The 55,017-nt window shown below is 68.7% G+C and carries 54 protein-coding genes and 1 pseudogene (1 of these 55 only partly in view); 30 read left to right on the forward strand and 25 right to left on the reverse strand.

What is annotated here, in order from left to right; translation table 11 throughout:
* From rpmG to ACE3OK_RS11450, 3 genes and pseudogenes are all read right to left on the reverse strand, one after another.
* The coding region (gene rpmG, locus ACE3OK_RS11440; RefSeq protein ID WP_028840080.1) for a 50S ribosomal protein L33 at positions 1–163 on the reverse strand (163 nt) is incomplete at its 3' end.
* A gap of 13 nt (positions 164–176) precedes the next feature.
* On the reverse strand, positions 177–413 hold the full coding sequence (gene rpmB, locus ACE3OK_RS11445) for a 50S ribosomal protein L28 (RefSeq protein WP_330947264.1): 237 nt from the start codon (positions 411–413) through the stop codon (positions 177–179).
* A gap of 407 nt (positions 414–820) precedes the next feature.
* A pseudogene (locus ACE3OK_RS11450) lies at positions 821–1,087 on the reverse strand (type II CAAX prenyl endopeptidase Rce1 family protein); the annotation flags it as partial.
* Here ACE3OK_RS11450 and ACE3OK_RS11455 point away from each other — a divergent pair.
* The gene (locus tag ACE3OK_RS11455; protein WP_374249674.1) at positions 975–1,295 is read left to right on the forward strand and encodes a hypothetical protein; all 321 of its coding nucleotides are present in this window, start codon (positions 975–977) and stop codon (positions 1,293–1,295) included. The pseudogene ACE3OK_RS11450 and the gene ACE3OK_RS11455 sit on opposite strands and share 113 nt — an antisense overlap.
* An 81-nt stretch (positions 1,296–1,376) precedes the next feature.
* Here the strand turns inward: ACE3OK_RS11455 and ACE3OK_RS11460 are convergent, their stop codons facing one another.
* The 5 genes from ACE3OK_RS11460 to ACE3OK_RS11480 form a co-directional block, all read right to left on the reverse strand.
* Positions 1,377–3,170, reverse strand: coding sequence for a DUF885 family protein (locus ACE3OK_RS11460; protein ID WP_374249675.1), 1,794 nt, complete (start codon positions 3,168–3,170; stop codon positions 1,377–1,379).
* 72 nt (positions 3,171–3,242) lie between these two features.
* Positions 3,243–3,566, reverse strand: coding sequence for a lipid-A-disaccharide synthase N-terminal domain-containing protein (locus ACE3OK_RS11465; RefSeq protein ID WP_374249729.1), 324 nt, complete (start codon positions 3,564–3,566; stop codon positions 3,243–3,245).
* 20 nt (positions 3,567–3,586) lie between these two features.
* Complete coding sequence (locus ACE3OK_RS11470; protein ID WP_374249676.1) at positions 3,587–4,318, reverse strand: glycosyltransferase family 2 protein; 732 nt, start codon at positions 4,316–4,318, stop codon at positions 3,587–3,589.
* 13 nt (positions 4,319–4,331) lie between these two features.
* The gene (locus ACE3OK_RS11475; RefSeq protein ID WP_374249677.1) at positions 4,332–5,276 is read right to left on the reverse strand and encodes a ParB/RepB/Spo0J family partition protein; all 945 of its coding nucleotides are present in this window, start codon (positions 5,274–5,276) and stop codon (positions 4,332–4,334) included.
* On the reverse strand, positions 5,273–6,067 hold the full coding sequence (locus ACE3OK_RS11480) for a ParA family protein (protein WP_374249678.1): 795 nt from the start codon (positions 6,065–6,067) through the stop codon (positions 5,273–5,275). The genes ACE3OK_RS11475 and ACE3OK_RS11480 overlap by 4 nt, the downstream gene beginning before the upstream one ends.
* A gap of 166 nt (positions 6,068–6,233) precedes the next feature.
* On the opposite strand from ACE3OK_RS11480, the gene ACE3OK_RS11485 reads away from it, so the two are divergent.
* Together ACE3OK_RS11485 and ACE3OK_RS11490 are read left to right on the forward strand one after the other, a co-directional pair.
* Positions 6,234–6,635 (forward strand): VOC family protein, encoded by a 402-nt coding sequence (locus tag ACE3OK_RS11485; RefSeq protein WP_374249679.1) that lies wholly within the window; start codon positions 6,234–6,236, stop codon positions 6,633–6,635.
* Complete coding sequence (locus ACE3OK_RS11490; protein WP_374249680.1) at positions 6,635–7,291, forward strand: class I SAM-dependent methyltransferase; 657 nt, start codon at positions 6,635–6,637, stop codon at positions 7,289–7,291. Before ACE3OK_RS11485 ends, ACE3OK_RS11490 begins: the two co-directional genes overlap by 1 nt.
* Positions 7,292–7,332: 41 nt before the next feature.
* On the opposite strand, the gene ACE3OK_RS11495 is transcribed toward ACE3OK_RS11490, so the two are convergent.
* From ACE3OK_RS11495 to trxA, 3 genes are all read right to left on the reverse strand, one after another.
* Positions 7,333–7,926 (reverse strand): uracil-DNA glycosylase family protein, encoded by a 594-nt coding sequence (locus ACE3OK_RS11495; protein ID WP_374249681.1) that lies wholly within the window; start codon positions 7,924–7,926, stop codon positions 7,333–7,335.
* A 31-nt stretch (positions 7,927–7,957) separates the two neighbouring features.
* Entirely contained in the window at positions 7,958–9,673 is a 1,716-nt protein-coding gene (rho, locus tag ACE3OK_RS11500) for a transcription termination factor Rho (RefSeq protein WP_374249682.1), read from the reverse strand.
* Positions 9,674–9,869: 196 nt separating this feature from the next.
* Positions 9,870–10,196: a thioredoxin gene (gene trxA, locus ACE3OK_RS11505; protein WP_374249683.1), complete on the reverse strand. Its 327-nt coding sequence runs from the start codon at positions 10,194–10,196 to the stop codon at positions 9,870–9,872.
* 207 nt (positions 10,197–10,403) lie between these two features.
* Here trxA and rhlB point away from each other — a divergent pair, with 207 nt between their 5' ends.
* The 4 genes from rhlB (at position 10,404) to ACE3OK_RS11525 (ending at position 14,636) form a co-directional block, all read left to right on the forward strand.
* On the forward strand, positions 10,404–12,095 hold the full coding sequence (gene rhlB, locus ACE3OK_RS11510) for an ATP-dependent RNA helicase RhlB (protein WP_374249684.1): 1,692 nt from the start codon (positions 10,404–10,406) through the stop codon (positions 12,093–12,095).
* Positions 12,096–12,171: 76 nt separating this feature from the next.
* Positions 12,172–12,861: a cell division ATP-binding protein FtsE gene (gene ftsE / locus ACE3OK_RS11515; RefSeq protein ID WP_374249685.1), complete on the forward strand. Its 690-nt coding sequence runs from the start codon at positions 12,172–12,174 to the stop codon at positions 12,859–12,861.
* Complete coding sequence (gene ftsX / locus ACE3OK_RS11520) at positions 12,854–13,804, forward strand: permease-like cell division protein FtsX (protein WP_374249686.1); 951 nt, start codon at positions 12,854–12,856, stop codon at positions 13,802–13,804. Before ftsE ends, ftsX begins: the two co-directional genes overlap by 8 nt.
* A gap of 1 nt (position 13,805) precedes the next feature.
* A complete protein-coding gene (locus ACE3OK_RS11525; protein WP_374249687.1) occupies positions 13,806–14,636 on the forward strand; it encodes a response regulator in 831 nt (276 codons plus the stop codon).
* A gap of 55 nt (positions 14,637–14,691) precedes the next feature.
* Here the strand turns inward: ACE3OK_RS11525 and ACE3OK_RS11530 are convergent, their stop codons facing one another.
* A complete protein-coding gene (locus tag ACE3OK_RS11530; protein WP_374249688.1) occupies positions 14,692–16,941 on the reverse strand; it encodes a DUF5916 domain-containing protein in 2,250 nt (749 codons plus the stop codon).
* A 200-nt stretch (positions 16,942–17,141) separates the two neighbouring features.
* On the opposite strand from ACE3OK_RS11530, the gene ACE3OK_RS11535 reads away from it, so the two are divergent.
* Genes ACE3OK_RS11535 through ACE3OK_RS11545 form a run of 3 tightly spaced genes read left to right on the forward strand, consistent with a single transcriptional unit; the run spans position 17,142 to position 20,778 of the window.
* Positions 17,142–19,073: a M1 family metallopeptidase gene (locus ACE3OK_RS11535; RefSeq protein ID WP_374249689.1), complete on the forward strand. Its 1,932-nt coding sequence runs from the start codon at positions 17,142–17,144 to the stop codon at positions 19,071–19,073.
* 19 nt (positions 19,074–19,092) lie between these two features.
* Positions 19,093–20,037, forward strand: coding sequence for an alpha/beta fold hydrolase (locus tag ACE3OK_RS11540; protein ID WP_374249730.1), 945 nt, complete (start codon positions 19,093–19,095; stop codon positions 20,035–20,037).
* An 18-nt stretch (positions 20,038–20,055) separates the two neighbouring features.
* Positions 20,056–20,778, forward strand: a complete 723-nt coding sequence (locus tag ACE3OK_RS11545) for a hypothetical protein (RefSeq protein WP_374249690.1) — start codon at positions 20,056–20,058, stop codon at positions 20,776–20,778.
* A 36-nt stretch (positions 20,779–20,814) separates the two neighbouring features.
* Here ACE3OK_RS11545 and rsmG read toward each other — a convergent pair whose 3' ends face one another.
* The 3 genes from rsmG to ACE3OK_RS11560 are packed head-to-tail and all read right to left on the reverse strand — an operon-like array spanning position 20,815 to position 23,208.
* The gene (gene rsmG, locus ACE3OK_RS11550; RefSeq protein ID WP_374249691.1) at positions 20,815–21,453 is read right to left on the reverse strand and encodes a 16S rRNA (guanine(527)-N(7))-methyltransferase RsmG; all 639 of its coding nucleotides are present in this window, start codon (positions 21,451–21,453) and stop codon (positions 20,815–20,817) included.
* Positions 21,454–21,474: 21 nt separating this feature from the next.
* Positions 21,475–22,248, reverse strand: a complete 774-nt coding sequence (xth, locus tag ACE3OK_RS11555; protein ID WP_374249692.1) for an exodeoxyribonuclease III — start codon at positions 22,246–22,248, stop codon at positions 21,475–21,477.
* Between the two features lie 24 nt (positions 22,249–22,272).
* Positions 22,273–23,208, reverse strand: coding sequence for a carbohydrate kinase family protein (locus ACE3OK_RS11560; protein WP_374249694.1), 936 nt, complete (start codon positions 23,206–23,208; stop codon positions 22,273–22,275).
* Between the two features lie 223 nt (positions 23,209–23,431).
* On the opposite strand from ACE3OK_RS11560, the gene ACE3OK_RS11565 reads away from it, so the two are divergent.
* From ACE3OK_RS11565 to rarD, 13 genes are all read left to right on the forward strand, one after another.
* Positions 23,432–24,475 (forward strand): rod shape-determining protein, encoded by a 1,044-nt coding sequence (locus ACE3OK_RS11565; protein ID WP_374249695.1) that lies wholly within the window; start codon positions 23,432–23,434, stop codon positions 24,473–24,475.
* A 165-nt stretch (positions 24,476–24,640) separates the two neighbouring features.
* On the forward strand, positions 24,641–25,654 hold the full coding sequence (gene mreC, locus ACE3OK_RS11570; RefSeq protein ID WP_374249696.1) for a rod shape-determining protein MreC: 1,014 nt from the start codon (positions 24,641–24,643) through the stop codon (positions 25,652–25,654).
* On the forward strand, positions 25,651–26,130 hold the full coding sequence (mreD, locus tag ACE3OK_RS11575) for a rod shape-determining protein MreD (protein WP_374249697.1): 480 nt from the start codon (positions 25,651–25,653) through the stop codon (positions 26,128–26,130). Before mreC ends, mreD begins: the two co-directional genes overlap by 4 nt.
* Before the next feature lie 3 nt (positions 26,131–26,133).
* A complete protein-coding gene (gene mrdA, locus ACE3OK_RS11580) occupies positions 26,134–28,095 on the forward strand; it encodes a penicillin-binding protein 2 (protein ID WP_374249698.1) in 1,962 nt (653 codons plus the stop codon).
* Positions 28,092–29,219: a rod shape-determining protein RodA gene (gene rodA / locus ACE3OK_RS11585; RefSeq protein WP_374249699.1), complete on the forward strand. Its 1,128-nt coding sequence runs from the start codon at positions 28,092–28,094 to the stop codon at positions 29,217–29,219. Before mrdA ends, rodA begins: the two co-directional genes overlap by 4 nt.
* 72 nt (positions 29,220–29,291) lie before the next feature.
* Positions 29,292–30,401 (forward strand): lytic murein transglycosylase B, encoded by a 1,110-nt coding sequence (mltB, locus tag ACE3OK_RS11590; protein WP_374249700.1) that lies wholly within the window; start codon positions 29,292–29,294, stop codon positions 30,399–30,401.
* Positions 30,401–31,456: a septal ring lytic transglycosylase RlpA family protein gene (locus ACE3OK_RS11595; RefSeq protein ID WP_374249701.1), complete on the forward strand. Its 1,056-nt coding sequence runs from the start codon at positions 30,401–30,403 to the stop codon at positions 31,454–31,456. The genes mltB and ACE3OK_RS11595 overlap by 1 nt, the downstream gene beginning before the upstream one ends.
* A 103-nt stretch (positions 31,457–31,559) precedes the next feature.
* Positions 31,560–32,768, forward strand: a complete 1,209-nt coding sequence (locus tag ACE3OK_RS11600; RefSeq protein WP_374249702.1) for a D-alanyl-D-alanine carboxypeptidase family protein — start codon at positions 31,560–31,562, stop codon at positions 32,766–32,768.
* Entirely contained in the window at positions 32,765–33,046 is a 282-nt protein-coding gene (locus ACE3OK_RS11605) for a DUF493 family protein (RefSeq protein WP_374249703.1), read from the forward strand. Before ACE3OK_RS11600 ends, ACE3OK_RS11605 begins: the two co-directional genes overlap by 4 nt.
* Positions 33,047–33,066: 20 nt before the next feature.
* Entirely contained in the window at positions 33,067–33,741 is a 675-nt protein-coding gene (gene lipB / locus ACE3OK_RS11610; RefSeq protein WP_374249704.1) for a lipoyl(octanoyl) transferase LipB, read from the forward strand.
* Between the two features lie 170 nt (positions 33,742–33,911).
* Positions 33,912–36,095, forward strand: a complete 2,184-nt coding sequence (locus ACE3OK_RS11615) for a carboxy terminal-processing peptidase (RefSeq protein ID WP_374249705.1) — start codon at positions 33,912–33,914, stop codon at positions 36,093–36,095.
* Positions 36,096–36,167: 72 nt separating this feature from the next.
* The gene (yedA, locus tag ACE3OK_RS11620; RefSeq protein ID WP_374249706.1) at positions 36,168–37,070 is read left to right on the forward strand and encodes a drug/metabolite exporter YedA; all 903 of its coding nucleotides are present in this window, start codon (positions 36,168–36,170) and stop codon (positions 37,068–37,070) included.
* A complete protein-coding gene (gene rarD, locus ACE3OK_RS11625) occupies positions 37,067–37,987 on the forward strand; it encodes an EamA family transporter RarD (RefSeq protein ID WP_374249707.1) in 921 nt (306 codons plus the stop codon). Before yedA ends, rarD begins: the two co-directional genes overlap by 4 nt.
* 10 nt (positions 37,988–37,997) lie before the next feature.
* Here rarD and ACE3OK_RS11630 read toward each other — a convergent pair whose 3' ends face one another.
* From ACE3OK_RS11630 to ACE3OK_RS11645, 4 genes are read right to left on the reverse strand one after another with little or no spacing between them, the layout of a single operon-like run.
* The gene (locus tag ACE3OK_RS11630; RefSeq protein ID WP_374249708.1) at positions 37,998–39,305 is read right to left on the reverse strand and encodes an ABC transporter permease; all 1,308 of its coding nucleotides are present in this window, start codon (positions 39,303–39,305) and stop codon (positions 37,998–38,000) included.
* Positions 39,306–39,317: 12 nt separating this feature from the next.
* Positions 39,318–40,475, reverse strand: coding sequence for an ABC transporter permease (locus tag ACE3OK_RS11635; protein WP_374249709.1), 1,158 nt, complete (start codon positions 40,473–40,475; stop codon positions 39,318–39,320).
* A gap of 14 nt (positions 40,476–40,489) precedes the next feature.
* A complete protein-coding gene (locus ACE3OK_RS11640; protein ID WP_374249710.1) occupies positions 40,490–41,179 on the reverse strand; it encodes an ABC transporter ATP-binding protein in 690 nt (229 codons plus the stop codon).
* 25 nt (positions 41,180–41,204) lie between these two features.
* Positions 41,205–42,455: an efflux RND transporter periplasmic adaptor subunit gene (locus tag ACE3OK_RS11645; protein WP_374249711.1), complete on the reverse strand. Its 1,251-nt coding sequence runs from the start codon at positions 42,453–42,455 to the stop codon at positions 41,205–41,207.
* Positions 42,456–42,660: 205 nt separating this feature from the next.
* On the opposite strand from ACE3OK_RS11645, the gene ACE3OK_RS11650 reads away from it, so the two are divergent.
* Genes ACE3OK_RS11650 through ACE3OK_RS11665 form a run of 4 tightly spaced genes read left to right on the forward strand, consistent with a single transcriptional unit; the run spans position 42,661 to position 46,178 of the window.
* On the forward strand, positions 42,661–43,578 hold the full coding sequence (locus ACE3OK_RS11650; RefSeq protein ID WP_374249712.1) for an ABC transporter ATP-binding protein: 918 nt from the start codon (positions 42,661–42,663) through the stop codon (positions 43,576–43,578).
* Complete coding sequence (locus ACE3OK_RS11655) at positions 43,578–44,345, forward strand: ABC transporter permease (RefSeq protein WP_374249713.1); 768 nt, start codon at positions 43,578–43,580, stop codon at positions 44,343–44,345. The genes ACE3OK_RS11650 and ACE3OK_RS11655 overlap by 1 nt, the downstream gene beginning before the upstream one ends.
* Positions 44,346–44,382: 37 nt before the next feature.
* Positions 44,383–45,579 (forward strand): sensor histidine kinase, encoded by a 1,197-nt coding sequence (locus ACE3OK_RS11660; protein ID WP_374249714.1) that lies wholly within the window; start codon positions 44,383–44,385, stop codon positions 45,577–45,579.
* Positions 45,576–46,178: a response regulator transcription factor gene (locus ACE3OK_RS11665; RefSeq protein WP_374249715.1), complete on the forward strand. Its 603-nt coding sequence runs from the start codon at positions 45,576–45,578 to the stop codon at positions 46,176–46,178. The genes ACE3OK_RS11660 and ACE3OK_RS11665 overlap by 4 nt, the downstream gene beginning before the upstream one ends.
* 15 nt (positions 46,179–46,193) lie before the next feature.
* On the opposite strand, the gene ACE3OK_RS11670 is transcribed toward ACE3OK_RS11665, so the two are convergent.
* Genes ACE3OK_RS11670 through ACE3OK_RS11695 form a run of 6 tightly spaced genes read right to left on the reverse strand, consistent with a single transcriptional unit; the run spans position 46,194 to position 50,919 of the window.
* On the reverse strand, positions 46,194–47,564 hold the full coding sequence (locus ACE3OK_RS11670; protein WP_374249717.1) for a M17 family metallopeptidase: 1,371 nt from the start codon (positions 47,562–47,564) through the stop codon (positions 46,194–46,196).
* Positions 47,561–48,277 (reverse strand): HAD family hydrolase, encoded by a 717-nt coding sequence (locus ACE3OK_RS11675; RefSeq protein WP_374249718.1) that lies wholly within the window; start codon positions 48,275–48,277, stop codon positions 47,561–47,563. Before ACE3OK_RS11675 ends, ACE3OK_RS11670 begins: the two co-directional genes overlap by 4 nt.
* Before the next feature lie 19 nt (positions 48,278–48,296).
* Positions 48,297–48,617 (reverse strand): hypothetical protein, encoded by a 321-nt coding sequence (locus ACE3OK_RS11680; RefSeq protein WP_374249719.1) that lies wholly within the window; start codon positions 48,615–48,617, stop codon positions 48,297–48,299.
* Positions 48,614–49,066 (reverse strand): phage holin family protein, encoded by a 453-nt coding sequence (locus ACE3OK_RS11685; protein ID WP_374249720.1) that lies wholly within the window; start codon positions 49,064–49,066, stop codon positions 48,614–48,616. Before ACE3OK_RS11685 ends, ACE3OK_RS11680 begins: the two co-directional genes overlap by 4 nt.
* Before the next feature lie 6 nt (positions 49,067–49,072).
* Positions 49,073–49,429, reverse strand: a complete 357-nt coding sequence (locus ACE3OK_RS11690; protein WP_374249721.1) for a hypothetical protein — start codon at positions 49,427–49,429, stop codon at positions 49,073–49,075.
* Positions 49,430–49,488: 59 nt separating this feature from the next.
* Entirely contained in the window at positions 49,489–50,919 is a 1,431-nt protein-coding gene (locus ACE3OK_RS11695) for a Do family serine endopeptidase (RefSeq protein WP_374249722.1), read from the reverse strand.
* 514 nt (positions 50,920–51,433) lie between these two features.
* Between ACE3OK_RS11695 and ACE3OK_RS11700 the strand changes: the two genes are divergently transcribed.
* From ACE3OK_RS11700 to ACE3OK_RS11710, 3 genes are all read left to right on the forward strand, one after another.
* Complete coding sequence (locus ACE3OK_RS11700; RefSeq protein ID WP_374249723.1) at positions 51,434–53,584, forward strand: adenosylcobalamin-dependent ribonucleoside-diphosphate reductase; 2,151 nt, start codon at positions 51,434–51,436, stop codon at positions 53,582–53,584.
* A 112-nt stretch (positions 53,585–53,696) separates the two neighbouring features.
* Positions 53,697–54,167, forward strand: a complete 471-nt coding sequence (locus ACE3OK_RS11705; protein ID WP_374249724.1) for a hypothetical protein — start codon at positions 53,697–53,699, stop codon at positions 54,165–54,167.
* Positions 54,168–54,246: 79 nt separating this feature from the next.
* On the forward strand, positions 54,247–55,017 hold the 5' portion of the coding sequence (locus tag ACE3OK_RS11710; protein ID WP_374249725.1) for an NrdJb. 6 nt of this gene lie beyond the right edge of the window; only the first 771 of its 777 coding nucleotides appear in the window; its start codon is at positions 54,247–54,249; its stop codon lies beyond the right edge, outside the window.

A 55,017-nucleotide genomic window follows, 5' to 3' on the forward strand; every position in this document is an offset into this window, starting at 1 on the left:
ACTTGATCTTGCCTTCCTTGTACATCACGTGCTTGCGAACGACGGGGTCGTACTTGCTGACCTCCATCTTGTTCGGGGTGTTCTTCTTGTTCTTGTCGGTCGTGTAGAAATGACCGGTGCCGGCCGAGGAAATCAGACGGATCTTGTCGCGCTTGGTAGCCATGATTCAGTCCTCCTCAGACCTTCTCGCCCTGCTTGCGCAGGTCGGCCAGGACGGCATCGATGCCGTTCTTGTCGATGGTGCGCAGCGCGGCATTGGAAATGCGGAGCTTGACCCAGCGGTTTTCCGAAGCGACCCAGAAGCGGCGCTCGTGGAGGTTGGGCATGAAGCGACGACGGGTCTTGCGGTTCGAATGCGAGACGTTGTTGCCGGTCGTCGTACGCTTGCCGGTGACTTGGCAGACTTTGGACACTGTGCACCTCGATGGTGTGTGGTTGTCGCCCGTAGCCCGGGTGACGGCGGCCCCGGCGTGAAATCCACGGCGGGAAGCGCTGCAGGACGCAGCGAGCCGCGCATTATGCGGGGATTTTCCGGTCGGAGCAAGCAAGCGGCCCGGAGGCGGGCGGGGCCGTGCCGGCCCCGGGGCCGCCCGGTGTCGCGGCCTGCGGATGTTCTTCCGCCGCTTCCCGCGGCGTGCGCACCCAGCCCGCAACGAGGACGAAAACCAGGAGATGCACGCCGGCGGAGGCCAGCCGGCCGCCGGTGGCATCCAGCATCGCCCCCGGCAACCATTGCGACAGGGCCGCGGTGGTGAAATTCCAGCCAGTGCAGGCCCACCGCCGCCCACAATGAGCCGAAGCGGTAGGCCGCGGCACCGTAGGCCAGGCCGAGGCAGAACAGCCGGACCTGCTCGCTGAGCCCCCAATCGAAGCGCCAGACGTGGTTGAGGGTGTACAGCAGCGCCGAGCCCAGCACGTAACCCCAGAAGCCCAGCGGCCCGGGGGTGAAGCGCAGCAGGACACCGCGGGTGAGGATGTCTTCGGCCAGCGACGGGACGAAGGTGGTCAGTGCCAGCAGCGCCAGTGCCGTCAGCGGAACCGCAACGGACGGTGCGTACTGCTCGAAACCCAGCCCCAGCGCCGTCATTTCCCCGGCCAGCTTGGCCAGCACGGCCACCGCAAAGCCGCCGGCCAGGATGCCCAGCCACTGCCTGCGCACCAACCCGAACGCCCGCCATCCGCTGCCGTCGATCCAGCGCCCCACCGGCCAGGCCAGCAGCAAGGCCAGCAGCATCAGCACCGGGCCGACGGGGCTGCCGGGTGCGATGACCGTTTGCAGGCCTTCGGATGCCTGATAGACGATGAACAACAGCAAGAAACCAAGTGCGAGACGTTTGCCCATTGCGATCCCTATGTCCCGATGCATGACGCCGGGTCTATTTCGCCTGCTGCGCCGCCATCCACGCCCGCACCTGCGCCTCCAGCACCGGCAGCGGCAGCGCGCCCTGCGACAGGATGGCATCGTGGAAGCCGCGTTCGTCGAACCTGGTGCCCAGCGTGGTTTCCGCCTCGCGGCGCAGGCGCATGATCGTCAGTTCGCCCAGCTTGTAGCTCAGCGCCTGTGCCGGCCAGCTGATGTAGCGGTCCACCTCGGTTTCCACTTCGTGTTCGGACAGCGCGGTGTTGTCTTTCAGGTAGGCGATGGCCTGCGCACGCGACCAGCCCTGGTGGTGGATGCCGGTGTCGATCACCAGCCGGCAGGCGCGCCACATGGCGTAGGTCAGGCGGCCGAAATCCTCGTACGGGGTCCGGTAGATGCCCATTTCCTTGCCCAGCCATTCGCTGTACAGGCCCCAGCCCTCGCCATAGGCGCTGATGTAGTCCTTGCGGAAGCCGGGCAGCGCGCCCTGCTCCAGCACCAGCGACTGCTGCAGTGCATGCCCCGGCGACGACTCGTGCAGGGTCAGCGCCGGCAGGTTGTACAGCGGGCGGCTGGGCAGGTCGTAGGTGTTGACCCAATAGGTGCCCGCGCCACCGCGCCCTGCCGTCCAGAACGGGGCGATCGACGCCGGCACCGGCACGATGGTGAAACGCCCGCGCGGCAAGGTGCCGATGATCCTGCCGACCTGTCCGTCCACCTGCTTGCTGATCCACGCTGCATCGTTGAGCAGCTCCTGCGGGGTCCTGGCGTAGAACTGCGGGTCCGTGCGCAGGAAGTGCAGGAAATCGCTGAAGCGGTTTTCCTTGGACGTTCCCTCAAAGCCCAGCCCGTCAATGATCGCGTCCATCTCGGCGCGGATCGACGCCACTTCCCGCAGGCCGATCGCGTGGATGTCATCCGGCGACAGGTCCAGCGTGGTGTAGGTCCTGATCTGTTCGCGATACCACGCCTTGCCGTCCGGCATCGCTTCCGCCGCCAGCGTGGTCCGCGCCTTGGGCATGTACTCGTTGCGATAGAACGCAAGCAGGCGCGCGAACGCGGGAATCACCGCGTCCCGAATCGCGGCGCGGCCTTCGGTGCGCAGGGCCTCCTGTTCGGCGGCAGGAATCGTGCCGGGCAGGGTCTTGTAGGGGGCCCACAGCGACGCGGCTTCCGGGTCCTGCAGTTCGGCCGTCATCGCGATGGCCCCGTCGCGCCCCGCCAGCACCGCGCGCGGCACCGAGAACCCGCGCGCCAGCCCGGCGCGCATGTTGGCGATCTGCTGGTCGAAGTAGCGCGGTACGTCGCGCAGCCGCGCCGCGTAGGCGTGGTAGGCGGCGGCTTCGCGCAGGTCGGCGCGGGCCATGAAGTCGAGGTTCGACCAGAACGCGCTGTCGGAGTTGAACGGCATCTCGTAGTCGCGGAAACGCAGCGACGCGGCGGCATGCTCGATCTGCGGGCGATAGATCGCGTAGTTCACCTGCTCGGCGGGGGAGAGCGCCTGCACATCCACGCCATCGAGCTGTTTGAGCACGCCTTGCAGGTAAGCCAGCTTGGCAGCCTGCGCCTGCGGCCCGACATCCGGCAGGTGCGTGTTGTGGGTGGTGGCGTTGGGGTCGCCGTCTTCCTCGCCGCCGGAGGCCTGCTGCATGCGCCATGCCCATTCGGCCTGGTAGATCGCCTGGAAGGCGCGGTCGGCGGCGGTGGCCTGCGGCGTGGCGGTCGGCACGGCCTGCGCGAAGACGCCGGTGGCAGGCAGGCACAGGCAAAGTGCAAGGCAAAGTGCGGGAGCGAGGGCGAGGCGCTTCACGAGGAGGGATCCGCTGGCAAGGGTACTGGAGGGTAGCCGGCGGGCACTGTGGCGGGAAGTGACGAAGGGGGGTCAATGCCCTGCGCGGTCGCGCTTCCAGCCGCGGTGGCGGATGTCCAGGTACAGGCTGTAGCAGGCGGTGAAGCTGGGGAACAGGTTCTGCAGGATGCCCACCGCGTCGTTCTTGCCGAAGATGAAATAACTCAGCGTCATCAGGCTGCCGAGGATGCTCATGTACCAGAACAGCCGCGGGATCACCGGCTTGCCTTGGCGCTTGCTGGCGATGAACTGCACCAGCCAGCGGCCGCCGAACATCAGTGCGCCGACCAGCCCGATCAGCTTCCACGGGCTCATGTGGATGCCGGTCCACGCCAGCGCCGCCAGCGGGGTGTCCATGAAGCCGACCGGTGGCGGCATCACTGCCGCACTTCCTCGGTGGCGGTGCGGCGGCTGCGCTGGATCAGCCAGCTCACACCCAGCAGGTCCTTGATGCCGACGATGGCGCGGCCGAAATTGGTGTATTTGGACACGCCGGCGGTGCGGTGGCGGTGGTTCACCGGCACGCTGACGGTCTGCCAGCCGGCGCGCTGCATCAGCGCCGGCAGGTAGCGGTGCATGTGGTCGAAGTAGGGCAGATCCAGGAAGGCCTCGCGCGCGAACAACTTGATGCCGCAGCCGGTGTCGGGCGTGGCGTCGCGCAGCATGCGGCTGCGGATCGCATTGGCCCATTTCGATGCCCAGCGCTTGCTGCCGCTGTCCTGACGGTTGACCCGCCAGCCAGCGAACAGCTTCACGTCCGCCGATGCGGCGTCGCGCTTCGCCAGCAGGTGGGGGATGTCGGCCGGGTCGTTCTGGCCATCGCCATCCAGCGTCGCGATCCACGGCGCGCACGCGGCCTTCACCCCGTTGCGCACCGCGGTGCTCTGGCCGGCGTTGGTGAGGTGGCGAACCACGCGCAGCTCCGGCGTCGCCGCCTGCAGGTCGCGCAGGCGCTGCAGGGTGGCGTCGCGCGAGGCGTCGTCGACGTACACGATTTCGAAATCGACCCGCCCACGCAGCGCGGCGAGGATCTCGCCCACCAACGGGGCGACATTGTCTTCCTCGTTGTGCACGGGGACGACGACGGAGAGTTGCGGCGATCCACTCATGCGCGCAGCGACCTCACGACCGGTTGCGCAGCCGTTCCAGCACGCCGTCCAGCGCGTCGAGGTTGGCGTAGTGGATCACCAGCTTGCCCTTGTTGCCGCGCCCGTTGAGCACGTTGACCTTGCTGCCCAGCGTCTCCGACAGCTCGCGCTCCAGCGCGGCGATGTCGGCTTGGGGCGGCTTGGCCTTGGACGCGGACTTCTTCGGCTCCACCGGCAGCTTGCCGGCGGCCAGTTGCTGCACGCGGTGTTCCACCTGGCGCACCGACCAGCCTTCCTCGGCGGCCTGCTTCGCCAGCGCCACCGCCATCGGTTCGGCCAGCGGCAACAGCGCGCGCGCATGGCCCATTTCTATCGCGCCGGTCTGCACCAGCACGCGGATGGCTTCGGGCAATTCCAGCAGGCGCAGCAGGTTGCTCACCGCCGCCCGCGAGCGCCCCACCGCTTCGGCGGCAGCGGCGTGGGTGAGGTCGAATTCGTCGATCAGCCGCTGCAGCGCCTGCGCTTCCTCCAGCGGGTTGAGGTCCTCGCGCTGGATGTTCTCGATCAGCGCCATCGCCACCACGGTGCGGTCATCCACTTCACGAATGACCACCGGCACTTCGGCCAGTTCAGCGCGTTGGCTGGCGCGCCAGCGGCGTTCGCCGGCAATGATCTCGTAAGTGCGGCCGCCCTTGCCGTCGGCGCCCAGGCGCTCGCGCACCACGATCGGCTGGATCACGCCCTGCATGCGGATGGAGGCAGCCAGTTCCTCCAGCTTGGCGTCGTCCATGGTGCGCCGCGGCTGGTACTTGCCCGGCACCATCGCATCCACCGGCAGCGTGCGCAGCGTGTCGCCCGGCTGCGCTTCCAGCACCGGCGCGGCGGCGGCGGCCTTGGGGCCCAGCAAGGCTTCCAGCCCACGGCCCAGGCCGCGCTTCTTGGCGGTGACGGTCTTCCCGGCGTCCTTGCCTGCGTTCATGCCGCTTTCTCCTTGCCCGCCTGAGTGCGTTCGCGCTGCCGGCGCAACACTTCGCCGGCCAGCCCCAGATAGGCCACGCTGCCACGGCTGGCCTTGTCGTAGCCGAGGATGCTCTGGCCGTGGCTGGGGGCTTCGGCCAGGCGCACGTTGCGGGGCACGATCGTGCGGAACACCAGATCGCCGAAGTGCTGGGTCAGTTCGGCCGACACCGCATTGGCGAGGTTGTTGCGCACGTCGAACATGGTGCGCAGCACGCCTTCGATTTCAAGCTGCGGGTTGAGCCGGCCCTTCAATGCGTTGATGGTGTCCAGCAATGCGCTCAGTCCTTCCAGTGCGTAGTACTCGCACTGCATCGGCACCAGCACCGAATCGGCGGCGGTGAGTGCGTTCAGGGTGAGGATGGACAGCGACGGCGGGCAATCGATGAGGATGAAGTCATAACGATCGCGCAGTGCACCCAATGCCGCCTGCAGGCGGCCTTCGCGATTGTCGGCATCCATCAGCTGCAATTCGGCCGCGGTCAGGTCGATGTTGCCGGGCAGCAGGTCAAAGCCGTCCTCGCAACGCACCACGGCTGCTTGCGGCGCGGCTTCGCCCAGCAGTACGTCGGTCACCGACGCCGACAGTTCGCGCTTGTCGATGCCGCTGCCCATCGTGGCGTTGCCTTGCGGGTCCAGGTCCGCCAGCAGCACGCGCTTGGGCGTGCGGGCCAGCGCGGCGGCAAGGTTGACGGCGGTGGTGGTCTTGCCAACCCCGCCCTTCTGGTTGGCAACGGCGATGATGCGGGCCATGCGGCGTGCGGTTCCGGCTGGAGTGCCTGCGCGATGCAGGCAAGGACAGGGGATTATGCCCTAGTCCGGGGTTCGGACGAGGACGGCCGCAAGGCAGCCGGCGCGGGTTTCCAGCATGGCGGGGTTTGGCGAGAATGGCGCACATCGACCAATGCCGGAGGATGTGATGGCGGCGCAAGCAACTGCGATGGTCCACTTCATCCTGTATGTCGCCGAGCAGGCGCGCAGCCGCGCGTTTTACGCGGCAGCCCTGGCGCGTGCGCCGCGGCTGGACGTGCCGGGCATGACCGAGTTCGACCTGCCCGGCGGTGCGGTGTTGGGCCTGATGCCCGAGCAGGGCATTCGCCGCTTGCTGGGCGCGGCGCTGCCCGACCCGGCGCAGGCTGCCGGCATCCCCCGTTGCGAGCTGTACCTGTGCGTGGACGACCCGATGGCGGCGCATGCGCGCGCGTTGGCCGCCGGTGCGCGCGCGCTGGCCGCGCCGGCACCCAGGGACTGGGGCCATGTGGCCGGATACGTGCTCGACCCGGACGGGCATGTGCTGGCATTCGCCACGGACCGGGCCTGATGCCGGAGACCGTGCCACAGGCGATGGCCTGCCCGTTGTGCGGTGGCGTGGCAGGCCTGTTCTGCGAAGACCGCATGCGTCGCTATTTCGCCTGCACGGACTGTGCGCTGGTCAGCGCCGACCCGGCCGCGCATTTGTCGCCGCAGGACGAGCGCGCGATCTACGATCTGCACCGCAACACGCCGGAAGACGCCGGCTATCGCGCGTTCCTGAGCCGCCTTGCCGGGCCCCTGCGGGAGCACTTGCAGCCGGGGATGCAGGGGCTGGACTTCGGCTGCGGGCCCGGGCCGGTGCTGTCGCTGCTGCTGCGTGACGCGGGGCTGGCGATGGCCGATTACGACCCGTTCTACGCCCCCGATGCCACCCTGCTGGGGCGGCAATACGATGTCGTCACCTGCACCGAAGTGGTGGAGCACTTCCGTGACCCGTTGGCCGGCTGGGCGCAGCTGGCGGCACTGGTGCGCCCCGGTGGCTGGCTGGGGGTGATGACGCAGTTGGCTCCGGATACCCCCGAACGCTTCCTGCGCTGGCGCTACCGCGACGACCGCACCCACCTGAGCTTCCACCGCCTGCCCACGCTGCAGTGGCTGGCGCGGCGTTTCGGGTTTTCGCTGACGCAGGTGGAACCGCGCGTGTTCCTGCTGCTGCGGTGTTGACGAGATGCTGGATGGCGGTGGCGCATGTTCGCCGGTCGCCATCAGCCGCGCAGCGCCTTCGCCACCTGCAGGCGCAATTCGGGCAGCAGTTCTGCGGCGAACCAGGGGTTGCGCGTCAACCACAGGCGGTTGCGTGGGCTGGGGTGTGGCAGCGGCAGCCTGCGGTGCTGTTGCAGGTGCGTGCGCCAGGCCTGCACGGTGTCGGTCAGGCGGGTGCCACGCGGCGTGCCCAGCAGCCCTGCCTGCGCGTATTGGCCGATGACCAGCGTGAGCTGCACGTGGCGCAGCCTGGGCAGCAGGCGTGGATGCCATTGCGGCGCGCATTCGGGGCGCGGTGGCAGGTCGCCGTTCTTGCCGGTGCCGGGGAAGCACAAGCCCATCGGCACGATGGCGATTCGCGCGGCGTCGTAAAAGGTGGCCGCATCCACGCCCAGCCAGTCGCGCAGGGTGTCGCCGCTGGGGTCGTTGAAGGGGATGCCGGTGGCGTGCACCTTGCGCCCCGGTGCCTGGCTGACGATCAGCAAACGCGCCGACGGTGACGCCTGCACCACCGGGCGTGGGCCCAGTGGCAGCCGGGCTTCGCAAATGCGGCAGGCACGGATGCGGGCCAGCAGCGCGGGGAAGGATTCGGGCATGGGTGCCGCCTGCCGTCCCCGCGCGCCGCACTCAGCGCTTCATCGAGCTGAAGAACTCGTCGTTGCTCTTGGTGTTCTTCATCTTGTCGAGCAGGAACTCCATCGCGGCGATTTCGTCCATGGGGTGCAGCAGCTTGCGCAGGATCCAGATCTTCTGCAGCAGCTCCGGCTCGATCAACAAATCCTCGCGGCGGGTGCCGGACAGGTTGACGCCGATCGCCGGGTACACGCGCTTCTCGGTGATGCGGCGGTCCAGATGCACTTCGCTGTTGCCGGTGCCCTTGAACTCTTCGTAGATCACCTTGTCCATCGCGCTGCCGGTGTCCACCAGCGCTGTCGCAATGATGGTCAGGCTGCCGCCTTCTTCCACGTTGCGCGCCGCGCCGAAAAAGCGCTTCGGGCGGTGCATGGCGTTGCTGTCCACGCCGCCGGTCAGCACCTTGCCGCTGCTGGGCAGCACGTTGTTGTAGGCGCGGGCCAGGCGGGTGATGGAGTCCAGCAAAATCACCACGTCCTTCTTGTGTTCCACCAGGCGCTTGGCGCGCTCGATCACCATTTCCGCGACCTGCACATGGCGCGCGGCGGGTTCGTCGAAGGTGGAGGAAATGACCTCGCCGCGCACGGTGCGCTGCATTTCGGTCACTTCTTCCGGACGCTCGTCGATCAACAGCACGATCAGGTGCACGTCGGGGTGGTTGTAGGTGATGGCGCTGGCGATCTGCTGCATCATCATCGTCTTGCCGGCCTTCGGCGGGCTGACGATCAGCGCGCGCTGGCCCTTGCCCTGCGGGGCCATCAGGTCGAGGATGCGGCCGGTGATGTCCTCGCTGGAGCCGTCGCCGCGTTCCAGCTTGAAGCGCTTGCGCGGGAACAGCGGGGTCAGATTTTCGAACAGGGTCTTGTTCTTGCTTGCTTCCAGCGGCTCGCCGTTGATGGTGTCGACGATGTTCAGCGCGAAGTAACGCTCGCCGTCCTTGGGCCAGCGGATGCGGCCGGAGACGTGGTCGCCGGTACGCAGGTTGAAGCGGCGGATCTGCGACGGGCTGATGTAGGTGTCGTCGGGGCCGGCCAGATAACTGGCCTCGGCCGCGCGCAGGAAGCCGAAGCCGTCGGGCAGGATCTCCAGCACGCCGTCGGCCTGCACGCCTTCGCCGTGGCGGGTCAGGATCTTCAGGATCGCGAAGATGATGTCCTGCTTGCGCGCACGCGCCACGCCTTCGCTGATTTGCAGCTGCTCGGCAACGTCCAGCAATTTGTGCGCCGGCATCCGCTTCAAATCGCCCAGCGAATACACCGGGAAGCCTTCCGGCACCTGCGGGTGCGGGCGCGGCACGAAGGCCTCGCCATTGCCGCCGCCTTCGTCCTGCATGCCACCGTCGCGCCAACGCTCGCGCTGGCGTTCGCGACGGTTCTTGAAGCGTTCGCGGCGGCTGTTGCGGTGGCCGTCGCGTTGGCCGCCGTCCTGGCTGCCGTCCTGGTTGTCCTGGCCACCGGCATCACCCTGCTGCTGGCGACCGCCTTCGCGCTGCTGCTCGCCATGCGCCGGCACGGGCGCAGGGCCGGGTGCAGATGCGGGCTGTGCCGGTGGTGTCGGTGCGGGTGCGACGGGCGCTGCGGCGACGGTTGCGGGTGCTGCCGGCGACAGTGCGATTTCGGACTGTTCGGGGGCGCGCGGTTTGGCCACGCGGGGTTTGCGCACGCGCTTTTCGGCGACTTCGCCGCTGGCGTCGTTGGTGGGGTCGGACAAGGGGAAAACCTCGCTTGCGTTGCAAGCGCCCGCAGGCGCGGGCGGGATCGTGAAGGAGTGGATCAGTCGGGGTGCGGCGCGCCGTGGAAACAACCGATCAGCGCCGGAGCATGGCAAACGCTAGCACCAGTGCGGGCCAGCTTGCAAGTTCATGCCCTTCCCCGGCGATGGGGAAGGGCGGGTGGACGGGGAGGCGTCAGAGTGCCTTGTCGATCATTTGCGCCAGCTGGGCCTTGCCCACCGCGCCGATCTGCTGGCTGTGGATCTGCCCGCCCTTGAACACCAGCAGCATCGGGATGCTGCGCACGTGGTACTTCATTGCGGTCTGCTGGTTCTGGTCGACGTCCACTTTCACCACCTTGGCCTTGCCGGCGTAATCGGCGGCAAGCTGGTCCAGTGCCGGCGCGATCATCTTGCACGGGCCGCACCAGGGGGCCCAGAAATCCACCAGCACCGGTTGATCGGAGGCCAGTACCAGGCTGTCGAAATCGGTGTCGGTGGCGTGCAGGACGGTATCGCTCATGTCGGCTCCAGAAGGTTGCGGGGCGCGGCAGGCCGCGCGGGTGTTAAACTTGGAAGGTTGCGCCGGGTTTTTCATGGCGCCGTGCCGGGAACGACCAGCCCCGGAATTGTCCCGGCAGTCTGCGCGGCTGCCCTCCATTCATGCAAGTGGCGAAGTGCAACGCGGCGTTCTGGGCCCGCGTGCCTGCCACCTTCCGAGGCAGACACCGTGTCCGACAAGCCCCTGACCGACATCACCTTTTCCACCTTCGAGCTGCACCCGGACCTGCTGGCCGGGCTGGAAGGCGCCGGCTTCACCCGCTGCACCCCCATCCAGGCGATGACCCTGCCGGTGGCGCTGCCCGGCGGCGACGTCGCCGGCCAGGCCCAGACCGGCACCGGCAAGACCCTGGCCTTCCTGGTCGCGGTCATCAACCGCCTGCTGACCCGCCCGGCGCTGGCCGACCGCAAGCCGGAGGATCCGCGCGCGCTGATCCTGGCGCCGACCCGCGAGCTGGCCATCCAGATCCACAAGGACGCGGTGAAGTTCGCCTCCGACCTCGGCCTGAAGTTCGCGCTGGTGTACGGCGGCGTGGACTACGACAAGCAGCGCGAGCTGCTGCAGGCCGGCGCCGACGTGATCATCGCCACCCCCGGCCGGCTGATCGACTACGTCAAGCAGCACAAGGTGGTCAGCCTGCACGCCTGCGAGGTGTGCGTGCTGGACGAAGCCGACCGCATGTTCGACCTCGGTTTCATCAAGGACATCCGCTTCCTGCTGCGCCGCATGCCCGAGCGCGGTACCCGCCAGACCCTGCTGTTCTCCGCCACCCTCAGCCACCGCGTGCTGGAGCTGGCCTACGAGCACATGAACGAGCCGCAGAAGCTGGTGGTGGAAACCGAAACCATCACCGCCGCGCGCGTCCGCCAGAAGCTGTATTACCCGGCCGACGACGAAAAGCTGCCGCTGCTGCTGGGCCTGCTGTCGCGCAGCGAAGGCGCGCGGACGATGGTGTTCGTCAATACCAAGGTGTTCGTGGAGCGGGTGGCGCGGGCGCTGGAAAAGGCCGGCTATCGGGTCGGCGTGCTCAGCGGCGACGTGCCGCAGAAGAAGCGCGAATCGCTGCTGAAGAAGTTCCAGGCCGGCACGCTGGAGATCCTGGTGGCCACCGACGTGGCCGCGCGCGGGCTGCACATCGACGGCATCAAGTACGTCTACAACTACGACCTGCCGTTCGATGCCGAGGACTACGTGCACCGCATCGGCCGCACCGCGCGGTTGGGCGAGGAAGGCGATGCCATCAGCTTCGCCTGCGAGCGCTATGCGATGAGCCTGCCCGACATCGAGGCCTACATCGAACAGAAAATCCCGTCCGAGCCGGTGACCACCGAGCTGCTGACCGCGCTGCCGCGCCACGAGCGCGCCAGGCCGGCGCAGGATGAGGACGGCGACAGCATCGGTGAAATCTACAAGGAAGTGCGCGAAGCCCGTGCCGCCGAAGATGCCAAGCGTGGTGGCCGCAGCAGTGGTGGCGAGCGCGGTGGCCGCAGCGGCTCCGGCGAGCGCCGCAGCGGCGATGGGCGTCCCCCGCGCGGGCCACGCAAGCCGCGCGTGGAAGGGGCGGCCGTCACGGCACCTGTCGTCGCACCCGCCACCCCCGTCGCTGCCACCCCCGCTGCCACACCGGCGGCGGAAGGCGAGCGTCCGGAACGCAAGCGCCGTCGTCGTCGTCGCGGGCAGCCGGTGGCGGGGGGCGAGGCGGTCGCCAATGGCCAGGCGGCTGCCGCATCCGCCGCGCCCACCTTCGTGCCGGCCAAGCCGGGCAAGCCTGCCCCCGGGTCCGACAAGCCGTCGCTGCTGGCGCGCATTGGCCGTGGCCTGAAATCACTGGTGACGCGTTCGCCCAACCAGCAACACTGAACGCAGCCCTCGCCCGTGCTGGCCGCAGTCGGCGGCTCGGGCGATACTGCACGCCGGTTCCGTATTCGGTGCTCGCATGCCGGTTCTGCGTTTCGACAACGTCAGCAAGCAATATCCGGGCGGCCACGCTGCACTGGCGGAGGTCAGCTTCGCCGTGGACGCGGGGGAGATGCTGTTCGTCACCGGCCGTTCCGGTGCCGGCAAGAGCACGCTGCTGAAATTGATCCAGCTGGCCGAACGTCCCAGCCGCGGCGCGGTGCTGTTCGACGAGCGCAACCTGGCGCGGGTGCGGGGTGGCGCGATCGCCGCGCACCGCCGCAATGTCGGCGTGGTCTACCAGAACCACCAGCTACTGATGGACCGCAGCGTGGCCGACAACGTGGCGCTGCCGCTGGTGTTGCGCGGGATCAAGCGTGGCGATGCCGGCAAGCGGGTGCGCAGCATCCTCGACAAACTGGGGCTGGCCGCGCGTGAACGCGCCCTGCCTTCGCAGCTGTCGGCGGGCGAACAGCAGCGGGTGGGCATCGCCCGCGCGGTGGTGGCCGAGCCCGCGTTGCTGATTGCCGACGAACCCACCGGCAACCTCGACCCCGCGCTGTCGACGGAAATCATGGCGCTGCTGGCGGCCCTGCCCGAGCGTGGCACCAGCGTGCTGGTGGCCAGCCACGACCTCGGGCTGGTCAAGCGGATGAAAAAGCGCGTGCTGGTGCTGGATCAAGGCCGGCTGGTGGACGACATCGCCCCGGAGGACCTGGTGGATGAATGAGCGGGTTGCGGATGCGCCCACGCGCCGGTTCGGTGCGTGGCTGGAACACCACGGCTTCAGCATCGTCGCCAGTCTCGGGCGCATGCTGCGACGGCCGTGGGCCACCTTGCTCACCGTGGGCGTGATGGCGGTGGCGCTGGCGCTGCCGCTGGGGTTGGCGGTGGTGCTGGGCAACGTGCAGCAGTTGGGCGGGCAGGTGCAGGCCACGCGCGAAATCAGCGTGTTCCTGCGTCCCGGGCAGGATGTTGCCCGGGCGCAGGCGCTGGCCGCGCAATTGCGCGCGCGTGGCGACGTGCAGGCGGTGCAGGTGGTGCAACCGGCGCAATCGCTGGCCACGTTGCGCCAGCGCGCGGACCTGGCGGCGGCGATCGATGCGCTGGGGGACGCCGCCGCGCAGGCAGCGCTGCCGCCCCTGCTGCGGGTGACGCCGAAGGGGGACGAGCGCGCGCTGGTGGACCAGTTGCAGGCTGCCGACGGCGTGGAGCACGTCCAATACGATGCGCTCTGGCGCGAGCGCCTGCTGGCCTGGCTGGGCTTCGGCACGCGCGCGGTGCAGGTGCTGGCCGCGTTGCTGGGGCTGGGGGCGTTGCTGGTGGTGGGCAATACCGTGCGGCTGGACATCCAGGCGCGGCGCGAGGAAATCGGCGTGCTGCAATTGCTGGGGGCCAGCGATGGCTTCGTGCGGCGGCCGTTTCTCTATCTCGGGGCGTGGTATGGCCTGGCGGCAGGTGCGCTGGCGCTGGGCATCCTGAGCGTGGCGTGGCTGGCACTGCAGGCACCACTGGCCACGCTGACGGCGCGCTACGGCAGTCACTTCACCCTGCATGGCTTGTCGCCGTTGCAGGCACTGGGCGTATTGGCGGGTGCCGCGCTGCTGGGCTGGCTGGGCGCGGGCCTGGTGGCCGGGCATTACCTGCGGCAAACCCGCACACAAGGACATTGAAATGGCCGACAAGCACGATCTTCGCCATGTGGTCAGCGACGCCCCGCGGGTGATGGTGGCCGATGGCAGCAAGCTGGTGCGCAAGCTGGTGGGCGACACCCTGCGCAAGGAATTGCCGGGGGTGGTGGTGGTGGGGTGCGCCAGTATTGCCGAGGCCCGCGCGGCGCTGGCCGAAGGCACGGTGGACCTGGTGACCACCGCGCTGGCGCTGCCCGACGGCGATGGCCTGGCACTGGCGCGCAGCGTGCGCGAGGCGTCCGGGCAGGCTTACGTGCCGGTGATCGTGATTTCCGGCAGTGCGCAGGAGGCGTTGGAGACGCGCGCCTTCACCGAGGACATCACCGACTATTTCGACAAGTCGCTGGGGCAGGACGCGCTGGCCGCGTTCGTGCGCGGCTACGTGCACCCGGCGCCGATCGAGGGTGCGCGCGTGCTCTACGTGGAAGACAGCCGGGTGGTGGCGGTGGCCACCAAGCGCATGCTGGAGCGCCATGGCATGCAGGTGCAGCACGTCATCAGCGCGGAGGAGGCACTGGATCACCTGCACAAGTTCATCGGCCGCAAGGACGGTGACGTCGGTGCCGACCTGCTGCTCAGCGACGTCTACCTGAAGGGCGCGCTCAGCGGTCGCGAACTGCTCAACCAGATCCGCGGGGTGTTCCGCTACGGCAAGCGCCGCCTGCCGATGGTGATGATGACCGGCGACGACAACCGCGACAACCAGGCCGCGTTGCTGCGCGAAGGTGCCAACGACCTGGTGCTGAAACCGATCGAGGAGCGCCTGCTGGTGACCAAGGTGCTGTTCCAGCTGCGGCTGTCGAAGCTGGCTTGAGCATGGGAAAGGGGGCGCTGCCGCCCCCTCTCCGCTGCCGTTCGCGTCGCGTTGCTCACGGCTGCCAGCCGTAGCTCAGCTTCACGAACACGCTGCGGGTGTTGCCGAACAGCTGCGGGTGCTCGTCGTCCATGAACGCCCCCCACGCGGTGCCTGCGTACAGCGCGGTGTGCGGATTGGCCTTGTACGAATACACCAGCTGCGCCGCCCAATCGCGCGCACGCTGGTCCACCGGAGTGGCGTACAGCGCTTGCGCGCGCCGCACGTCGCTGCCCTGCACGGTCAGGCGCACGCGCTGGCGCGGGTCGACCTGCCAGCTGCCGCTGACATTGGCCACGCTGGCGCGGTAGGCGGTGCCGCCGTCGCGGCGCAGACGCTGCTGGCTCAGGCCCCAGTCCAGCGCCACGCCACGGCCGATGTTGGCGTTGCCGGTCAGCTCCACCAGCAGGCGGTGGCCGGTACGCGCCGCGGTGAGGTCCAGCATGGTGCCGGCCAGCACATGCGCGCCCAGCTGCAGGTTCCCGGTCGGGCGGACATTGCCGCTGGCTTCGAGGAAGCGTTCGTCGAACAGGCGGCCCTGCCAGTCGCGCGTGCGGGCCAGCCCATGCAGGCCAAGGTTGCTTTGCATCGGCCCTTGCAGGCTGAGGTTGGCTTCCACCGTGCGCTCCAGCAGCTGGCCGTCGTGGCGATGGACGATGAACCCGTCGGCGGCGAGGTTGATGCGGTTGAAGGCGTGGTCGTCGCGGTACCAGACGTGGTTGCCGCCCACCAGCGATTTCGTGTAGCCCACCTGGCCGATGAAGCCGAGGTCGGCGCGAAAGCCGGGGTCGATGGACTGGTGCAGGACGTTGAATCCCCAATTGCGGTTGCCGAAGGCATAGGCCAGCCGCCATGCATCGCCGGTCGGGCGGGCGTCGTCGCCGAAATCCCCGCGGTAGCTGTCGACGATGGCGTCCGGGTAGCGTGAACTGCTGTGCAGGAATTGCGCGGTGGCGGTGTGCGCGCCTTGCTGCCAACGGGCATCCACGCCGGCGACGTCGTTGGCATAGCCGGTGCCGTGGCGGAACGTGCCGATCACCCCGAGGCTGACATGGGCGTTGAAGTCGCGCCGGTAGCGGCCCACCGCCACGTCGGTTTTCTGCGCCAGCTGCTCGAAGCTGGAGCCCTGCACGCCGGGCACCAGCACCAGCGTGGTGGCATCGCGCGCCACCAGCGCGCCATAGGCGCTGCCGTCGGTGTGGCCGGTGACGCGCAGGCCGAAGTCGGGGTCGGCGATCTGGCGGGTGTAGAGCACGTTGAGCGGGGTGTTGAAGTAGTCGGCGCCTTCCAGGAAGAACGGCCGCTTCTCCTGGTAGAACAGGGCGAAGCCATCGTTGAAATTCAGTTGCAGCTGGTCGGTTTCCACCTGCGAGAAGTCCGGGTTCACGGTGGCGTTCAGGGTCATGGCCGGGGTCGGTGCCCAGCTCACGTCCACACCCGGCTCGATGTGGGCGGTGCCGCTGCGCCAGCCATCGCCCGCGGCAGCACGGGTGTGCGTCTGGCCCACGGTGAGGGTGGGCACGATCTCCAGGTTGCGGCCCTGGCGGATGCCGTCCAGGCCCGTGTACTGGCCCCACTCGCACTGGAAGCAGTTGGACGCGCGCGGCACCTTGTGGCTGGTCAGTTGGTGGCGCTTGTCGCGCGGCCAGTTGCGGAACAGCGAGATGCCCCAGTGCTGGTCGCCCGTCATGTTCGGGAAGCGCAGGGTGGAAAACGGGATGCGGATTTCAACGTCGTAGCCCTCGGCGGTGAGCGTGCCCACGCTGCTCCACTGGCCATCCCAGCTCGGGTCTTCCTGGTTGTTCGGATTGGTTTCGTCGCGGATCAGGTCGGCCTGCACGCCCAGCGGATTGACGATCAGCTCGTAGCCGCGGCGATGGTCGTTGAAGGTGTCGAGGAAGACGCCCACCCAATCGTCATCGAAGGCGGTGTCGCGGTCGCGCAGGTGCGCACGGATCTGCGCCGGGTCGGGATCGACGGCATGGAAAGCCAGGTACAGCGCATGTTCGTCATGGCCGATCCACACCGTGGTCGGCACCGGTGCCGGGGTGTTGTCGCCGGGCTGGATGTCGTAGCCGATCTGCTGCACCAGCGCACCCTGCCACGCAGCGTCGTCGAGCTTGCCGTCAAGGACGACCGGCCCGTGCAGGCGCGGGATGCTGCCGCCGGCGATGGCGGTTTCGGCCGCGCTGGGCGCGGGGGATTGCTGCGCATGCGCGAACGGCGCGCACAGCAGCAGGGCAAGGGTCAATGCGGACGGCTTCAAGCGGGGCTCCAGGGGGTTCAATGCAACAGCTGATGCGGCAAGCCGCGCGGGGGTTGCCATGACTGATGACAGGGGCGGGCAGCGCGGATGCGGCGACGGTGCGCGCAGTCTTGCGGGGCGTGGCCGGCGCGCGCATGCCGCATGCGACGAAGCGGGGCCAGCAGCGATAAACTCGCCTTTTCCGCCACCGGATTGTGTCCATGCGCCAGTTGCTTCTCAGCGTTTCCATCGCCACCGCACTTGGTCTGGTTGCCAGCGGGTGCCAGGGCAACCAGGGCCCCGCGCCCAACCCGCAGGCGCAGGCAGCGCCGGCCGCCACGGCCGAGAAGATCGTGGACGAGCATTCCTTCGCGCAGCCCGACAAGGTGCGCATCACCGACATCGCGCTGGATCTGGCGGTCAATTTCGACGCCAGGACCTTGAGCGGTTCGGCCACCTACGCGCTGGACTGGACGGACAAAGCCGCCACCCAGCTGGTGCTGGACACGCGCGACCTCACCATCGAGAAGGCCGAGGCGCTGGGTGCCAATGGCCAGTGGAGCCCTCTGAAGTTCGCCCTGTCGGACAAGGACAGGGTGCTGGGCAGCGCGCTGACCATCGAGACGCCGGCCCGCCCGGCCAAGGTCCGGGTCACCTACGTCACCGCGCCCACCGCCTCCGGCCTGCAATGGTTGTCGCCGGCGATGACCGAAGGTGGCAAACAGCCCTTCATGTTCAGCCAGTCGCAGCAGATCCATGCGCGCTCGTGGGTGCCGTTGCAGGACACCCCGCAGGTGCGCTTCACCTACAGCGCGCATGTCACCGCACCCAAGGACGCGATGGTGCTGATGAGCGCCGACAACGACCCGAATGCGGTGCGTGACGGCGATTACAGCTTCAAGATGCCGCAGAAGATCCCGTCCTACCTGATGGCGATCGCCGCCGGCGACCTGGTGTTCAAGCCGATCAGCGCACGCAGCGGGGTATGGGCGGAACCGGCGATGGTGGACAAGGCCGAACACGAGTTCGAGGACACCGAGAAGATGATCGGCACCGCCGAGGGCCTGTACGGCCCGTACCGCTGGGGCCGCTACGACCTGCTGGTGCTGCCGCCCAGCTTCCCCTATGGCGGCATGGAGAACCCGCGCCTGACCTTCGCCACACCCACCGTGATCGTCGGCGACAAGTCGCTGGTGTCGCTGGTGGCGCACGAGCTGGCGCACAGCTGGTCCGGCAACCTGGTGACCTTCGCCACCGACAAGGACAGCTGGCTCAACGAAGGCACCACCACCTACGTGCAGAGCCGCATCACCGAAGCCCTGTACGGCCGCGACGTGGCCGACATGGAAGAAGTGATCGACCGCGACGAGCTGAAGAGCGAGTTCAAGACCCTGGATCCGAAGCTGCAACGGCTGTCGCTCAAGCCCGGCACGCTGGCCGACCCGGACGACCAGTCCAGCGCCACTGTCTACACCAAGGGTGCGTGGTTCCTGGAGTTCCTGGAGAAGCGCTTCGGCCGCACGGTGTTCGATCCGTGGCTGAAGGGCTACTTCGACCACTTCGCGTTCCAGAGTATTACCACTGGCCAGTTCCGCGCGTACCTGAAGGCCAACCTGATCGACAAGCATCCGAACGTGGTGACGATGCAGGAAGTCGACCAGTGGCTGTTTGATCCGGGCATTCCCGGCAACGCGCCGCAGGTGGAGTCGGGCAAGTTCAGCACGGTGAACGCCGCGCGCATCGCCTGGCAGGGCAGCAACGCGCTGCCCGACAAGAGCATCACCGGCGCGTGGAGCACGCAGGAGTGGGTGCACTTCCTGGAATCCATGCCGGCCACGCTCAAGCCCGAGCAGTTGGCGCAACTGGACACGGCGTACCACTTCACCGGCACGCCCAACGGCGAGATCGCGATGCGCTGGTACCCGCTGGCCGAACGCAGCGGTTATGCCGCTGCGCGCGAGGAGATGGGCAAGTTCCTGGAGCGCGTCGGCCGCCGCAAGCTGATCCTGCCGGTCTACAAGGCGCTGGTGGCGACCCCGGACGGGCTGGCGTTCGCCGAGCAGGCGTTCGCCAAGGCCAAGCCGGCCACCCATCCGATCACCGCCGGTTCGGTGGAAGCGATCCTGGCGGCGGCCAAGACGCCGGCCAGGTAAGCGTGGGCGGCTGCCGGTGATGGTTGTGCTGGCGTGGGCGGTGGCGTTGTCGGCGTTGCTGGCCGTCATCGCCGTGCTGCGCGACCCGTTCCTGCTGGTTCGCCTGGAGTTCGCCCGCCAGCGCCGTGCCGCCGGGCTGGCGCATGGCACGGTCGATGCGGCCGGCCATCGCTGGGCGTATGCATGGCGGCATGCGGAGGCCGCCGATGCGCCGGTGCTGGTGATGCTGCATGGCTTCACCGGCAGCAAGGAGAACTGGTATCCGCTGGCACGGGCGTTGGGTGGGCGCTACCACCTGCTGATCCCCGACTTGCCCGGCTGGGGCGACAGCCAGCGTCGTCCGGACGTGGCCTACGGGTTCGTCGAGCAGGCGGCACGCGTGGCTGCGTTCATCGATGCGCTGTCGCCGGGGCGGCCGGTGCTGCTGCTGGGGCATTCGATGGGCGGGGGCATCGCCGCATTGGTGGCCGCCCGGCACCGGCAGCGCATCGGCAAGGTGGCCCTGATCAGCGCCGCCGGCGTGCGGTTTGCCGACAATGCGTTCGGGCTGGCGGTGCTGGCCGGCGACAATCCGTTCGCGGTGCAGGATGCCGCGTCGCTGCGCCGCTACCTCGACACGGTGTTCTTCGATGCCGTCGCCAAGCCCTGGATTCCATGGCCCGCATCGGCCGCGCTGATCGCCAGGCGACGTCGCGACGCGGGGTTCGAACACGCCGTGCTGGAGCTGATCGGCCGCAGCGCAGACAGCCTGCGCCCCGGCCTGGAGGCTGCCGACATCCACCAGCCCGCCCTGCTCGTCTGGGGCCGGCAGGATGCAGTCATCGACCCCAGCGCACTGGCGCTGTACGCCGCCGCCATGCCGCAGGCGCAGACCTGCCTGGTGGAAGGATGCGGGCACATGGTGATGATGGAAAACCCGGCCGCGGTGGCGGCCGCCGTGGTGAAATGGGCGTCCCCGACCTGATTCCGCCGGAGTCCACCGATGCGCTTGTTGCCGCTCGCCCTTGTCTGCTGCCTGTGGTTGCCTGCCTGCCAGCGCGAGGACCCGCAGGCGACGGCGCGTGCCGCCGCCGCGCAAGCCGCCACGCAGGAGCAGGCCGCCGCCGCGATGGAGCAACAGTTCGACGCCGCCGTGGCGGCTGGCAACTGGCGGCTGGCGAAGGGCTACGGCGATGTCCTGCAGGTCGACCACCCCACCAGCGCGGCGGCGGCGCGGGTGAAGCCGCAGCTGGCCGACATCCAGGCCAAGGCCGAGGCGCAGGCGCAGCAGGACCGGCTGGCCGTGCTGTGGGACTACGGCGATGAAGCGGTCGGCAAGGAGGGCCACCAGCTGTCGGCGGCGATCTACTCGCAGGAACCGGTGGATACCGACGGCAGCGGCGCGCACCCGGTGCGGCTGATCTTCCGCGACCATCCCAGCTGGGGCCGCAGCGCCTATCTGGTGCTGCAAGCCGGCGACTTCGACTGCTACAAGGGCTGCAAGCTGCAGGTCACGCTGGATGGCAAGACCGTCATCCTGCCCGGCACCCGCCCCAGGACCGACGAGGCCATCGCCATGTTCATCGACGACCACAAGGCCCTGTGGAAGCTGGCCAGGACCGGCAAGCGCCTGAGCATCGAATTCCCCACCCGCCAGGTCGGCAAGCGCACCGCCAGCTTCGAAGTGGGCGGGCTGGTGCCGTCGAAGCTGCCGGGGTGGAAATGAGGGTTCCCACCCGCCAGCACGCACCGGCCGGGGGGCTCAGGCGGGGCCCGGTGTGCGCACGATCTCCAGCAAGTGGCGTTCGGCCGGCAGCCCCGGCACGCGCAGCGGGTGCGCGGCGGCCAACTGCCAACCCGTCGGCAGCGCGGTGATTTCCTCCACCGGCAGCACGCCTTTCATGGCCAGCAGCCGCCCGTCGGGGCCGGGCAGGTGGCCGCCCAGTTCCAGGATCAACGGCAGGGTGGCCAGTGCGCGTGCGGTGATCGCATCGAAGCGGGTGTCGGGGTGGAACTCCTCGATGCGCGATTGCACCACCTGCACGTTGCGAAGTTGCAGCTGGCGCACCGCCTCGCGCAGGAAGCGCGCCTTCTTGCCATTGCTTTCCACCAGCGTCACCTGCAGTGACGGGGTGGCGATGGCCAGCGGGATGCCGGGCAGGCCGGGGCCGGTACCCAGGTCGGCCAGCGTCTTCAGGCCACGCACATACGGCTGCATCGCCAGCGAATCCAGCAGGTGCTTGACCAGCATTTCGCGCGGGTCGCGGATCGCGGTGAGGTTGTAGGTGGCGTTCCAGCGCACCAGCAGGGCCAGGTAGTCCAGCAGCGGCGCGGCCAGCGCGGCATCCAGCCCGAGCTGTTGCAGGCCGCTTTCCAGATCGGGGCGAAGGGTGTCGTGCATCGGTCTATTGTAGAAGGCCGCTCACGCGCGCAGCCGCACCCAGGCCGGCGCGTGGTCGCTCGGCCGTTCCCAGCTGCGCGGGGTCTTGTCGATGCCGACCTCCAGCACCGCATCCTTCAGCGTCTCCGACACCAGGGTCAGGTCGATGCGCAGGCCGAGGTTGCGGCGGAACGCCGCCTGCCGGTAATCCCACCAGCTGAACAGGCCGTCGTCCTGATGGTGAAGGCGCAAGCCGTCGTGCAGGCCCAGCGCCAGCAGCCGCTGGTAGGCCGCGCGCTCGGCACGGGAGGTCAGGATGTGGCCATCGTTCCACACGGCGGCATCGGGCACGTCGCGATGGTCGGGGGCGATGTTGAAATCGCCCAGCACCACCAGCTTCGGATGGCGGCGCAGTTCGTCGGCCAGCCAGCCGTGCACGGCCTCCAGCCAGCGCAGCTTGTAGGCGTATTTCTCGGTGCCCACGTCCTGCCCGTTGACCACGTAAAGATTGACGATGCGAACGCCATCGACGGTGGCCGCGATCGCCCGCGCCTGCGCGTCATCGAAGCCCGGGATCGCCACCTGCACGTCCTTGATGGCCCGATCGCGCGCCAGGATCGCCACGCCGTTGTAGGTCTTCTGGCCGTGGAACACGCTGCGGTAGCCGGCTTCCAGCAATGCGTCGTCGGGGAAGCGGTGATCTTCCAGCTTGGTTTCCTGCAACCCCACCACGTCGGGCGCGAAATCACCCAGCCACTGCACCAGCTGCGGCAACCGCACATTGAGGGAATTCACGTTCCAGCTGGCGATTTTCATGGTGGCCGCCCCGTCGCCCCGCCATCACCCCAGCGCGTAGCCGAACTGCTGGCGGAACTGCCCGGCGAATTCGTCGTAGGTGAAGCGCTGGTTCTGGGTGCCCGGGTGTTCCACCTTGAGCGCGCCCATCAGGTTGCTCATGCGGCCGATGGTCATCCAGTCGTAGCCTTTCTCGATGCCGAACAGCAGCCCGGCGCGGAACGCGTCGCCGCAGCCGGTGGGGTCGGTGACGCGCCGTTCGTGTGCCGGCGGAACCTTGTGCAGCTGGCCATCGGCCAGGATTTCCGCGCCCTTGGGGCCGCGGGTGACGATGTAGGCCTTGACCTTGGCGGCGATCGCCTGCGCATTCCAGCCGGTGCGCTCCTGCAGCAGGTTGGATTCGTAGTCGTTGACGGTGACGTAGTCGGCCAGTTCGATGAAGTGGCGCAGCTCCTCGCCGTTGAACAGCGGCATGGCCTGGCCCGGATCGAAGATGAAGGGGATGCCGGCTGCGTGGAATTCCTGCGCGTTCTGCAACATGCCCTCGTAGCCGTCCGGGCTGACGATGCCGATGGTGACGCCCGGCACGTCCCGCACGTGGTTCTCGTAGCTGCGCATCATCGCGCCCGGGTGGAACGCGGTGATCTGGTTGTTGTCCAGGTCGGTGGTGATGAACGCCTGCGGGGTGAACAGCTCGTCGATCGCCTTGACGTGGTCCAGGGTGATGCCCTGCTCGCCGAACCATTCCCGGTACGGGCCGAAATCGGCACCGACGGTGGCCATCGGGATCGGATCGCCGCCCAGCAGCTTGAGGTTGTAGGCGATGTTGCCGGCGCAGCCGCCGAACTCGCGGCGCATCCTGGGCACCAGGAAGGACACGTTCAGGATGTGCACCTTGTCCGGCAGGATGTGGTTCTTGAACTGGTCGGGGAACACCATGATGGTGTCATAGGCCAGGGAACCGCAGATCAGGGCAGCCATCGAAGCCTCGGACGGGGAAACACGCAAGGCCGGTCATGATAGCGCGTGGGGCGCATGGATGAACGGCGAGCACGGCGGCGCGGGGTGCTTCCTTGCCGGCGGCAGGGGGCGTTGCTAGGCTAGCCGGTCCCTGTCCGCCCACGCGCCCGGTGCGCGTCCGGCCATGTACCCGCTGCCGCGCTCCCATGCGCGGCCCCCACTCCCATTTCGGCACGATTCCAGCATGTTCAAGTTCCTCCGGGGCTATTTTTCCAGCGACCTCTCCATCGACCTCGGCACCGCCAACACGCTGATCTACGTGCGCGGGCAGGGCATCGTGCTCAACGAGCCGTCGGTGGTGGCGGTACGCCAGGACCGCGGTGGCGGTGCCAAGGCGGTGGCGGCGGTGGGCAGCGAGGCCAAGCAGATGCTCGGTCGCACACCCGGCCACATGAGCACGGTGCGGCCGATGAAGGACGGCGTGATCGCCGACTTCACCTATACCGAAGAGATGCTCAAGCACTTCATCCGCAAGGTGCACAAGAGCCGCTTCCTGCGCCCCAGCCCGCGCGTGCTGGTGTGCGTGCCGGCCGGCAGCACCCAGGTGGAGCGCCGCGCGATCAAGGAGTCGGCGGAAGAAGCCGGCGCCCGCGAGGTCTACCTGATCGAGGAGCCGATGGCGGCGGCGATCGGCGCCGGCATGCCGGTGACCGAGGCGCGCGGCTCGATGGTGGTGGACATCGGTGGTGGCACCACCGAAGTGGCGGTGATCGCACTGAACGGCATCGTCTATTCGCAGTCGGTGCGGATCGGCGGCGACCGTTTCGACGAGGCCCTGATCGCCTACGTGCGCCGCCACCATGGCATGCTGATCGGTGACGCCACCGCCGAGCGGATCAAGCTGGACCTGGGCAACGCCTACCAGCAGCAGCACGTGCGTGAAATCGAAATCTCCGGCCGCCACCTGGCCGAAGGCGTGCCGAAGATCATTTCCATCAACTCCAACGAAGTGCTGGAAGCCCTGCGCGAGCCGCTGGCGGGGATCGTGTCGGCGATCCGGCTGGCGCTGGAGCAGACCCCGCCGGAACTGTGCGCGGACGTCGCCGAACGCGGCATCGTGCTGACCGGCGGCGGCGCGTTGCTGCGTGACCTCGACAAGCTGATCTCCGAGGAAACCGGCCTGCACGTGCAGGTGGCCGACGATCCGCTGACCTGCGTGGCACGCGGCGGCGGGCGTGCACTGGAACTGGTGGACATGCACGGCAACGAGTTCTTCGCGCCCGAGTGATGCCGTTGCGTTCCCTCCCTTGCGAAGCAGGGGAGGGCCGGGGAGGGGGCCCTGCCTTCTTTCCGTGCGTGGTGCGGCAAGCCGAAAGCACCCCCTCCCGATCTCCTCTTGCCTGCAATGCGGGCCAGGGGAGGCACAAAACCCCGACCCCGCTGACCCACTGACGTGTCTTCCCTTGCCGGCCCTTCCGCCTCCCGCCCTGGTGACGTCGCCGGCGTGCTGCGGTTGCTGGCGTACCTGCTCCTGGCGACGGCGCTGATGCTGCTGGACTTCCGTGGCGGCTGGTTGCGTGCGATGCGTGCGCAGGCGGAGGCGCTGGTGCAACCGCTGTGGTGGCTGGCCGGGCAGCCGGCGCGCCTGGGCAGCAGCCTGCGTGAAAATGCCGTGACCCGCAGCCAACTGGCGGCCGACAATGCGCGCCTGCGCGAGGCGCTGTTGCTGACCGCCGCCCGCAATGCGCGCCTGCGCACTGCGGCCGTGGAAAACACCCGCCTGCGCGGCCTGCTGGACAGCGCCGCGCGCGAGCGACTGGATGTGCAACTGGCGGGGGTGCTGGATGTCGACCTCGACCCCACCCGCCAGCGACTGCTGCTGGATGCCGGCAGCAGCAGCGGCGTGCGGCCGGGGCAGCCGGTGATCGATGCCGGCGGCCTGATGGGCCAGGTGATCGCCACCACGCCCACCACCGCCACCGTGCTGCTGCTCACCGACCCCGACCACGCGGTGCCGGTGATGGTGGCGCGCAGCGGGGTGCGGTTGATGGTGTACGGCACCGGCCGCAGCGATGTGCTGCAGTTGGCCGACGTGCCGCTGTCGGCCGACGTGCGCCCGGGGGACGAATTGCTGACCTCGGGCCTGGGGGGCCGCTTCCCGCCGGGGTTCGCGGTGGGGCGCATCGAGCGCCTGCGCGCCGACGACAGCCGTGCCTTCCTCGAAGCCGACGTCACCCCGGCGGCGCAACTTGATCGCGGGCGCGACGTGCTGCTGCTGCGCGGCTACAAGCCGGTGGCCGCGCCGCAAAGCCCCTCCCCTTGTGTGCAGGGGAAAGCCGGGAGCGGATGCGAGGCGCAACGCGCCGTGCAAAACGCGACACCGTCCGCGCCGCCCGCAAGCCAACCCCTCCCCAACCCTCCCCTGCCGATGCAGGGGAAGCGGCCAAGCCCGGAATCGCGCCGATGAGCCGCCCGCGCAACGGCTGGGTGCTGCCCGCCAGCCTGGCATTGGCACTGCTGCTGGGGTTGCTGCCGCTGCCTGGCCTGCTGCAACCGCTGCGGCCGTACTGGCTGGCGCTGGTGCTGGCCTACTGGGTGCTGGAAGCCCCGGAGCGGGTGGGGCTGGGCAGCGCCTTCCTGCTGGGCCTGGTGGCCGATCTCGCGTTCGGCGGGCTGCTGGGCGAACAATCGCTGCGGTTGGTGGTGCTGGCCTTCATCCTCGAACGGTTCCGTGCGCGGCTGCGGTTTTTCCCGGTGTCGCAGCAGGCGCTGGCGGTGGGCGTGTTGCTGCTCAACGACCGCGTGATCGGGGCCGCCATCCATGTGGTGATGGGGGCACCGGCGTTGCAGTGGGCGTACTGGCTGTCGCCGTTGCCGGGCCTGCTGCTGTGGCCGCCGCTGCGCTTGCTGCTGGATTCGCTGCGCCTGCGCCGGCGCGGATAGGCCATGAACCGTCGTGCCCGCCTGCTCAAGGACCATGCCTGCGAAGCCGCGCTGTTCCGCCGGCGCGCGCTGGTGGGGATGCTGTGCGCGCTGGCGGGCCTGGCGGGTCTGGCGCTGTGGTACTTCCGCCTGCAAGTGGTGCAGCACGAGCTGTACGCCACCCGCTCCGAAGCCAACCGGATGCGGCTGGTGCCGGTGGCCCCGGCGCGCGGGCTGATCTACGACCGCAAGGGCCGGATCCTGGCCGACAACATCGCCGCATGGCGCCTGGATGCGGTGCCCGAGCGCGCCGGCGACGGCGTGGCCCTGCTGTCCCGGCTGCAGGGCGTGGTGGCGCTGGATGCCGAGCAACAGGCGCAGTTCCTGCGCGACTACCGTGCGGCGCGGCCGTTCAAGCCGGTGACCCTCAAGCTGCGCATCAGCGATGAGGAGGCCGCGCGGTTCGCGGTCAATCGCTGGCGCTTTCCCGGCGTGGACCTGGTGCCCTACCTGGGGCGCGTCTACCCCTACGGCGCGCTGTTCGCGCACGTGATCGGCTACGTCGGCCGCATCGACGACAAGGACCTGGCCGCACTGGGCGATGTCGGCGGAGCCTATACCCATGCCGGCAAGACCGGGCTGGAGCGCTATTACGAGGACCTGCTGCGCGGTAAGCCCGGCTACCGGCGGCTGGAAACCAATGTCGCCGGGCGCACCGTGCGCAGCCTCGGCACGGTACCGGCCACCCCCGGTGCCGATTTGCGGCTGTCCATCGATGCCGACCTGCAGCAGGCGATGGTGGATGCCTTCGGCGAACTGGAGGGCTCGGCGGTGGCGGTGGACCCGCGCACCGGCGAGATCCTGGCGATGGTCAGCCTGCCCGCCTTCGATCCCAATTTGTTCGTCAACGGCATCAGCCGCGCCGATTTCCAGGCGCTCAACGACAACCCGTCGCGCCCGCAGTTCAACCGGGTGGTGCTGGGCGGGGTGGCACCGGGTTCCACCATCAAGCCGCTGCTGGGGCTGGCCGGGCTGGACAGCGGGCTGCGGCGGCCGGAAGACAAGATCCTGTCCACCGGCATGTTCTACCTGCCCGGGCAGAAGCGCGGCTACGGCGACTCGCACCGTGGCGGCCACGGCTGGACCGACCTGCGCAAGTCGATCTACGACTCGGTGAACACCTACTACTACAAGCTGGCGCTGGACATGGGCATTGCCCGCGTCGACCAGTACATGGGTTTCTATGGCTTCGGCCGCCCCACCGGGGTGGACCTGGCCGGCGAGATCGGCGGCATCCTGCCGTCGCCGCAATGGAAGGCGGCGCATGCGCCGAAGCAGGGCCGCTGGTATCCCGGCGATACCGTCATCACCGGCATCGGCCAGGGCTTCTGGAAGGTGACGCCGCTGCAACTGGCACATGGCGTCGCCGGCCTGGCCAGCGGCTGGCTGCGCCCGCCGCACCTGGTCAAGGACACCCGCACCGGGTTCGACGCACCGTGGCAGCCGGTGCCGCTTCGGCAACCCACCCGCATCAGCGACAACCCCGCGCACCTGCAGGCGGTGCGGGAGGGCATGATCGGCACCGTGCACGGCCCCGGTACCGCCACCAACATCCGCCCCGGCCTGACCTACCTGATCGCCGGCAAGACCGGCACCGCGCAGGTGGTCAGCCGGCGCGGCACGGCCGCCATCAACCCCAGGAACCTGCCGATGCACCTGCGTCATCGCGCACTGTTCATCGCCTTCGCACCGGCGGATGCGCCGACCATCGCGATTGCCGTTGCCATCGAGGGTGGCGGTTACGGGGCTTCCACCGCCGCGCCGATCGCGCGCAAGGTGTTCGATGCCTGGTTGCTGGGCAAGCGGCCCGCGCCCCCGCAGGCGGAGACCGCCGTGCCGCCGGTGGCGGCCCCGCCGGATTTCTCGGCCGTGCGCGGCAGCCCCGATGCGGTACCGGTCGTGGCCCCGGCGGGGGCCGCGCGATGAACGTCCTGCTGCGGTGGCTGCTGGACCTGCTGCTGCGTTTCGCGCGCACGCTGGACCTGCCGTTGCTGGTGGCGCTGATGGCGCTGATGGCCATTGGCCTGGTCACCCAGTACAGCGCCGGCAACGAGTCCGTGCGCGGGGTGCTGATGCAGGGCGGGTTCTATTGCGTGGGCTGCGCGGGGCTGTGGGTGGTGTCGCGGATGCCGCTGCATCTGCTCAAGCAGGCCACCCCGGCGATTTTCCTGCTGTCGCTGATCCCGATGGTGCTGGTGCTGTTCATCGGCGGCGGCAAATACGGCAACCACTGGATCAAGCTCGGTTTCTTCAACGTGCAGCCAGCGGAATTGTGCAAGCTCAGCCTGCCGATGATGCTGGCCTGGCATTTCGACCGCTACCGCATGCCGCCGCGCATCGGCGTGTTGCTGGGGGCGCTGGCGATCATCGCCCTGCCGGTGGGGTTGACCTTGCTGCAGCGCGACCTCGGCACCTCGGTGCTGATCCTGTCCACCGGGATCTTCGTGCTGTTCCTGTCCGGCACGTCGTGGTGGTGGTGGGGGGCCGGCGCGGTGCTGGGCGGCGGCGGTTTCGCCACCGTGATGCTGGCGCCGATGTCGTGGCTGAGCTTCCTGCGGCCCTACCAGCAGAACCGCATCCTCACCTTCCGCAGCCCCGACAACGACCCGATGGGTGCGGGCTGGAACATCCTGCAATCGCAAATCGCCATTGGTGGCGGCGGCCTGACCGGCAAGGGTTGGGGGCAGGGCACCCAGGCGCATCTGAACTACCTGCCCGAGCACACCACCGACTTCGCGTTCTCGGTGTTGTCCGAGGATTTCGGTTGGGTGGGCGTCATGACGGTGCTGTCGATCTACCTGTTCCTGATCGCGCGCTGCCTGTGGATCGCCGCCGATGCGCGCGATGGTTACGCCCGCCTGCTGGCCGGCACCATCGGCTTGTCGCTGTTCGTCTACGTGCTGGTCAACGGCGGCATGGTGGCCGGCCTGCTGCCGGTGGTGGGGGTGCCGATGCCGCTGCTCAGCTACGGCGGCACCTCGGCGGTCACCATCCTGCTGGGTTTCGGCGTGGTGATGGCGTTGCGCACGCACCGGCCGGTGCATCGCTGAGGCGGCAGGGGCCGCTGCAAACTGAATGCGATGTTCCGATTTGCGCGGTGCTGCATGCTACCCTCCGCGCCGATGATGCGACGCCTACTACCCGGTCTTGTTTCCCTGGTGCTGGTTGCCTGCGCGACCCCGGCACCGAAGCCCACGCCCGCACCCACCCCCGTGCCTGCCGCGGCGGCCACGGTGGAGGCGGACGCCCCACCGGTGGCGGATTTCAGCGCCGCCCGTGCCGAGTTCGTGCGCAGCACCGCGCAGCGTTTCGATATTCCTGCCGCACGGATCGAGGCGGTGCTGGCCGGTGCCCGCATCCGCGCGCCGATCATCAAGGCGATGGCGCGCCCGGCCGAGGCCAAACCGTGGCGCGACTACCGGCCGATTTTCATCCAGCCGGCGCGCATCGACGGTGGCCGCGCCTTCCTCGAGGCAAATCGCGCCGCGCTGCAGCGCGCCGAAGACACCTACGGCGTGCCGAAGGAGCTGGTGACGGCCATCGTCGGCGTGGAAACCAGCTACGGTGGCAACAAGGGCAGCTGGCCGGTGGTGGACGCGCTGTACACGCTGGCGTTCGCGTATCCGCGCAGCGGCGACCCGGCGCGGGTGGCCTACGAGGACAAGCGCGAGGCGTTCTTCCGCGACGAGCTGGCGCAGCTGTTCGCGCTGGGCAAGGAAGAGGGCTTCGACATCACCACCTTGAAAGGCAGTTATGCCGGGGCGATGGGCTGGGGCCAGTTCATGCCGTCCAGCTACCGCCAGTACGCGGTGGACGGTGATGGCGACGGCAAACGCGACCTGTTCAACGACCTCGACGACGTGATCGCTTCGGTGGCCCATTACTTCGCGAAGAAGGGCGGTTGGCAGCGCGGTGGCCCGGTGATGGAGCGCGCCACCCGCGATGAAGGTGCTGCCGATTTCGCCAACCCCGGCAACGCGGTGACGCTGGACCAGCGCGTCGACGACCTGCGCGCCCGCGGCTACCGCGCCGCCGATCCGGTGGCCGTGCTGCACCTGGACGGCGGCCAGCCAGTGACGCTGATCACCCTCGAGGGCGTGGCCGGTCCGGAATACTGGATCGTCTACAACAACTTCAAGGCGATCACCAGCTACAACATCTCGCGGCTGTACGCCACCGCGGTGTTCCAGCTGGCGGAAGCGATCGCCGGCCGCACCCGGGAGGCGGGGTGATGCTGCGCCGCTGGCTGCCGGCTGCCCTGCCGCTGGCCCTGGCGGCCTGCGCCAGCACCGGGCCGGCCACCCATGCGCCGCCGTCGACGCAGCATGCGCCGCCCACCCATGTGCCGGTGGCCAGGGAGCAGGGGGCGAAGGCTTCGCCCTACGCCCCGGCCCAGGAAGATCCGTCCAAGCGTGGCGACTACGTGGCCGGTGGGTTGTTCCGCCCCGGTGTGCCGGACAGCGTGCCCGATGACATCCCGGACGTGGATGCGATCCCGGAGCCGGATGTGCGCGACGAGCCGCGCGCGCGCACCGGCAACCGCGATTACGTGGTGCTGGGCAAGCGCTACCACGTGCTGGACGACCACAGCGGGTTCGTCGAAGAAGGCATGGCCTCCTATTACGGCAACAAGTTCCACGGCCGCCGCACCTCCAGCCAGGAGGTGTACGACATGTACGCCTTCACCGCCGCGCACAAGACCTTGCCGCTGCCCAGCTTCGCCCGCGTCACCAACCTCGACAACGGCAAGTCGGTGGTCGTGCGGATCAACGACCGCGGGCCGTTCCATCCCGGGCGGGTGATCGATCTCAGTTACGCGGCGGCGGTCAAGCTGGGGTATCGCCAGCAAGGCAGCGCGCGGGTGCGGGTGGAGGCCTTGTCGCCGGAGGATGCGCGCCTGCCGGCCAGCAACGCCGTGGCCGGGCCGGATGTCGCTGCGCCTGCCGCACCCGCACCGGCCGCGCCGGCCACCGGCATCGATCGCCTGCTGGCCGACATGCCGGCCCCGGCTCCCACAGGGGCACCGACGCCGGCGGCGGAGGCGGCCAGCGGGGAAGAGCAGGTGACCCTGCAAGTGGCCAGTTTCAGCGACCCGCAGAATGCGCAGCGCGCGTTGACCCGCTTGCAGGGCGCGGCGATCGCGCGGGCCTGGTTGCGCGATGCCGACGTGGGTGGGCGGAAGATCTGGCGCCTGCAGGTGGGCCCGGTGCAGGCGACCGCGATGACGGAACTTGCCGCGCGCATCGTGGGTCTGGGTTTTGGCCACCCGCAGCGGGTACGCGACTGACGCGGGCCGCCACGCGGGCCGCGCCGCGCGTGGTCGCCGCGGGCTGTCTAAAATGTCGTTTTGCCATCGCGCGCCACGCGTGCGGCCATGAGGAGTTTGTTTGATGCGTTCGCGTTCGTTGTTGCTCGTCGCGCTGGCCAGCGCCGGCCTTGCCATTGGCAGTGGCCTGGCCGTGGCCCAATCCCCTGTCCCCGCGCGCCCGGCGGCGTTGAGCGACAACCTGCCGGTGCCGGACGCGCCCGCGCCGAAGGTCAGCAAGGCGTGGGTGGTGATGGACTACGCCACCGGCCAGGTGCTGGCGGGCGAGAACGTGGATACCCCGGTGGAGCCGGCCAGCATCACCAAGGTGATGACCAGTTATGTCATTGCCGCGGAAATGGCCGCCGGCAAGGTCAAGGCCACGGATCCGGTGATGATGACCGAGCAGGCCTGGCGCGAGGGCGGTGCCGCCACCGACGGCAGCTACAGCGGCTTCGAGGTCAACAAGACCGCGCCGCTGGAGCAGATGGAAAAGGGCATGGTGGTGCAGTCCGGCAACGATGCCGCGATCGCCCTGGCCGAACACGTGGCCGGCAGCACGCAGGCCTTCGCCCAGCTGATGAACGCCTACGCGAAGAAGATCGGCCTGCGCCATTCGCATTTCGTGAACCCGCACGGCCTGTCGGCCGAAGGCCACGTGACCACCGCGCACGACCTCGCCCTGCTGGGCCGCGCGTTGATCCGCGACTTCCCCGAGGCCTACAGCTACAACAAGATCAAGGAATTCACGGTCGGCCCGATCACCCAGCCGAACCGCAACCTGCTGCTGTGGCGCGATGCGTCGGTGGACGGCATCAAGACCGGCCACACCTCCAGTGCCGGCTACTGCCTGATGGCGTCGGCCAAGCGCGGCGACCAGCGCCTGATCACCGTGGTGATGGGCGATTCCAGCGAGAACCAGCGCGCGGTGGATTCGCAGGCGCTGCTGAACTGGGGCTTCCGCTTCTACGAAACCCACCGCCTGTACGAATCCGGCAAGGCACTGGCCTCGCCGAAGGTGTGGAAGGGCGAGGAGAACGCGGTGCAGGTCGGCGTGGCACAGCCGCTGCTGGTCTCCACCCCGCGCGGCAAATACGACCACCTCAAGGCCACGATGGACCTGCCGAAGGCGCTGGTGGCTCCCATCGCCAAGGGCCAGCGGTTGGGCACCGTGAGGGTGATGCTGGACGGCAAGCTGGTGGCGCAGGCACCGCTGGTGGCGGTGGTTGCGGTGGAGGAGGGCGGCTTCTTCAAGCGCCTGTGGCATGACCTGCTGATGTGGTGGCAGAGTTGAACACGCCCCATTCCGACAACCCCGAGCACGGCTTCCAGTTTCCCGGCACCTTCGAGCTGTCGGCGATGGGCCCGGCCGACAAGCACCTGGAAGCCGACCTGCCGCAGCACCTGCTGGCGGCCGGCATCGACGTGCTGCACGAGGACGTCAGCTGGCGGCATTCCAGCAGCGGCAAGTACGTGTCGGTGCGGATCTCCTTCCGCGCCAATTCGCGCGCCGACTACGACCGCGCGCACGCCGCGCTGCGCGACCATCCGGAAGTGAAGTGGACGCTGTAGCCCTTTGCTCCTCCCCCCGCATGCAGGGGGAGGGAGGCAAACCCATGGGTGCCCGGACCGCCATCGTCCGCGACCTGGGCCGCCAGCCCTACGAGCCGGTGTGGCGCGCGATGCAGGCGTTCACCGATGCCCGCAACGACGACACCCCGGACGAACTCTGGCTGGTCGAACACGAGCCGGTGTTCACCCTCGGCCAGGCCGGCAAGCCCGAGCACGTGCTGATGCCGGGCGACATCCCGGTACTCCATGTCGATCGCGGCGGCCAGGTGACCTACCACGGCCCCGGCCAGATCGTCGCCTACCCGCTGCTGGACCTGAAGCGGCTGAAGATCGGCGTGCGCGACTACGTGTGCAGGATCGAGCAGGCCATCATCGACACCCTGGACACCTGGAATATCGGCGCGGCCCGCAAGGACGGCGCCCCCGGCGTGTATGTCAACGGCGCCAAGATCGCCTCGCTGGGCATCCGCGTGCGCCGCGGCTGCACCTTCCACGGGCTGGCCTTCAACATCACCGGCGCGAGCCTGCCGCCGTTTTCGCGGATCAATCCCTGCGGTTATGCCGGGTTGCAGGTGGTGGCGCTGGCCGATCTCGGCGGGCCGACGGCGCTGGACGCGGTCAAGCCGGTCCTGCTGGAGCACCTGGGCCGGCAGTTCGGCCTGGCCTGGCAAGCCGGCGCGCCGACGCTGCCCTGAGCCGCACAACGGTGCGGCAGCCGGCCATGGCCGGCGTTCACCCAAATCCATTGCGGGCCGTTACAGTGGGAGCCGGCGCGCCGTGGCGAACTTCCGGCACTGGTTCGCGGTCAAGCCTGACGACATCCTGTTTGCCACCCCCCACAGCGGCCCCACGCCGCGGAAAGCCCATGATCCGCAACCGCCCCCTGATTTCCATGTTCCTGGCCCTGGCCCTGGCCACGCCGTTGGCGCTGCTGGCTGCTGCCGGCGACATCGCGCCCAGCAACGGCCCCACCCGCGACCAGGCCACCACCGCGCGAATGGTGTTCGGGCTGCTGTCCGACAGCCGCTATGCCTACCGCCCGCGGGTGCTGGACGATGCGCTGTCGCGAGAAATCCTCACCGAATACCTGAAGGCGCTGGACCCGGGCAAACTGTTTTTCACCGCCCAGGACGTGGCCAGTTTCGGCACCTATGCCACCACCCTGGATGATGCGATCAAGAGCGGGCAGGTGGACCCGGCATGGGCGATCTTCGCGACCTACCGGCAGCGCGTGGAGGACCGCATCGCGTTTGCCCGCAAGCAACTCAAGGGCGATTTCGACTTCACCCAGGACGAACGCTACGCCTACGACCGCAAGGACGCGCCGTGGGCCGATGCGGCGACGCTGGATGCGTTGTGGCGGCAGTCGGTGAAGAACGACTGGCTGCGCCTGAAGCTGGCCGGCAAGCAGCCGGACGAGATCCGCAAGACGCTGGACAAGCGTTACGCCAACCTGCTGTCCAGCATGCAGGAGCTCAAGGGCGAGGAAGTCTTCCAGAGCTTCATGAACGCCTATGCCGACAGCATCGATCCGCATACCGAATACATGAACCCGCGCAGCGCGGAAAACTTCAACGTGCAGATGTCCAACTCGCTGGAAGGCATCGGCGCGGTGCTGTTCCGCCAGGACGACGTGGTGGTGGTGCGTGAGATGGTGCCGGGCGGCCCGGCGGCGCGCAGCGGCAAGCTCAAGGCGGGCGACCGCATCGTCGGCGTGGGCCAGGGCGGCAGCGGCGAGATGAAGGACGTGGTGGGGTGGCGCATTGACGACGTGGTGGCGCTGATCCGTGGCAAGGCCGACACCCAGGTGCGGCTGGACGTGGTGCCGGCGGAAGCGCCGCTGGACAGCAAGCCGACCCCGCTGCTGCTGACCCGCGCCAAGGTGCGGCTGGAGGACCAGCGCGCCAAGGCCGAGACCATCGTGTTGCCGGCCACCGGCGACGCCCCGGCGCGGCGCATCGGCGTGGTCAAGCTGCCCGGCTTCTACCAGGATTTCGAGGCGCGTCGCCGCAACGACCCCACGTACGCGTCGGCAACCCGCGACGTGGCACGGATGCTGGCCGAGTTCCGCGCACAGAAGGTCGATGGCGTGGTGCTGGACCTGCGTGGCAACGGCGGCGGCTCGCTCAGCGAGGCGGTGGAGCTGACCGGCCTGTTCATCGACAAGGGCCCGGTGGTGCAGGTGCGCGAGGCCGGCGGCCGCGTCAACGTGCAGTACGACCAGGATGCCGGCGTGGCCTGGGATGGGCCGCTGGCGGTGCTGATCAACCGCGGCTCGGCCTCGGCGTCGGAAATCGTGGCCGGCGCCATCAAGGACTACGGGCGTGGCTTGATCATCGGTGAAACCACTTTCGGCAAGGGCACCGTGCAGACCATGGTCGACCTGGATCGCTGGCCGGCCAACGAGAAGCCGCGCTTCGGCGAGGTCAAGCTGACTGTGGCGCAGTTCTTCCGTCCGGACGGCAGCAGCACCCAGAACAAGGGCGTGGCGCCGGACGTGGCGTTCCCGGCCAGCGTGGACGCCGGCGAGTTCGGCGAGAGCACCTATCCCAACGCGCTGCCGTGGACGCGGCTCACGGCGTCGCCGCATGTGCGCTACGGCAATTTCGCGCCGTTGCTGGCGCAGCTGGATGCGCGCCACCAGGCGCGTTCCGCGCAGGACGTGGAATATCAGTGGTGGGTGGACGACGTGCGCAAGTTCCGCGAGGAAAACGCCAAGAAGTCGATTTCGCTGAACGAGGCCGAACGCCGCGCCGAGCGCGACCGCTTCGATGCGCAACGCAAGCAGCGTGATGCCGAGCGCAAGCGCCTGGGCATCAACCAGGACCCGTTGCTGGATGCGCGTTCGGACGACGGCCTGACCGCGGACGAGCGCAACGTGGCCGATGCGGTGGCGCGGGAAGCGGCGGCGAAGAAGGCCCCGGATCCGCTGCTGCGCGAGTCGGCGGCGATCCTGGGCGACGCCATCGGCCTGCTGGGCCGGAACGCCAAGCTGGCGGCGCAGGTGCTGCCGGCCACCCGCAACGCCGCCGGCCACTGGGCCGACTGACGCCCTCCCTTCCCCGCTTCACGCATGCACGCGGGCACCTTCGGGTGCCCGCCGCGTCTGGAAATTCCGCCAATGTCCGCAACCGTCGCCACCAAGCCTGCCTCCGCCGCCAGCGTGCCGCTGGCACTGGCGGCGGTGTACGTGATCTGGGGTTCCACGTACCTGGCCATCCGCTTCGCGCTGGAGGGCGGTTTCCCGGCCTTCCTGCTGGGGGGCGTGCGCTTCCTCGTCGCCGGCAGCCTGATGTACGGCGTCCTGCGCTGGCGCGGGGTGCCGGCGCCCACCCGCGCGCAGTGGCGCAACCTCGCGGTGATGGGGGTGTTGCTGCTGCTGATGGGCAACGGCATGGTCAACCTCGGCGAGCAGACGGTGTCGTCCGGCATGACCGCGGTGATCGTGTCCTCGTCGGCCCTGTGGATGGGCGTGTTCGCGGCGCTGCGCGGGCATCGGCCCAGCACGATGGAGTGGTCGGGGCTGGGCATCGGGTTTCTCGGCGTGCTGTGGCTGAGCACCGGCGGCAGTTTGGCCGGTACGCCGATGGGGCTGGCGGCGCTGCTGTTGGCGTCGGTGGCATGGTCGTTCGGTTCGATCTGGAGCAAGGGGCGTGACCTGCCGTCGCCGTTCATGGCCGCGGCCGGGCAGATGCTGTGTGGCGGGGTGGCGATGGTGGTGCTCGGCGTGGCCCTGAAGGAGCGCTTCCATGGCCTGCCCACGGCGCACGCCATCGGCGCGTTCTGGTATCTGGTGGTGCTGGGTTCGCTGGCCGGGTTCTCCGCCTACATCTGGCTGCTGCACCACGTGCGCCCGGCGCTGGCCACCAGCTATGCCTACGTCAATCCGGCGATCGCGGTGGTGCTGGGGGCCGCGTTGGCGCAGGAGCGCTTCGGCGTGCGCGAACTGGCGGCAATGGGCGTGATCCTGCTGGGCGTGGTGCTGATCACGCTGGCCAAGGTGTTCGAGAGGCAGCCGGCATGAGCCGCGACACCGCCGCGACGCGCGGTACCTGGGCGGCGCTGGCGGCGTTCGTCACCTGGGGGCTGGCACCGCTGTACTGGCATTTGCTGGCGGCGGTGCCATCGGTGCAGATCGTGCTGCACCGGGTGGTGTGGAGCGCGCTGTTCGTGGCCGCCTATCTGTTCTGGCGCGATGGCCGCCGCTGGGTGGCCACGGCGCTGTCCGGGCAGCCGCGCCTGTGGTGGATGCTGGGCGTGTCCGGGCTGCTGATCTCCTGCAACTGGGGCCTGTACATCTGGGCGGTGAATGCCGGCCACGTGGTGGAAACCGCGCTGGGCTATTTCATCAATCCGTTGCTCAACGTGGTGATCGGCGTGCTGTTCCTGCGCGAGCGGCTGCGCCCGCTGCAATGGCTGTCGGTGGCGATCGCGTTTGCCGGGGTGCTGTGGCTGACGGTGCAATACGGCCAGTTCCCGTGGATCGCGCTGACCCTGGCCATCACCTTCGGCGTGTACGGCGTGGTGCGCAAGCTGGCACACGTGGATGCGGTGGCCGGGCTGGGCATCGAAAGCGCCTACCTGTTCCCGCTGGCGCTGGGCGCGCTGGGCTGGATCGAGTGGCAGGGCGGCGGCGGCTTCGGCCATGGTTTCGGTGGCCGCGACAGCCTGTTGCTGGTGCTGTCCGGCATCCTGACCGCGTTGCCGCTGGTGGGCTTCGCCTACGCGGTGCGGCGGATCTCGCTGACCACGGTGGGCATCCTGCAGTACATCGCGCCCACCCTGCAATTCCTGATCGGCGTGTTCCTGCTGGGCGAGGCGTTCGACCGCACCCGGCTGGTGGGGTTTGCCTGCATCTGGCTGGCGTTGGCGGTGTTCGTGGTCGACGGCCTGCGCAACAGCCGGCGCATGCGCGAGGCGGCGCTGGCCGAACTGGCCTGAAGCGCCGCGGTCAGGCCGACCGCAGCGCTTCGGTGACCGGCAGCCGCGCGGCGCGCAATGCCGGGAACAGCCCGCCGACCAGACCAATCCCCAGCGCCCACTTCAGCCCGGTCCACGCCAACGCCGGGCTGACCTTGAACTGGAACACCACCTGGCTGAAGTTCTGGCCCAGCGTGCTGACCGTGTAGCCGTTGAACACGCCCCACGCGATGGCCGCGCCCAGCAGGCCGCCCAGCAGCGCCAGCAGCATGGTTTCCAGCATCACGGCGGTGACCACCGGCAAACCGCGGAAGCCCAGCGCGCGCAGCGTGGCGATCTCGCGGGCACGCCCGGCCACGGCCGCGTACATGCTGTTGAGCGCGCCGAACACCGCGCCGATCGCCATGATCGCGCCGATCACGGTGCCGAGGATCTTGATCAGCTTGGTCAGGCCTTCCGACTGCTTGCCGTAGTAATTGCGGGTGGTGTCGACGTCCAGCTTCAGCCGCGGGTCGGCGGCCAGCGCGGCCTTGAGTTGCTGGAACCCGTTCTTGCCCGCCAGCTTCACCGTCACCGACTGGAACGCGTTGCGCTGGTAGGCGGGGCCGAGCACGTCGGCGTCGGTCCACAGCTCGGAGTCGTGCGAATCCTTCGCCTCGAACACGCCCACCACCGTCCACATCTGGGTGGCCAGCTTCAGCTGCTGGCCGACCTCCAGCCCGCGGAACTGCCGCTGCGCGCCCTTGCCGATCACGATTTCACGCAGGCCCGGATTGAACTTGCGGCCCTCGACGAGCTTCAGCTGCGGACGGATCGCCCAGCCCGCCGGGCCGACGCCACGGAACTGCACGTTGGCGTCGGTGCCGTCGGCCTTGGTCGGCAGGTTCACCACCTGCGACAGTTCCGGCGAGGCCAGCGCCTTCCCATCCGGGCCGCGGGCGATGCCGGGCAGGGACGAGACCAGTGGCGCCTGGTCGCGGGTGATGACCGAATTGGTCTCCGCCTGCGAGCCGGCGCGCAAGATAATGGCGGTGCCGTCGTCGCCGGTCTTGTCGAGCGTGGCCTTGAAGCCTTCGCCCATCGCCAGCATCGCCACCAGCACGCCGACCACGCCGGCGATGCCGATCACGATGACGCTGGACGCGCCCCAGCGTTGCGGCAGGCCGGCGATGCCGATCCTGGTGGCCTCGCGGGCCAGCCGACCGCTGCGGGTGAGCAGCAGCCACAGCGCGATGGCGGCGACCACGGCGAGCACGGCGAACCAGGGCAGCATGATCCAGATGGCCAGCAGCACGACGAGCGCGAGCACGGTCAACAGGCCAGAGAAGAATCGTTTCATGTGGTGTGCTCCTTATCGGCCAGCCAGTGCATCGACGATGTTCAGGCGCATGCCGCGCAGCGCCGGCAGGACCCCCACCATCACGCCGATGCCCACCATCAGCGCCAGGCCCATGCCCCAGGTCTGCGCCAGCAGGCCGGGCAGCTGGATCATGCCGCCGCTGGCCGCGCCCACTGCCGGCACGATGGCCGCAGCCAGCACCAGCCCCAGCACCCCGCCCAGCACCACCAGCAGCACCGATTCGGCCAACACCAGCCACAACACGCTGCGGTTGGTGAACCCGAGGGTCTTGAGCACCGCCAGCTCCGGGATGCGCTCGCGCACCGCTTGCGCCATGGTGTTGCCGGTCAGCAGCAGCAGGGTGAAGAACACCGCGCCCATGATCGCGGACACGATCAGGCCGATGTCGGCGAACTGCTTGGCGAAGCTCTGGTTGAACGCGGCCTCGCTCTGGGTCTTGGTCTCGTGGTCGGAGTTCTCGCTGAGTCTGTCCACGGCCTTGGCGACGCGGTCGGCGGCATCGGCATTGGCCGGCTCCACGATCCACCAGCCCACCCGGCCCTTCACGTAGTCGTTGGCCTCGTCGAAGTACTTCCAGTGGAAGAACAGCACGCGCTCCTGCGCCTTCTGCTTGGGGTCGGCGACCTTGTAGATGCCGCGCAGGGTGAACGACCAGTCGTTGCTGCCGCGGGTGGGGAAGATGGTGGCCTGCAGCGGGATGGTGTCGCCCACCTTCCAGCCGAACTGCCTGGCCAGCGCTTCGCCGACGATCGCGCCGCGCTGGTCGGCCAGCCACGCCTTCTTCTGCGCGGCCGGCAGCTTGAACTCCGGATACAGGTCCAGGTAGTCCGGGCTGACGCTGAAGTTGGCGAAGAAGTTCTTCGGGTCGCGGTAGATGCCGCCGAACCACGCCGCGTAGGCGGCGCGCTTCACCCCCGGCAGCGCGCGGATCCGCGTGTCCAGGCTGTACGGCAGCATTTGCGTGATCGACAGCCGCGACATCGTCACCATGCGGTTGGCGCCGGCCACGCTGCCGCCGGAGTTGAAGGCGACGCGCACCGAATCCAGCATCCCGAACAGCAGGAACGCGGCCACCACCGACAGCAGGGTGAGCAGGGTGCGGGTCTTGCTGCGCAACAGCGCGGCCCAGACGAGATGGAAATATTTCATGGCTGGCCTCCGGCTCAGGCGTGTACGGTCTGCTCGACCAGATTGCCCTTGTCGAGGTGCAGCGTATGCGTGGCGTACTCGGCCGCCTTGGGGTCGTGGGTCACCATGACGATGGTCTTGCCGTGCACGCGGTTGAGTTCCTGCAACAGGCCCAGGATGTCCGCGGCCGATTGCCGGTCGAGGTCGCCGGTGGGTTCGTCGCAGATCAGCAAGGTGGGGTCGGACACGATCGCGCGGGCGATCGCCACGCGCTGCTGCTGGCCGCCCGACAGTTCGTTGGGCTTGTGCCTGGCGCGGTCCGCCAGCCCCACCAGTTGCAGTGCCACGGCCGCATTCTGCTTGCGCTGCGCGGCGGACAGCGAGGTCAGAAGCAGCGGCAGTTCGACGTTCTTCTGTGCGCTCAGGGTGGGCATCAGGTTGTAGAACTGGAACACGAAACCCACGTTGTTGCTGCGCCAGTGCGCCAGCTGTGCATCGCGCATGTGCTCGATGTGCTGGCCGGCGATTTCGATGCTGCCGCTGCTGGGCGTGTCCAACCCGCCGATCAGGTTCAGCAGCGTGGTCTTGCCCGAGCCCGACGGCCCCATCAGCGCGACGAAGTCGCCCTCCGCGATGTCGAGGTCGATGCCGCGCAGCACGTCCACGGTTTCCGGGCCGCGCTGGTAGGTCTTGTGCAGGTTGCGGGTACTGACGAGGGTGGGCATCGCGGGGTCTCCGGTAGGGTGTGCGTCATTCGCCATGCGTTTCGGGCTGCGCCAGCGTCACCGGCGCGCCGTTGGCCAGCGCCTGCGGCGGGTCGAGCACCACGCGCTCGCCACCGGCCACGCCGGACAGCACTTCGCGGTCGTCGCCGAGCGTGCGGCCCAGGGTGAGGCTGCGTTGCAGGGCCTTGCCACCGGCGACCACGAAGGCGATGTCGTGGTTGTCGCGCGTGGTGATGGCGTTGGCGGGCACCAGCACGCCGGGCCGGGCGTCGGGCCGGGCCGGCTGGGCGTCGTCGAGGAAGCTCACCCGCGCGCCCATGTCCGGCACGATGCGGGCATCGCCCTTGGTGTCGATGGCCACCCGCACCTTCACCGTGGCCTTGCCGCGGTCGGCGGCGGGGATGATGGCGATCACCTTGCCGGGGATCTTCCAGTCCTGGTAGGCGTTGAGCACGGTCTCGGTGCGCATGCCCGGCTTGACCCGGCCGATGTAGGCCTCGCCCACTTCCACCTCGACTTCAAGGCTGTTCATGTCGACGATCGTGCCGATGCCGGTGCGGGTGAAGCCGCCACCGGCCGACAGCGGAGAAATGATTTCACCCACCTGCGCCGACTTGGCGATCACCACGCCGGCGAACGGCGCGCGCACGATGGTGTTGTCCACGCCGTTGTCGGCGATGCGCAGCCCGTCGCGCGCCACCTGCGCGTTGCGCTGGGTGGTGGCCAGCTGCGCGCGCAGGGCGTCGCGCTGTGCCACCGCCTGGTCGTATTGCGCACGCGCGACGAGCTTCTGCGCCGCCAGCGTGGACAGCCGGGTGGCGTTTGCTTCCGCCTCCTTCAGCTGCGCCTGCACGCTGGCGATCTGGCTCTGCGAAGCGGCCAACTGCGAGGCCGACAGCGTGCGCTGCGCCTGCGCATCCACCGGGTCCAGCCGCGCCAGCACCTGGCCATCCTCGACCTTCTGGCCTTCCTCGATCAACACTTCGCGCACCTTGCCGGTGACCTTGGCGGAGACCGTGGCCATGCGCCGCGCCACCACGTAGCCGGTGGCATCCAGCACCGAGGCGTTGGCACCGGCACCGGTGCCGATCGCGGTGGCTTCGGCCACGCTGACTTCCACGCCCTTGCCGCCACGCAGTGCGAACACGGCCATGCCGGCGACGGTGACCACGCCCACTGCCGCCAGGGCCAGCCACAGCCCCTTGCGGGAGGGCGGCGGGGGGGGCGCGCTGCGGTCGATTTTCAATGAATTGAGCAGGTCGGCGTTGCTGGTCATCGGCATGATCGGGTGGTGGGTGTGCGCGGATTGTGCCCGCAATATCGCACCAACCCCGGCAAGGGCGGCACGCGGCGCAGTGTGCGGTGCACAGGGCCGGGCGTCCGCTGACAACTGTCATGCGATTGCACTGACGGCTGCGCATGTCGGCAGCGGCCGCAGGGCGCGAGGATGGCCGCCATTGGTGACGGAAAAGGTGGGCGGGATGGACAATGCGAACCCCGTGCTGGCGCGCTTGCGCGGCACCAGCAAGTGTTACGGCGCGCTGCGCGCTCTGGACGGGATCGACCTGAGCGTGCACGGCGGTGAATTGCTGGCGCTGCTGGGGCCCAATGGTGCCGGCAAGACCACCGCGATCGGCTTGCTGCTGGGCCTGGTCCGCGCCGATGCCGGCAGCGTGGAGCTGTTCGGCCGCGACCCCCAGGACATCGCCGCGCGACGCAACATCGGGGTGATGTTGCAGGACGCGCAGCTGCCGGACACGTTGCGGGTGGGCGAGCTGATCCGGCTGACCGCCAGCTATTACCCGGCTCCGCGCAGCGTGGCCGAAAGTGCGGCGCTGGCCGGTGTGGAGGACCTGTTGCCACGTCCCTACGGCAAGCTCTCCGGCGGCCAGCAGCGGCGCGTGCAGTTCGCGTTGGCGTTGTGCGGGCGGCCGCGCCTGCTGTTCCTGGACGAGCCCACCGTGGGCATGGACATCGATGCGCGGCGCACGCTGTGGGCCGCCATTCGCCAGTTGGTGGCCGAAGGCAACGCGGTGGTGCTGACCACTCATTATCTGGAAGAGGCCGAGGCGCTGGCGACCCGGGTCTGCGTGATGGCACGCGGCAAGGTGATCAGCGAAGGCAGCGTGGCGGCCCTGCGTGCGCGCATCGCGCGCAAGCGCGTGTGGTGCAGCAGTGCACTGTCGCTGGCCGAGGTGGCGGGCTGGCCGGAAGTGGCAGAGGCTGGCAGCGATGGCGAGCGGCTGTGCCTTGCCACCGAATACCCGGAACTGCTGGTGCGCCGCTTGCTGGATGCGGACACCACGCTGACGGCGCTGGAAGTGCGTGCGGCAGGGCTTGCCGAGGCCTTCGCAGAACTCACCCGCAACGACGATCCGCAGATGCAGGAAGCCGCCTGATGAACGCTCTCCCGACCCTGGACATGCCGCGCCAACGCCTCGTTGCCGCGTATCTGGAGGAAGCCCGCAGCGAGCTGCGGCGCTATCTGCGCAACCCCGGCTTCCTGTTGCCGATCATCCTGTTCCCCAACGTGTTCTACCTGATGTTCGGCGTGCTGTTGAACCACGGCAATGGCGAAGCCGGGCGATTCATGCTGGCCAGCTACAGCACGTTCGGGGTGATGGCGCCGGGTTTGTTCGGCTTCGGCGTGTCGCTGGCGCTGGAGCGCGGCAGCGGCCTGCTGGTCTTCAAGCGGGCGCTGCCGATGCCGCCCGGCGCCTATCTGCTGGGCAAGATGCTGATGGCGATGTGCGTGGCGGCGGTGGTGGGTGCATTGCTGCTGGCGGTGGCGCTGGGCGTGGCGGATGCCGGTTTGACGCTGGCGCAGGCCGGCCGGTTGTTGCTGGTGGACACGCTGGGCGTGTTGCCGTTCTGCGCGCTGGGCTTGTTGATCGGCACCCTGCTGAAAGGCCAGGGCGCGCCCGGCCTGCTCAACATGGTCTACCTGCCGATGGCCTTCCTGTCCGGGCTGTGGTTCCCGCTGACGATGATGCCGAAGCTGCTGCAACAATTGGCACCGATCTGGCCCAGCTATCACTTGAACGCGCAGGCGCTGTCGGCTGTGGGCTTCGACACCGGCGCACATTGGCCGCATGCGCTGGTGCTGCTGGCGTTCACCATCGGGTGCCTGCTGCTGGCCGCGCATCGCCTGCGCCGCCATGGTTGAGGACCGCGTGGCCGCGACGTTCCAGTAGGATGCGCGCATGAAAACCCCCGCATGGCTGCGCCATCACTTCACCCCCGCCCCGGACTCGGCGGTGGCGGCCTGCCTGCGGCGCGGCAAATCGCCATGGTCGGGTGGCATCCACCTGCTGTGGTCGGCCTACGTGTTCATCACGCCGCTGTTCGGTGGCGGTTATGACCTGCCCTGGGTGGTGCTGACCCTGTGTTCATACCCGCTGTTCCTGTGGATGTATGCGCGGCTGCTGCTGGCACCGCAGCGGCAGGGCTGGCGCTACGCCCTGGGCATGGCGGCGCTGTGTCTGCTGCTGCTGCGCTGGTATCCCTCCGGGCTGAGCTATTTCGTGTTCGGCTGCGTGATGCTGCGGGTGTCGGCGCAGCGGCCGACGTATCGGCGCTACGCCTTGCAATTGCTGGCGATGAACGCCGCCTTCGTGGCGGTGGCGATCTGGGTGGGGTACACGGTGGCGACGTGGCTGTGGGTGCCGGTGATGACGTTCGTGATCGGCACCATCATCAATGTCGAACATGCCAGCCAGGAAAAGGACGCGGCGTTGGCGCTGTCGCAGGAGGAAGTGCGGCGGCTGGCCGCCACTGCCGAGCGCGAACGCATCGGCCGTGATTTGCACGACCTGCTGGGGCATACCTTGTCGCTGATCACCTTGAAACTGGAGCTGTCGCGCAAGCTGTTCGATCGCGACCCGGCTGCCGCCAGGCGTGAACTGGAGGATGCCGAAGCCGTCGCGCGCGAGGCGCTGGCGCAGGTACGCAGCGCGGTTACCGGCATCCGCGCCACCGATCTCGCCGCCGAGCTGGCCTCGGCGCGGTTGCTGCTGGAATCGGCGCAGGTGCAACTGGACTATGCGCCGCCACCGCAGGGCCTGCCGCCGGAAGCCGAGCGCGCGCTGGCACTGCTGCTGCGCGAGGCGGTGACCAACATCTCGCGTCACGCGCAGGCCACCCAGGCGCAGATCGAGTTCGTGCAGGAGGAGAAAGCCGTGCAATTGCGCATCATCGACAACGGGCGTGGCGGTGTCGGCGTGGAAGGCAACGGCTTGGCCGGCATGCGCGACCGCGTGCGTGAACTGGGCGGACGCCTCGACGTGGACTCCCCGCGCGGTGCCGGCACACGCTTGTCGATCCAGTTGCCGCTGGTCTGGCGGCAACCGCTGCTGCCGCTGCGCGCCGTCGCTGCGGTGGATGCGCGGGTGCGGGCATGATCCGCGTCCTGCTGGCCGAAGACCAGGCGATGCTGCGCGGCGCGCTGGCGTCGCTGCTGTCGCTGGAATCCGACATCGAGGTGGCCGGTACCGCCGCCGATGGCGAGGCGGCGTGGCGCGAGCTGCAACGCCTCAAGCCCGACGTGTTGGTGTCCGACATCGAAATGCCCGGCCTCACCGGGCTGGAGCTGGCGCAGCGCATCGCCCGCCACGAATTGCCCATCAAGGTGGTCATCGTCACCACCTTCGCCCGCGCCGGTTTTTTGCGGCGCGCATTGGACGCCGGCGTGCGCGGCTATTTGCTGAAAGATGCCCCCGCCGAGCAATTGGCCGATGCCATCCGCAACGTCCATCGCGGCGGCCGCGCCATCGACCCGCAACTGGCGATGGAAGCCTGGGGCGAGGCCGACCCCCTCACCGACCGCGAACGCCAAGCCCTGCGCTTGGCCGGCGAAGGCCACTCCGCCAGCGACATCGCCGCGCAACTCAACCTGTCACAAGGCACCGTGCGCAACTACCTGTCGGAAGCCATCGGCAAACTCGGCGTCGGCAACCGCATCGAGGCGTATCGCTTGGCGCGGCAGAAGGGGTGGCTGTAGCACGGTGCTGGTGCGTTACGCGCTGCGCGTCTTCAACAGCGCATACGCCGCGCGCAGGCCCATCGCCTCGCCGCCGGCAGGGCGGCCGGGGCGGTCGCTGTCGTTCCAGGCGTAGACATCGAGATGCGCCCAGCGGGTGCCTTCGCTGACGAAGCGTTCCAGGTACAGCGCGGCGGTGACGCTGCCGGCCATGGTGGTGTTGCTGCTGTTGGCGAGATCGGCGATGCCGCTGGTGAGGTAGCGCAGGTACGGCCGCCACAGCGGCATCCGCCACAACGGGTCACGCGCCTGCATGCCGGCGCGCAGCCAGGCGTCGGCCAGGGCGTCGTCGTTGGCGTACAGCGCCGGCAGGTCCGGGCCCAGCGCGATGCGCGCGGCACCGGTGAGGGTGGCGAAGTCCAGCAGCAGGTCGGGTGCCAGCTCGCAGGCGCGGGTGAGCGCGTCGCACAGCACCAGCCGGCCTTCGGCGTCGGTGTTGTCGATCTCCACGCTCACGCCCTTGCGGGTGGTGATGATGTCGCCGGGGCGGAACGCGTTCGGGCCCACCGCGTTTTCGACGGCGGCGATCAGCAGGGTGATGCGCAGGCGCAGCTTGCGCGCCATCACCAGCTCGGCCAGTGCCAGCGCATGCGCCGCGCCGCCCATGTCCTTCTTCATGTTGCGCATGCCGGCGGCGGCCTTGAGGTCCAGCCCGCCGGTGTCGAAGCACACGCCCTTTCCGCAGAGCACGATGTGCGGGTGGGTGGGCTCGCCCCAGGTCAATTCCAGCAGGCGCGGTGCGCGATGGCTGGCGCGGCCGACGGCGTGGATGGTGGGGAAGTTGTGCGCCAGCAGGTCGTCGCCGGCGATCACCGTGAGTTGCGCGCCATGCGCCTGCGCGATGGTGCGCGCGGTGGCTTCCAGCTCATCCGGGCCCATGTGTTCGGTGGGCGTGTTGACCAGGTCGCGCACGCGCACGCAGGCGGCGAGCAGGTCCAGCCCTTCGGCATCGATGTCCCCCGCCAGCCGCGTCGGCACCGGCTTGCCGGTCTTGTAGCGGTCGAAGCGGTACAGGCCCAGGCCCCAGCCCAGTTGCAGGGCGCGCAGCGCGTCGGCATCGGGCAGGCCGATCGCGTGCCAGTCGCCGGCCGGCAAGGCGCGCGGCGCGTGCGCATAGGCATACGGGTCCAGTGCGTCCTCGACGCCCAGCACCGCCCCGGCCACGCGGCCCTCGGCATCGGCCCAGCTTTGCAGGCTGCCGGCACCGGCGTCGAAGCGCTGCGCGGCCAGCCAGGCCTGCACGGCGGGCGGCTGGGTGGCCAGCCACGCGGCGAAGCCGGATTTGGCCACCACGTGCAGGGGCAGGGCGGCGGCGCTGTCGGGGGTGTAGCCGGGGGGCAGGGTCATGGGGCAGGTGTCTCGAAAGTGGCGCCCGCGTCCAGCCAGTCGGCCAGTGCGGTCAAGGTGGTGACGTGCAGGTCGGCGCGCGGCAGTGCCTCGGGCCAGGGGTGATCGCCGCGGTCGATCCAGCAGCTGCGCAGGCCGGCCCGGGCCGCGCCGGCGACATCCATCTGCGGATGATCGCCGACGTGCAGCACCTCGTGCGGTGCGCAGCCCAGGCGGCGGCAGGCTTCGTGGAAAAACCCGGCATCGGGCTTGGCGGCGCCGTATTCGCGCGCGCCCAGCTGGAAGCGGAACAGCGACGCGATGCCGATCACCGCCAGGTCGGCATTGCCATTGGTCAATGCGGCGATCGGCAGGTGCGCGGCGATGCGGTGCAGGCCGTCCAGTGCATCGGGAAAGAAATCGACGCGGTTGCGTTCGCGGAAGAAAATGCCGTAGGCGGCGCTGGCCAGCGCCGGGTCGTCGCCGCTTTCCTTCAGCGCGCGCTCGATGCTGAGCCGGCGCAGCAGGCCCAGGTCGTGTGCGTGCTCGGGGAATTCGGCGAACACCCGCTCGCGCAGGGCGCGCATTTCGCTGATCGGGAAGCGCTCCGCGGTTTGCGGGCTGTGCTCGAGGAACCATGCGTGCAAGGCGGCTTCGATGCGCTCGCCGATCGGTGCGAACGGCCACAGGGTGTCGTCGAGGTCGAGGCTGATGGCGCGGATGGCAAGGCTCACCCGCGCATTGTAGGCCGGCTCAGGCGTCGGTGTCGGCGGCCTGCACCGATGGCGGCGCGGCGGCCGACGTGGCCGTCTTGGCCAGCGTGGCGAAGGCATCGCCCAGCAGCGGCGAAAGCGTGCGCAGCAGCGGCCACAACGTGCCGCCGGCCAACCGCAGCGGACGTGCCTGCCCCACCGCGAAGCCGGCGGCCAGGCCGATGACGACGATCCGTCCCGGGGTCCAGCTGCTGCGCCAGCATGCGCCCAGCGCGCGCCATTGCAGGCCGGCCTGCGCGTGCGCGGCGCTGGCGGCCTGTTCGGCCTGTTGCACGCGCGCCAGCCGGGCAGCCAGGCTCATGCCGCCCCCGGGCCGTCGTCGTTGCGCAGGGCGTCGGGCAGTGCCTGCGCCCACTGCGCCAGCTGCCGGCGGGTGGCCTGCAGATGCGTGTGGCGGAAATGCCGCAGCGCCGCCCATGCCGCCGCCAGCGTGCCGGCGAGGCTCAGCGTGGCGGCCACCAGCAAGGCCAGCAGCCAGGACAGCCCCAATTGCTGCAAGCCCGCCACCAATGCCGCCATCAACAGCAGCCAGCCTGCGCCCCCCAATGCAATCGCCAGTCCGGCGAACACCAGCCCATGCCCCAGCGCGGCCCATGCCAGCGCCAGGTCGGCGGCGAGCAAGCGGCGCAGTGCCAGCAGCGCGGCCAGGGAGGCGTGCGCACTGGCGCGCGCGCCCTCGCCCAGCTGTTGCAGGGTATCGCCCAGCGCCGCGGATTCGGCGGCGTTGGCGGCCTGCTCGTCGCCGCTCATGCGCGCTTACTTGTCGCTGCGGGCAAGCTTGGAGATGATCCAGCCGGCGGCAAACGCCACCCCGAACGCGGCCAGCGGGCGCTCGCGAATCAGCTCGGCGGCGCTGTCCAGCAAATCGCGGCCCTTTTCCACCAGGGCATCCATCTGCTCGCCGACGGCACCGCCCAGGTGCTGCGCGGCGTCAAGCCCGGCCACGCCGCTGTCGGCCAGTTCGGCCTTGACCTGCGCCGTACCCAGCCGCAATTCATCACCGGCCGCGCCGGCGGCATTGCGCACCGCGCCCCCCGCCGCCACCGCCGCTTGCTTCAAGTGGCTGCCGGCTTCGCCCAGATTGGCTTTGACCGCTTCGGTGTTCTCGCTCATCTGCCGCATCCTGTCGTCGGGAGGGGAGTGCCAGTGTGGCACCGTTTCGGGGCCGTGGGTCAGCGCATCAACAGTTGCCCGCTGACATTGCCGCGCAGGATGCGCAGCAGCAGTTGCTGCGGCGGTTTGGCCAGGCTGGCGCGCAGGCCGCCCAGGTCGCTGAAGTCGCCGCTGCTGGCGGCCAGCACCACGTCGCCGCGTTGCAGGCCGTTTTGAGCCGCGCGGCTGCCGCGTTGCACGTCTTCCACCAGTACGCCGGTCAGCCCCTGCCGGCGCAGCGATTCCGGCAAGTCGGCGAAGCTGGCGCCGCTCAGGCGCGCGTCCAGCTGCGCGCCGGCCAGGGCTTTCGGGGCTTCGCGCAGGCCGCTGCGGATCTGCAACGGTTTGCCGTCGCGACGCACGTCCAGCATCACGGTGGCGTCCGGTGCCTGCAGGCCCTGGAAGTTGCGCAACGCCTCGGCGCTGTCGATGGGCTGGCCATTGGCGGCCACCACCACGTCGCCCACCTTCAGGCCGGCGGCACCGGCCGCCGCGCCGGGATACACCCGCGTCACCAGCGCGCCGCGGGTCTCGGTCAGGCCCAGCCCCCTGGCCAGCTTCGCGTCCAGGTCCTGGCTGTCGATGCCCAGCGTGCCGCGGCGGACCACGCCGCCACGCAGCAGTTGGTCCTTGATCCGGCTGGCGAGGTTGGAGGGAATGGCGAAGCCCAGCCCGATGTTGCCGGCCATCGAGCCGTGCGGGTTGAAGCTGGCGGTGTTGATGCCCACCAGCTCGCCGTTGAGATTGACCAGCGCGCCGCCGGAATTGCCGGGATTGATGCTGGCGTCGGTCTGGATGAAGTTCTGGAAGCCGGCCCCCGGCAGGTTGTTGCGGCCCACCGCGGACACGATGCCGCTGGTCACGGTCTGGCCGACGCCGAACGGGTTGCCGATGGCCACCACGAAATCGCCGATCTGCAGCTTGTCGCTGTCGGCGATGGGGATGGCGGTGAGGTCCTGCGCCTGGATGCGCATCAGCGCGATGTCGGTGTCGGCGTCGTTGCCCACGAATTCGGCCTTCAGGCTGCGCCCGTCGGCCAGCGTCACCTGCACCTCGTCGGCGTCCTCCACCACGTGGTTGTTGGTCAGCACCAGCCCGCGCTGGGCGTCGATGATCACGCCCGAGCCCAGCGACTGCGCGATGCGCTCCTGCGGGATGCCGAAGATGCGGCGGAAGATCGGGTCGTCGCCGAACGGCGTGTTCACCCGCACCACCTGCTTGGTGTTCACGCTGACCACCGCCGGCAGCACCTTTTTCAGCATCGGGGCCAGCGATGGCAGCGGCGTGCCGGCCACCGCGCTGGGCAGCGCGGCGGTCATCGGCACGCTGGCGCTGGCGGGGGGGGCGGCGGTGGCCGGGCGTTCCAGCATCAGGTTCAGCCCGGTGGCGGCAAAACCGCCGAACGCAGCGGCGGCGGACAGCGCAAGCAGGGTCTTGGTGGCGGTCTTCATGCGGCAGTGCGGAAACGGTTGGGAAACCAGTATTGCCGAAACCCGGCGGCGCTCGTGCAATCGCGGCTGAAGGGCGCGCAGCGGGCTTCACGCATCCTGCAACGCAGCATCGCGCGTATTCATGTTGCCTCCCCGTCGCGGCGTTCGCACAGTGAAACCGTGCCGCCATGCGGGTGGTAGGCCGGCGTCCCGGAATGCAAGGGGAATCCGGCAAATTTTGACGTTGACTTGGCCGGAATGCGTGGCTATGGTCTTGCGGATTGGGCCACAAGATATTGTGGTTTCTGTGCAGGGAAGACCCAAGGCTAGTGGCGAAGGGGGCCGCCAGCCACGGGGAAACGACGTCCGGCGGGGAGCGGCGCGTGACGATGCAGAACCCGGCGGCAACGCCGACAAACCAACGCATCTGCAGGCTGCGCCCCGCGCGGCCGGCGTTGTCGCCGCCGGATGCGGCGTTTGCACCACCGGCCCGCGCGCAGTGCGCGGCCACTGACAGACAGGAGAGTCAACGGGCATGAGCACGGCGAGGTTGGAAGCAGTGACCACGGACGCAAATCAGGACATCCCGATGCAGCCGGCATCGATGGACATCTGGGACAAGAAATATCGCCTGAAGACCAAGCAGGGCGTGGCGCTGGATGCCGACATCGACGGCACCTACAAGCGCGTCGCCAAGGCCCTGGCCGAAGCCGAACCCACCGCCGAGCTGCAGCAGTACTGGCAGGAGCGCTTCACCTGGGCGCTGCGCCGCGGCGCGATCCCGGCCGGCCGCATCACCTCCAACGCCGGTGCGCTGGAGCACAAGCCCGCCACCTCGACCATCAATTGCACGGTCTCCGGCACGATTGAAGATTCGATGGACGGCATCCTGGAGAAGGTGCACGAAGCCGGCCTGACCCTGAAGGCCGGCTGCGGCATCGGCTACGAATTCAGCACGCTGCGCCCGCGCGGGGCGTTCGTCGCCGGCGCCGGCGCGTACACCTCCGGCCCGATGTCGTTCATGGACATCTTCGACAAGATGTGTTTCACCGTCTCGTCCGCCGGCGGCCGCCGCGGCGCGCAGATGGGCACGTTCGACGTGTCGCACCCGGACGTGAAGGACTTCATCCGCGCCAAGCGCGAAGACGGCCGGCTGCGCCAGTTCAACCTCAGCTTGCTGATCACCGACGGCTTCATGCAGGCGGTGGAAGACGATGCCGACTGGCCGCTGGTGTTCCCGGTCAATGCCAAGGAGCAAGGCGACATCGACCTGGCCGATGCCGAGCAGGTGGTCTGGCGCGAATGGCCGACCCACCGCAACTACATCGCCCGCGAGGACGGGCTGGTGGCCTGCAAGATCTACGGCCACATCCGCGCCCGCCACCTGTGGGACATGATCATGGTCTCGACGTATGACTACGCCGAGCCGGGGTTCATCCTGATCGACAAGGTCAACGAGATGAACAACAACTGGTGGTGCGAGACCATCCGCGCCACCAACCCCTGCGGCGAGCAGCCGCTGCCGCCCTACGGCGCCTGCCTGCTGGGCTCGGTCAACCTGACCAAGTTCGTCAAGCAGCCCTTCACCGACCAGGCCACGTTCGACTGGGAGGAATACAAGGAAGTGGTGCGCGTGTTCACCCGCATGCTGGACAACGTGGTGGAGGTCAACGGGCTGCCGTTGCAGCGTCAGCGCGATGAAATCCTGCGCAAGCGCCGCCACGGCATGGGCTTTTTGGGCCTGGGCAGCACCATGACCATGCTGAAGATGCAGTACGGCAGCCAGGCATCGTGCGAGTTCACCGAAGCCATCGCCCGCGAGATGGCGGTGGCCGGCTGGGAAACCGGGCTTGCGCTGGCCAAGGAAAAGGGCCCGGCACCGATCATGGACGAAGTGTTCACCGTCGATGCCGGCATGCTGCGCAAGCGCCCGGAAATGGCGCGCGACGGCTGGAAGATCGGCCAGCAGATCGAAGGCCGCGTGTTGCACGCCCGCTATTCCCGCTACATGCAGAAGGTGGCCGAAGTGGCGCCGGAGCTGGTGGACGAATTGGCCACCGTCGGTTGCCGGTTCACCCACCACAGTTCCATCGCGCCCACCGGCACCATCTCGCTGAGCCTGGCCAACAACGCCAGCAACGGCATCGAGCCCAGCTTCGCGCACCACTACAGCCGCAACGTGATCCGCGAAGGCAAGAAGACCAAGGAAAAGGTCGACGTGTTCTCGTTCGAGCTGCTGGCCTATCGCGAACTGGTCAACGCCAAGGCGATGCCCTACGCCGAAGACAAGGCCGCGCAACTGCCCGCCTACTTCATCAGCGCCGACGACATCAGCCCGAAGGAGCACGTGGACGTGCAGGCCGCGGCGCAGAAGTGGGTGGACAGCTCCATCTCCAAGACCGCCAACGTCCCCACCGACTACCCGTACGAAGACTTCAAGGACATCTACCGCTACGCCTACCAGCAGGGCCTGAAGGGTTGCACCACCTTCCGCTTCAACCCGGCCGCCTTCCAGGGCGTGCTGGTGAAGGAAGCCGACCTGGAGAACACCACCTACCGCTTCGAACTGGAAGACGGCAGCGTGGTGGAAGTGAAGGGCAACGAACAGATCGAATACGACGGCGAACTGCACACCGCCGCCAACCTGTTCGATGCCTTGAAGGAAGGCTACTACGGCAAGTTCTGAAGGCGCTTCCGCCACACCGTGCAGCGCCCCGGAAAGAGTGCTGCACGCGTGTCTGGCCGGGTATAGGATCGCGTTGTTGTACCCACCAACCCACGCCCGATGAGGAGGGCACATGAGCAATGGAGATGGAGTGACGGCAACGCTGTCGGATGCCGTTGACGCTGCGAAGGAAAAGGTTGCGGAAGTCGGCAATGCGATGGCCAGCACCGCCAGCGCCACCGTGGCGAAGGCGAAGAAGGCCGCCAAGTCCGCCGAGAAGAAAGTGAAGACCGAAGTGGCGAAGGCGAAGAAGGCGGTGAAGAAGACCGTGGCCAAGGCGAGGAAGAAACTCGCCACCGCCAGCAAGGACGCCAGGAAGGAAGTGGCCAGCCTGAAGAAGAAGGTGGCCGGCAAGAAGCCCGCGGCGAAGAAGGCCGTCAAGAAGGCCGTGGCCAAGAAGCCGGTGGCGAAGAAGGCCGTCGCCAAGAAGGCCCCGGCCAAGAAGGCCGCCGTGAAGAAAGCGCCGGCCAAGAAAGCCGTCGCGAAGAAAGCCCCAGCCAGGAAAGCAGTGAAGAAGGCCGTCAAGAAAGCCGCGAAAAAGTAAACCACCCTGCACCCGCCCGGTTTCCGGGCGTGGTGCGACGAACCCCCGCATACGCGTGAGCACCCACAGAGTCAGGACCATGACCGTCAGGATCGACAAGAAAATCAAGGGCTACGCCGTCGTCACCCCGGACGACAAGGCCAATCCGCCGGCATCCGCTGCACCCGCCCCGGCCCCCGCGCCCGCTGCGGATGCGGTCTACAACGTGATCCAGATGCACGAGCGCATCGAGCGCCCGGAAGTCCTGATCGGCAGCACCTACAAGATCAAGTCGCCGCTGGTGGAGCACGCCATGTACGTGACCATCAACGACATCGTGCTCAATCCCGGCACCGAGCACGAACATCGCCGCCCGTTCGAGGTCTTCATCAACTGCAAGTCGATGGAGCACTTCCAGTGGATCGTGGCGCTCACCCGCATCATGTCCGCCGTGTTCCGCAAGGGTGGCGACGTCGCCTTCCTGGTGGAAGAAATGAAGGCCGTGTTCGACCCGCGCGGTGGCTACTTCAAGGCCGGCGGCGTGTACATGCCGTCGCTGGTGGCCGAACTGGGCAGCATCGTCGAAGACCACCTGAAGTCGATCGGCATGCTGCACGACCCGGAGATGAGCGAGCACCAGCGCGCGCTGATCGCCGAGAAGCGCAAGCAGTACGAAGACCGCTCAAAAAAAAACGCTGAGTCCGGCCCGTCCGGCCTGAGCAGCGCCGCCGACCACCCGGAAGACATCGCCGTGACCGGCGACGGCGCCAGCTTCCCGCCCACTGCCACCATGTGCCACAAGTGTTCGACCAAGGCGCTCGTGCTGATGGACGGGTGCGCGACTTGTTTGAATTGCGGGTATAGCAAGTGC

Source organism: Thermomonas sp. (genome assembly GCF_041905325.1).
GTDB lineage: Bacteria > Pseudomonadota > Gammaproteobacteria > Xanthomonadales > Xanthomonadaceae > Thermomonas.

Coding starts and splice junctions, on each gene's coding strand:
- ACE3OK_RS11455 (WP_374249674.1), top strand. CDS start 975: ATGTCTTCGGCCAGCGACGGGACGAAGGTGGTCAGTGCCAGCAGCGCC.
- ACE3OK_RS11465 (WP_374249729.1), bottom strand. CDS start 3,566: ATGGACACCCCGCTGGCGGCGCTGGCGTGGACCGGCATCCACATGAGC.
- ACE3OK_RS11470 (WP_374249676.1), bottom strand. CDS start 4,318: ATGAGTGGATCGCCGCAACTCTCCGTCGTCGTCCCCGTGCACAACGAG.
- ACE3OK_RS11475 (WP_374249677.1), bottom strand. CDS start 5,276: ATGAACGCAGGCAAGGACGCCGGGAAGACCGTCACCGCCAAGAAGCGC.
- ACE3OK_RS11480 (WP_374249678.1), bottom strand. CDS start 6,067: ATGGCCCGCATCATCGCCGTTGCCAACCAGAAGGGCGGGGTTGGCAAG.
- ACE3OK_RS11485 (WP_374249679.1), top strand. CDS start 6,234: ATGGCGGCGCAAGCAACTGCGATGGTCCACTTCATCCTGTATGTCGCC.
- ACE3OK_RS11490 (WP_374249680.1), top strand. CDS start 6,635: ATGCCGGAGACCGTGCCACAGGCGATGGCCTGCCCGTTGTGCGGTGGC.
- ACE3OK_RS11495 (WP_374249681.1), bottom strand. CDS start 7,926: ATGCCCGAATCCTTCCCCGCGCTGCTGGCCCGCATCCGTGCCTGCCGC.
- trxA (WP_374249683.1), bottom strand. CDS start 10,196: ATGAGCGATACCGTCCTGCACGCCACCGACACCGATTTCGACAGCCTG.
- ftsE (WP_374249685.1), top strand. CDS start 12,172: ATGCCGGTTCTGCGTTTCGACAACGTCAGCAAGCAATATCCGGGCGGC.
- ftsX (WP_374249686.1), top strand. CDS start 12,854: ATGAATGAGCGGGTTGCGGATGCGCCCACGCGCCGGTTCGGTGCGTGG.
- ACE3OK_RS11525 (WP_374249687.1), top strand. CDS start 13,806: ATGGCCGACAAGCACGATCTTCGCCATGTGGTCAGCGACGCCCCGCGG.
- ACE3OK_RS11535 (WP_374249689.1), top strand. CDS start 17,142: ATGCGCCAGTTGCTTCTCAGCGTTTCCATCGCCACCGCACTTGGTCTG.
- ACE3OK_RS11540 (WP_374249730.1), top strand. CDS start 19,093: ATGGTTGTGCTGGCGTGGGCGGTGGCGTTGTCGGCGTTGCTGGCCGTC.
- ACE3OK_RS11545 (WP_374249690.1), top strand. CDS start 20,056: ATGCGCTTGTTGCCGCTCGCCCTTGTCTGCTGCCTGTGGTTGCCTGCC.
- rsmG (WP_374249691.1), bottom strand. CDS start 21,453: ATGCACGACACCCTTCGCCCCGATCTGGAAAGCGGCCTGCAACAGCTC.
- xth (WP_374249692.1), bottom strand. CDS start 22,248: ATGAAAATCGCCAGCTGGAACGTGAATTCCCTCAATGTGCGGTTGCCG.
- ACE3OK_RS11560 (WP_374249694.1), bottom strand. CDS start 23,208: ATGGCTGCCCTGATCTGCGGTTCCCTGGCCTATGACACCATCATGGTG.
- ACE3OK_RS11565 (WP_374249695.1), top strand. CDS start 23,432: ATGTTCAAGTTCCTCCGGGGCTATTTTTCCAGCGACCTCTCCATCGAC.
- mreD (WP_374249697.1), top strand. CDS start 25,651: ATGAGCCGCCCGCGCAACGGCTGGGTGCTGCCCGCCAGCCTGGCATTG.
- mrdA (WP_374249698.1), top strand. CDS start 26,134: ATGAACCGTCGTGCCCGCCTGCTCAAGGACCATGCCTGCGAAGCCGCG.
- rodA (WP_374249699.1), top strand. CDS start 28,092: ATGAACGTCCTGCTGCGGTGGCTGCTGGACCTGCTGCTGCGTTTCGCG.
- mltB (WP_374249700.1), top strand. CDS start 29,292: ATGATGCGACGCCTACTACCCGGTCTTGTTTCCCTGGTGCTGGTTGCC.
- ACE3OK_RS11595 (WP_374249701.1), top strand. CDS start 30,401: ATGCTGCGCCGCTGGCTGCCGGCTGCCCTGCCGCTGGCCCTGGCGGCC.
- ACE3OK_RS11600 (WP_374249702.1), top strand. CDS start 31,560: ATGCGTTCGCGTTCGTTGTTGCTCGTCGCGCTGGCCAGCGCCGGCCTT.
- lipB (WP_374249704.1), top strand. CDS start 33,067: ATGCAGGGGGAGGGAGGCAAACCCATGGGTGCCCGGACCGCCATCGTC.
- ACE3OK_RS11615 (WP_374249705.1), top strand. CDS start 33,912: ATGATCCGCAACCGCCCCCTGATTTCCATGTTCCTGGCCCTGGCCCTG.
- yedA (WP_374249706.1), top strand. CDS start 36,168: ATGTCCGCAACCGTCGCCACCAAGCCTGCCTCCGCCGCCAGCGTGCCG.
- rarD (WP_374249707.1), top strand. CDS start 37,067: ATGAGCCGCGACACCGCCGCGACGCGCGGTACCTGGGCGGCGCTGGCG.
- ACE3OK_RS11630 (WP_374249708.1), bottom strand. CDS start 39,305: ATGAAACGATTCTTCTCTGGCCTGTTGACCGTGCTCGCGCTCGTCGTG.
- ACE3OK_RS11635 (WP_374249709.1), bottom strand. CDS start 40,475: ATGAAATATTTCCATCTCGTCTGGGCCGCGCTGTTGCGCAGCAAGACC.
- ACE3OK_RS11640 (WP_374249710.1), bottom strand. CDS start 41,179: ATGCCCACCCTCGTCAGTACCCGCAACCTGCACAAGACCTACCAGCGC.
- ACE3OK_RS11645 (WP_374249711.1), bottom strand. CDS start 42,455: ATGACCAGCAACGCCGACCTGCTCAATTCATTGAAAATCGACCGCAGC.
- ACE3OK_RS11650 (WP_374249712.1), top strand. CDS start 42,661: ATGGACAATGCGAACCCCGTGCTGGCGCGCTTGCGCGGCACCAGCAAG.
- ACE3OK_RS11655 (WP_374249713.1), top strand. CDS start 43,578: ATGAACGCTCTCCCGACCCTGGACATGCCGCGCCAACGCCTCGTTGCC.
- ACE3OK_RS11660 (WP_374249714.1), top strand. CDS start 44,383: ATGAAAACCCCCGCATGGCTGCGCCATCACTTCACCCCCGCCCCGGAC.
- ACE3OK_RS11665 (WP_374249715.1), top strand. CDS start 45,576: ATGATCCGCGTCCTGCTGGCCGAAGACCAGGCGATGCTGCGCGGCGCG.
- ACE3OK_RS11670 (WP_374249717.1), bottom strand. CDS start 47,564: ATGACCCTGCCCCCCGGCTACACCCCCGACAGCGCCGCCGCCCTGCCC.
- ACE3OK_RS11680 (WP_374249719.1), bottom strand. CDS start 48,617: ATGAGCCTGGCTGCCCGGCTGGCGCGCGTGCAACAGGCCGAACAGGCC.
- ACE3OK_RS11685 (WP_374249720.1), bottom strand. CDS start 49,066: ATGAGCGGCGACGAGCAGGCCGCCAACGCCGCCGAATCCGCGGCGCTG.
- ACE3OK_RS11690 (WP_374249721.1), bottom strand. CDS start 49,429: ATGAGCGAGAACACCGAAGCGGTCAAAGCCAATCTGGGCGAAGCCGGC.
- ACE3OK_RS11695 (WP_374249722.1), bottom strand. CDS start 50,919: ATGAAGACCGCCACCAAGACCCTGCTTGCGCTGTCCGCCGCCGCTGCG.
- ACE3OK_RS11700 (WP_374249723.1), top strand. CDS start 51,434: ATGAGCACGGCGAGGTTGGAAGCAGTGACCACGGACGCAAATCAGGAC.
- ACE3OK_RS11705 (WP_374249724.1), top strand. CDS start 53,697: ATGAGCAATGGAGATGGAGTGACGGCAACGCTGTCGGATGCCGTTGAC.